48 protein-coding genes, 1 other RNA gene, 1 pseudogene and 1 riboswitch (1 of these 51 running past the window's edge) are annotated in these 57,671 nt (G+C 38.6%); of the genes and pseudogenes, 2 read left to right on the top strand and 48 right to left on the bottom strand.

Features of this window, described 5'->3' with window-relative positions; translation table 11 throughout:
• The 6 genes from J6O61_RS08405 to J6O61_RS08380 all read right to left on the bottom strand — a co-directional run.
• Positions 1-125, bottom strand: partial view of a response regulator gene (locus J6O61_RS08405; RefSeq protein ID WP_292211883.1) — the start only. It extends 229 nt beyond the left edge of the window; the window shows 125 of its 354 coding nt (coding positions 1-125); its start codon is at positions 123-125; the stop codon falls past the left edge of the window.
• Between the two features lie 69 nt (positions 126-194).
• Complete coding sequence (locus J6O61_RS08400) at positions 195-1,754, bottom strand: response regulator transcription factor (protein WP_292211880.1); 1,560 nt, start codon at positions 1,752-1,754, stop codon at positions 195-197.
• Between the two features lies 1 nt (position 1,755).
• Positions 1,756-3,549, bottom strand: coding sequence for a cache domain-containing sensor histidine kinase (locus J6O61_RS08395; RefSeq protein WP_292211878.1), 1,794 nt, complete (start codon positions 3,547-3,549; stop codon positions 1,756-1,758).
• 8 nt (positions 3,550-3,557) lie between these two features.
• Positions 3,558-4,397: a carbohydrate ABC transporter permease gene (locus J6O61_RS08390; RefSeq protein WP_292211876.1), complete on the bottom strand. Its 840-nt coding sequence runs from the start codon at positions 4,395-4,397 to the stop codon at positions 3,558-3,560.
• Positions 4,387-5,307 (bottom strand): carbohydrate ABC transporter permease, encoded by a 921-nt coding sequence (locus J6O61_RS08385; RefSeq protein ID WP_292211873.1) that lies wholly within the window; start codon positions 5,305-5,307, stop codon positions 4,387-4,389. Before J6O61_RS08385 ends, J6O61_RS08390 begins: the two co-directional genes overlap by 11 nt.
• A 77-nt stretch (positions 5,308-5,384) precedes the next feature.
• A complete protein-coding gene (locus J6O61_RS08380; RefSeq protein ID WP_292211870.1) occupies positions 5,385-6,749 on the bottom strand; it encodes an ABC transporter substrate-binding protein in 1,365 nt (454 codons plus the stop codon).
• A 241-nt stretch (positions 6,750-6,990) separates the two neighbouring features.
• Between J6O61_RS08380 and J6O61_RS08375 the strand changes: the two genes are divergently transcribed.
• Positions 6,991-8,028, top strand: a complete 1,038-nt coding sequence (locus J6O61_RS08375) for an HD domain-containing phosphohydrolase (RefSeq protein WP_292211867.1) — start codon at positions 6,991-6,993, stop codon at positions 8,026-8,028.
• A 35-nt stretch (positions 8,029-8,063) separates the two neighbouring features.
• On the opposite strand, the gene J6O61_RS08370 is transcribed toward J6O61_RS08375, so the two are convergent.
• From J6O61_RS08370 to J6O61_RS08295, 16 genes are all read right to left on the bottom strand, one after another.
• Positions 8,064-8,636: a 5-formyltetrahydrofolate cyclo-ligase gene (locus J6O61_RS08370; RefSeq protein ID WP_292211865.1), complete on the bottom strand. Its 573-nt coding sequence runs from the start codon at positions 8,634-8,636 to the stop codon at positions 8,064-8,066.
• Positions 8,617-9,198, bottom strand: coding sequence for an ECF transporter S component (locus J6O61_RS08365; RefSeq protein ID WP_292211862.1), 582 nt, complete (start codon positions 9,196-9,198; stop codon positions 8,617-8,619). The genes J6O61_RS08370 and J6O61_RS08365 overlap by 20 nt, the downstream gene beginning before the upstream one ends.
• On the bottom strand, positions 9,195-10,895 hold the full coding sequence (locus J6O61_RS08360; RefSeq protein WP_292211860.1) for an NAD(P)/FAD-dependent oxidoreductase: 1,701 nt from the start codon (positions 10,893-10,895) through the stop codon (positions 9,195-9,197). The genes J6O61_RS08365 and J6O61_RS08360 overlap by 4 nt, the downstream gene beginning before the upstream one ends.
• A 197-nt stretch (positions 10,896-11,092) precedes the next feature.
• Positions 11,093-12,325 (bottom strand): aminoacetone oxidase family FAD-binding enzyme, encoded by a 1,233-nt coding sequence (locus J6O61_RS08355; RefSeq protein WP_292211858.1) that lies wholly within the window; start codon positions 12,323-12,325, stop codon positions 11,093-11,095.
• A gap of 2 nt (positions 12,326-12,327) precedes the next feature.
• Positions 12,328-13,968, bottom strand: a complete 1,641-nt coding sequence (locus tag J6O61_RS08350; protein ID WP_292211855.1) for a polysaccharide biosynthesis C-terminal domain-containing protein — start codon at positions 13,966-13,968, stop codon at positions 12,328-12,330.
• Positions 13,969-13,985: 17 nt separating this feature from the next.
• The gene (ybeY, locus tag J6O61_RS08345) at positions 13,986-14,489 is read right to left on the bottom strand and encodes an rRNA maturation RNase YbeY (RefSeq protein WP_292211852.1); all 504 of its coding nucleotides are present in this window, start codon (positions 14,487-14,489) and stop codon (positions 13,986-13,988) included.
• A complete protein-coding gene (locus J6O61_RS08340; RefSeq protein WP_292211849.1) occupies positions 14,470-15,684 on the bottom strand; it encodes a hypothetical protein in 1,215 nt (404 codons plus the stop codon). The genes ybeY and J6O61_RS08340 overlap by 20 nt, the downstream gene beginning before the upstream one ends.
• A complete protein-coding gene (locus J6O61_RS08335) occupies positions 15,684-16,718 on the bottom strand; it encodes a PhoH family protein (protein ID WP_292211846.1) in 1,035 nt (344 codons plus the stop codon). The genes J6O61_RS08340 and J6O61_RS08335 overlap by 1 nt, the downstream gene beginning before the upstream one ends.
• 24 nt (positions 16,719-16,742) lie before the next feature.
• Positions 16,743-17,222, bottom strand: a complete 480-nt coding sequence (gene rlmH, locus J6O61_RS08330) for a 23S rRNA (pseudouridine(1915)-N(3))-methyltransferase RlmH (protein ID WP_292211901.1) — start codon at positions 17,220-17,222, stop codon at positions 16,743-16,745.
• 8 nt (positions 17,223-17,230) lie between these two features.
• Complete coding sequence (locus J6O61_RS08325; protein ID WP_292211843.1) at positions 17,231-18,265, bottom strand: hypothetical protein; 1,035 nt, start codon at positions 18,263-18,265, stop codon at positions 17,231-17,233.
• A 547-nt stretch (positions 18,266-18,812) separates the two neighbouring features.
• Complete coding sequence (gene gltA, locus J6O61_RS08320) at positions 18,813-20,195, bottom strand: NADPH-dependent glutamate synthase (protein WP_292211841.1); 1,383 nt, start codon at positions 20,193-20,195, stop codon at positions 18,813-18,815.
• Positions 20,196-20,260: 65 nt separating this feature from the next.
• Complete coding sequence (locus J6O61_RS08315) at positions 20,261-21,136, bottom strand: sulfide/dihydroorotate dehydrogenase-like FAD/NAD-binding protein (RefSeq protein ID WP_292211840.1); 876 nt, start codon at positions 21,134-21,136, stop codon at positions 20,261-20,263.
• A 96-nt stretch (positions 21,137-21,232) separates the two neighbouring features.
• Positions 21,233-22,675: a chitobiase/beta-hexosaminidase C-terminal domain-containing protein gene (locus tag J6O61_RS08310; protein WP_292211838.1), complete on the bottom strand. Its 1,443-nt coding sequence runs from the start codon at positions 22,673-22,675 to the stop codon at positions 21,233-21,235.
• A 15-nt stretch (positions 22,676-22,690) separates the two neighbouring features.
• Positions 22,691-23,551 (bottom strand): bifunctional methylenetetrahydrofolate dehydrogenase/methenyltetrahydrofolate cyclohydrolase FolD, encoded by an 861-nt coding sequence (gene folD, locus J6O61_RS08305; protein ID WP_292211835.1) that lies wholly within the window; start codon positions 23,549-23,551, stop codon positions 22,691-22,693.
• 51 nt (positions 23,552-23,602) lie between these two features.
• Positions 23,603-25,279: a formate--tetrahydrofolate ligase gene (locus J6O61_RS08300; protein ID WP_292211833.1), complete on the bottom strand. Its 1,677-nt coding sequence runs from the start codon at positions 25,277-25,279 to the stop codon at positions 23,603-23,605.
• Positions 25,279-28,158, bottom strand: a complete 2,880-nt coding sequence (locus J6O61_RS08295) for an FtsK/SpoIIIE family DNA translocase (RefSeq protein ID WP_292211831.1) — start codon at positions 28,156-28,158, stop codon at positions 25,279-25,281. Before J6O61_RS08295 ends, J6O61_RS08300 begins: the two co-directional genes overlap by 1 nt.
• A 105-nt stretch (positions 28,159-28,263) precedes the next feature.
• Between J6O61_RS08295 and J6O61_RS08290 the strand changes: the two genes are divergently transcribed.
• Complete coding sequence (locus tag J6O61_RS08290; protein ID WP_292211828.1) at positions 28,264-28,836, top strand: hypothetical protein; 573 nt, start codon at positions 28,264-28,266, stop codon at positions 28,834-28,836.
• 77 nt (positions 28,837-28,913) lie between these two features.
• Here J6O61_RS08290 and glmS read toward each other — a convergent pair whose 3' ends face one another.
• The 26 genes and pseudogenes from glmS to J6O61_RS08160 all read right to left on the bottom strand — a co-directional run bounded on the left by glmS (position 28,914) and on the right by J6O61_RS08160 (position 57,363).
• Positions 28,914-30,782 (bottom strand): glutamine--fructose-6-phosphate transaminase (isomerizing), encoded by a 1,869-nt coding sequence (gene glmS, locus J6O61_RS08285; protein WP_292211826.1) that lies wholly within the window; start codon positions 30,780-30,782, stop codon positions 28,914-28,916.
• A gap of 65 nt (positions 30,783-30,847) precedes the next feature.
• Positions 30,848-31,630 carry an HAD-IIB family hydrolase gene (locus tag J6O61_RS08280; RefSeq protein ID WP_292211824.1) on the bottom strand — a complete coding sequence of 261 codons (783 nt, stop codon included), beginning with the start codon at positions 31,628-31,630 and terminating at the stop codon, positions 30,848-30,850.
• Positions 31,631-31,647: 17 nt separating this feature from the next.
• Positions 31,648-32,622, bottom strand: coding sequence for an adenosylcobinamide-phosphate synthase CbiB (gene cbiB / locus J6O61_RS08275; protein WP_292211822.1), 975 nt, complete (start codon positions 32,620-32,622; stop codon positions 31,648-31,650).
• A 44-nt stretch (positions 32,623-32,666) separates the two neighbouring features.
• Positions 32,667-33,446 (bottom strand): adenosylcobinamide-GDP ribazoletransferase, encoded by a 780-nt coding sequence (locus J6O61_RS08270; protein ID WP_292211821.1) that lies wholly within the window; start codon positions 33,444-33,446, stop codon positions 32,667-32,669.
• A complete protein-coding gene (locus J6O61_RS08265; protein WP_292211820.1) occupies positions 33,443-34,369 on the bottom strand; it encodes a bifunctional adenosylcobinamide kinase/adenosylcobinamide-phosphate guanylyltransferase in 927 nt (308 codons plus the stop codon). The genes J6O61_RS08270 and J6O61_RS08265 overlap by 4 nt, the downstream gene beginning before the upstream one ends.
• Before the next feature lie 2 nt (positions 34,370-34,371).
• On the bottom strand, positions 34,372-35,469 hold the full coding sequence (gene cobT / locus J6O61_RS08260; protein ID WP_292211818.1) for a nicotinate-nucleotide--dimethylbenzimidazole phosphoribosyltransferase: 1,098 nt from the start codon (positions 35,467-35,469) through the stop codon (positions 34,372-34,374).
• A gap of 12 nt (positions 35,470-35,481) precedes the next feature.
• Positions 35,482-36,549, bottom strand: a complete 1,068-nt coding sequence (locus tag J6O61_RS08255; protein WP_292211817.1) for a pyridoxal phosphate-dependent aminotransferase — start codon at positions 36,547-36,549, stop codon at positions 35,482-35,484.
• 10 nt (positions 36,550-36,559) lie between these two features.
• Positions 36,560-37,333: an ABC transporter ATP-binding protein gene (locus J6O61_RS08250; protein ID WP_292211815.1), complete on the bottom strand. Its 774-nt coding sequence runs from the start codon at positions 37,331-37,333 to the stop codon at positions 36,560-36,562.
• Positions 37,334-38,353, bottom strand: coding sequence for a FecCD family ABC transporter permease (locus J6O61_RS08245; RefSeq protein WP_330613751.1), 1,020 nt, complete (start codon positions 38,351-38,353; stop codon positions 37,334-37,336).
• 2 nt (positions 38,354-38,355) lie between these two features.
• A complete protein-coding gene (locus J6O61_RS08240; protein WP_292211813.1) occupies positions 38,356-39,444 on the bottom strand; it encodes an ABC transporter substrate-binding protein in 1,089 nt (362 codons plus the stop codon).
• A 35-nt stretch (positions 39,445-39,479) separates the two neighbouring features.
• Positions 39,480-39,622: riboswitch (cobalamin riboswitch) on the bottom strand.
• Between the two features lie 59 nt (positions 39,623-39,681).
• A complete protein-coding gene (gene proB, locus J6O61_RS08235; RefSeq protein WP_292211811.1) occupies positions 39,682-40,476 on the bottom strand; it encodes a glutamate 5-kinase in 795 nt (264 codons plus the stop codon).
• A 78-nt stretch (positions 40,477-40,554) separates the two neighbouring features.
• Positions 40,555-40,910, bottom strand: a transfer-messenger RNA (tmRNA) gene (gene ssrA / locus J6O61_RS08230).
• 68 nt (positions 40,911-40,978) lie between these two features.
• On the bottom strand, positions 40,979-41,449 hold the full coding sequence (smpB, locus tag J6O61_RS08225) for an SsrA-binding protein SmpB (RefSeq protein ID WP_292211807.1): 471 nt from the start codon (positions 41,447-41,449) through the stop codon (positions 40,979-40,981).
• Between the two features lie 385 nt (positions 41,450-41,834).
• Positions 41,835-43,859: pseudogene (gene rnr, locus J6O61_RS08220) on the bottom strand (ribonuclease R); the annotation flags it as partial.
• Between the two features lie 153 nt (positions 43,860-44,012).
• Complete coding sequence (secG, locus tag J6O61_RS08215) at positions 44,013-44,255, bottom strand: preprotein translocase subunit SecG (protein WP_292211805.1); 243 nt, start codon at positions 44,253-44,255, stop codon at positions 44,013-44,015.
• Positions 44,256-44,366: 111 nt separating this feature from the next.
• On the bottom strand, positions 44,367-45,914 hold the full coding sequence (gene gpmI / locus J6O61_RS08210; protein ID WP_292211803.1) for a 2,3-bisphosphoglycerate-independent phosphoglycerate mutase: 1,548 nt from the start codon (positions 45,912-45,914) through the stop codon (positions 44,367-44,369).
• A gap of 107 nt (positions 45,915-46,021) precedes the next feature.
• Positions 46,022-46,903 carry a hypothetical protein gene (locus J6O61_RS08205; protein WP_292211800.1) on the bottom strand — a complete coding sequence of 294 codons (882 nt, stop codon included), beginning with the start codon at positions 46,901-46,903 and terminating at the stop codon, positions 46,022-46,024.
• 23 nt (positions 46,904-46,926) lie between these two features.
• On the bottom strand, positions 46,927-48,351 hold the full coding sequence (locus J6O61_RS08200) for a sensor histidine kinase (protein WP_292211797.1): 1,425 nt from the start codon (positions 48,349-48,351) through the stop codon (positions 46,927-46,929).
• Between the two features lie 73 nt (positions 48,352-48,424).
• Complete coding sequence (locus J6O61_RS08195) at positions 48,425-49,102, bottom strand: response regulator transcription factor (protein WP_292211795.1); 678 nt, start codon at positions 49,100-49,102, stop codon at positions 48,425-48,427.
• An 18-nt stretch (positions 49,103-49,120) separates the two neighbouring features.
• The gene (locus J6O61_RS08190) at positions 49,121-49,720 is read right to left on the bottom strand and encodes a hypothetical protein (protein WP_292211793.1); all 600 of its coding nucleotides are present in this window, start codon (positions 49,718-49,720) and stop codon (positions 49,121-49,123) included.
• A complete protein-coding gene (gene glgX, locus J6O61_RS08185; protein WP_330613749.1) occupies positions 49,710-51,887 on the bottom strand; it encodes a glycogen debranching protein GlgX in 2,178 nt (725 codons plus the stop codon). Before glgX ends, J6O61_RS08190 begins: the two co-directional genes overlap by 11 nt.
• Before the next feature lie 103 nt (positions 51,888-51,990).
• On the bottom strand, positions 51,991-53,403 hold the full coding sequence (locus J6O61_RS08180) for an oxaloacetate decarboxylase subunit alpha (RefSeq protein WP_292211791.1): 1,413 nt from the start codon (positions 53,401-53,403) through the stop codon (positions 51,991-51,993).
• A gap of 68 nt (positions 53,404-53,471) precedes the next feature.
• Positions 53,472-54,614, bottom strand: a complete 1,143-nt coding sequence (locus tag J6O61_RS08175) for a sodium ion-translocating decarboxylase subunit beta (protein WP_292211789.1) — start codon at positions 54,612-54,614, stop codon at positions 53,472-53,474.
• 53 nt (positions 54,615-54,667) lie between these two features.
• Positions 54,668-55,030, bottom strand: coding sequence for a biotin/lipoyl-containing protein (locus J6O61_RS08170; RefSeq protein ID WP_292211786.1), 363 nt, complete (start codon positions 55,028-55,030; stop codon positions 54,668-54,670).
• A gap of 12 nt (positions 55,031-55,042) precedes the next feature.
• On the bottom strand, positions 55,043-55,915 hold the full coding sequence (locus J6O61_RS08165) for an OadG family transporter subunit (RefSeq protein ID WP_292211783.1): 873 nt from the start codon (positions 55,913-55,915) through the stop codon (positions 55,043-55,045).
• 17 nt (positions 55,916-55,932) lie between these two features.
• Positions 55,933-57,363 (bottom strand): acyl-CoA carboxylase subunit beta, encoded by a 1,431-nt coding sequence (locus J6O61_RS08160; RefSeq protein ID WP_292211780.1) that lies wholly within the window; start codon positions 57,361-57,363, stop codon positions 55,933-55,935.
• Positions 57,364-57,671 lie beyond the last annotated feature (308 nt).

Below are 57,671 nucleotides of genomic sequence, written 5' to 3'. Positions count from 1 at the left end.
TAAAGATCATATCCCTCTTTACCATTTAACGCCTCACCTACTACTGTGTGTCCTACAGCTTCAAACATATTCTTAAGAATTCTTCTTGAAACAGTTGAATCATCAACAATAAGTATGTTTTTCATGATATCCTCCTTATGCTGCAAAAGCATTTTTTCTTATTTTAAATAATACCACAAAAGCCCTAAAATACACTACTCTTTGCTCATACTACGAGGGGAAATTCCATAATATTTTTTAAAAACATTGGAAAAATAACTCACATCGCTAAATCCCACTTCTTCAGCAACCAATGAAAGCTTTTCATCCGTCATGGTAATCAGCCTTTTTGCCTCCTGCATTCTTACCTGAGTAATGTATTCTGAAAGAGTCATATCCATCTCACTTTTAAACATTTTTCTAAGATAGGTCTGGTTTACGCATAATTCTTCAGAAATATCGGTTATTGTCAGTTCGCTGTTTTTATAGTTGTTTTCAATATATTCCTTGGCAGAAAGAGCAACATCCCTTGATTTTGACTTGTTTTTGTTTTTCTCAAACTCTATTCTTTTTTTAAAAAGATAAATAACCTTATCTTTCATCTCATCAGGACTTATTGAACCTGAAAAAAAAGCCTCAGGAGAAAAACCATCTCCATATATTTTTTCAATTGAAAATCCGGAATTTATAATATTTGTCATAAGGACGCTGATTGCACTGCTTAATATATTCATATCGGAAATCCCGGGACCGTTTTCCGCCTGTTTGTCCTCTTTTATATGCTGCCACATGGAATTGATAACATTTCCGACATCTTCATCCAAAAGATTCTCTATGTCTTTATTAAGCCTTAGAATCGCATCAATTGAAGAAAAAACCGGAGGTCTTGTTTCGTTTCTAAGATCTAAAAACTTCCCATAACCTTTTACCATTATTGCACTGATTGCTTTTTCATAGGCCTTTCGAATGTCTTTTATTTCAGATGCCTTTGATAGTGCAATCGAAATATCAAACCCCAACTGATTTTTGACAATATCAATAATGTCTGTAAATTCATAGCCCTTAAAACTGTTGATATCTTCAGCTTTATTAAAGCGCATTAGAATTACAATGCTATTTTCAAAATCATTAAACAGTTTTATTTCACCATTGATTTCCAGTTTGTCACCAAGCATTTTTGCGATAAATCCGGCCCAGTTCATAATTTCTTCTCTGGAACTGTTGTTATTGACGTTATCATCGAACTTTAATAGTCCAAGTAAAAATCCGGCACCGCTTCCCCATCCAAAAATCTTTTCTTCAATTGCCTTTCCGTTTTCTCCGTCAGAAATACCTGCATATATCAGTGATTTAAGCTCATCGGTAAGAGCATAGTCATCCTTCAAAGAAATTTCTACGGCTTTGCCGATATTATCCTGAAGTTTTAAAAGACTAAGTATCAGTTCTTCTTTTTCAAAAGGCTTTACAATATAGTCACATACTCCTATTTTTACTGCTTTTCTTGCATATTCAAATTCATTATTGCCGGTTATCAGCACAACTGAAGTATCCGGATAGTCTTTTATAATTCTTTCGGAAAGTTCCAATCCATTTAAATAGGGCATCGTTATATCTGTCAAAACCACATCCGGAAGATACTCTTCCATTTTTTCAAGAGCATCTCTCCCGTCGTGTGCCTCACAGCATATCTCAAAGCCATATGCATTCCAATCAATACACCCTCTTAAATACTCCAGAAAAATAGGCATATCATCAACAATCATTATCTTATTCAAACTATTTACCTCTTTCGTTACCATCAGGAATACTGATAGTAAAAGTAGTTCCAACGCCCCTGATACTATCTACGTTAAGGCCGTATTCATCTCCAAAGTAAAGGCGCAATCTGTGATCTACACTATACACTCCAAAATGCTTTCTTTCAGCATCTTCCGGTATCTCATTCTTTTTTAATTTTTCCTGCATGGATAAAAGCTTGTCACTATCTATACCAACTCCATCGTCCCTCACAAAAAGAAGAATAAGCCCATCCTTTCTTTCTCCTGAAATTTCGATACTTCCCCAGTCCTCTTTATATTTAAGTCCATGATAAATCGCATTTTCAATAAGGGGCTGCAAGGTCATCTTGGGTATACTTGTTGCATAGAGCGAAGCCGGTATATCAAAGCTGTATTTAAACTTATCGCCATATCGCATAGTCTGAAGATTAAGATAATCTCTGGTTATTTGAATCTCACGTTCAATACTTACTATTTCCTCACTTCCGGAAAGCGAATTCTTATAATAATTAGCAAGCTTTTGAGTAACTCTGGCTGCCTCTTTTGACCGGTTCATTTCTATGAGCATTATTATTATATCCAGCGTGTTATAAAGAAAATGAGGCTTAACCTGTTCTTGAATAAGCGAAAGCTCATATTCCCTTTTCTTTTTTGCTTCTTCATCAACCTGTTTAATAAGCTCTAAGTTTCTTTGAGTCATGTAGTTAAATATCCTGCCAAGTCTTCCTATCTCATCCCTGGTCTTAAATCTGAACCTGTAGCTCATGTCGCCCTCAGCAATCTGCTCGGCACCATCGTGAAGGATCTTAAGTGGTCTTGTTATGATATTGGTAGAAAAGATAACAGATAAGAGCAAAAGAACTGCGGAAATAGATCCTGTAGTTAAAAGAATAAATCTCAGATCTCTGCCTGTAACATTAAACCTGTTGAGATTGGTGATGCCCACAATGGTCCATTTAAACTCTTCAATCTCATCTTTTGCCATCAGATAAGTTTCACCGTCATATTTTAAGACTTCAGCGGTTCCGGTAAAAAGACCTCTTAAAAAATCATTATCAGAATAGATAGGCTCGGTTCTTAATCTTTCAGAAATGCAATTCCCATTAGTATCGTATAAGAAGTAATAGCTTATTTCGCTCTGTGATGACTCAATCAGATAGTCCTTATCCATATTTATAAAAAGATATCCAATAGGACTTCCGGTAACTATGTTAATCACATGCTTTCCCATGGTAACTATCTCTTTGTCTTCACGATTCATAATATTAATGGTCGGGTCCATCATTACAGTCTTACCACCCATATTATTCAATGAAGCTACATATTCAGAGCTTTTTATTTCTTCTTTTATGCTCTCAAGGGCAGGATCGCTGGAATAAAATCTTCCATCAGCGTCCATAAAAACAATTGACGAAATGCCATTGTATATTAATAGTGATTGTGACAGCTGCGATGTTATCCTTGCATCCCTTGTGACCTGTTTCATTACTCTGTCATTATAAAAATTACTGAATTCAATAGTCAGATTATTGGAACAGAGTTCACCGTTTTTAAGAACAGAAGAAATCCTGTCGGACATAATCCTTATATTCTCTTCTATCTGTTTCTCTGCCCTCTGCATAATAGCCCTGTTATAAAAAATAAGCATCAAAACAGTAAGTAGCACTATTGGAATTAGTGCTACTACGACTGTCATTGATGCTATTTTGTATTTTATTGACATGTTGCGGGCTTTATCCTTGCCGGATAATTTCCTGTCGGAATGTTGCCTCTCCATGTCCTTTAATGTCATATTCAAAATTATCCTTTAACTGCTCCTCCAATTGTCATTGCGCTTTCAACCTGCTCAGAGAAAATCGAATAAACAATTATTGCAGGGAAAGATGCTATAACCATTGTAGCACCCATTCCGCCCCAATCAGTTGTAAATTCACCCTGGAAGAATAAAACTCCAAGTGGTAATGTCTTAAGGCCCGGTATACTTCCAACAACAACGTTGGCAAGAATGAACTCATTCCATGCATTTAAGAATATATAAATAACCAGCGTAACTGTTGCAGGTCTTACAAGAGGTTCTATGATTCTAAAGAAAGTCTGGTAGATATTTGCTCCGTCCATGCAGGCAGCTTCTTCAAGTTCAAGAGGTATTCCCTTGAAAAATCCGTAATAAACCATGCATGCAAAAGCAAGGTTTATAGCGATGTAAGGAAAAATCAGTGACCATCTGGTTCCCATGAGGTTAAATTTCTGAACCACCTTTACTACAGGAATCATTATAGCCTGAACAGGAATAAACATACCAAGTCCTAAAAACAGTCTTGTAAAAGTTCTGCCTCTCCAAATCATTCTACTTGTTGCATAGGAAAATAGCAACGCACAAAAGATTGTGATAACTACTGTCCCAATAGATACCAGAAGTGAGTTCAAAAAGTAAAGAGGAACATCATATTTAGTCCACGCAGTTATGTAGTTTTCATAATGAAGCGGCCATGGAAATCCAAAGGGATTTGTTACAAATATCTCCTGGTTTGTCTTAAATGAATAAAATAACATCCAGATAAGAGGATATAGTGAAAAAGCTGCATATATCCAGCAAAATACTATAAATATTTTATGAAGGATACCTTTTTTAGTTTCCATATGACAGCCTCCTCTTTTTTGATTTTTCTTCCTCTTTAAGCTGATTTTTTTCTCTGAATATAAAATTGATAACAAGCATAACAAGCATACATTCAATGACCATTATTGATGCTGAAGCAAGACCATATCCATAATCAGACTTCTTAAATGCAGCATTGTACATCATATATGTAAGTGTAAATGTAGACTTATTCGGTCCGCCGCCTGTCAAAATATTCATTTCAGTAAACGCCTTGATGCCACCTGTAAGCGAAATGATCAGACAGAACTTATATGTCTCAGCCAATAGCGGAATTGTTATCTTCATGTGAGCCTTAACATTAGAACAGCCATCAATTTTAGCTGCTTCATAGTAATCCGCCGGTATAGACTTAATTCCCGCAACTATAAGTGCAAACTGATATCCCATCCACTGCCAGGCATTTACGAAGGCAATTACGTAAATTGCTTTATATCTGTCACCCAACCAGTTCTGAGTATAGTCAGAGCCAAATGCTTCAAAGAGCTTGTTAAGAAGCCCCTGTCCACTTAAAATAGCGCTCCAAAGCTGACATACTACTGTTACGGAAAGAATTACAGGAATAAAGTAAGCTACTCTTAAAAACTTTCTTCCTTTCATTTTCTTGTCAGAAATTGTTATGGCAAATATTGTTGCGAAAAGCATCTGATATACAGTAATTACAATCGCAAATATAAGCTGATTTCTGTTGGAAGTGTAAAAAACTCTATCATTAAACAGGTCAATATAATTTTTCAGACCCAGAAAATTCGGTGTTGTAAGACCATTCCAGTCAGTGAAACTATATGCAAAAACCTGAATGATCGGAAAAAAATCAAAAATCAAGAATATAGCAAGTGCCGGAAGTACAAATAAGAATATGGCAAGCTTGTTGCCCATGTATTTTTTCATGGTATTGTTCCTTTTCAATAAATCTGGCGGCCACATAGAGCCGCCAGGTAACTATTATGTATCTGTTAAAGCCTATATCACTCCATGATATCTGTCATATCTGCAATGAACTCTTCTGCCGTGAACTGTCCGGAAACAAGTCCCTGTGACTCTGACTGAATTCCATCGTTAAATGTAGAATTTGTAAGTCCCCATGTAAACTTAGTTGTTGCTGTAATTGTAGGAAGTGTATCCGAAAGCTTTTTCATCATAGCAGGGTACTCTGAATCAGGCTCTTTTCCTGTATCAAGAGCAACTAAAGGATTGTGTCTGTACATAACCTTTGCTTCGCAGTACTTTTCTGTGATAAACTCTGCTACTTCTGCAGCAAGCTCTGCATTCTCGGAATCAGGATTTACAGCAAATCCTGAAGCTGAACCACCGCCGGAAAATACGCTCTTACCAGCTTCGTAAGATGCCTCATCAGCTGCCGGATAGAACATCCAATCTACATTCTCGCCAAGTGCGCTTGTAGCATCCTCAATGTACCACTGACCATTTATAAACATAGCGGCATTTCCTGAAAGGAACATTTCAGAAGCCTGATCATAATTTGTTGTTGTAGCTGAATCCTGGAAAAGACCTGCCGCTACCAGCTCCTCAAGTGTCTTGGCAGCAGATGCATATGCTTCATCAGTAATGCTGGCTGTGCCTTCATCAAGAGCCTTGATTCCACCCTCTGTATATCGTGTTGCAACTACGTCATAAGCAGCTGCTGTGTTCCATCCTTCCTGTCCGAAAAGAGCAAGAGGTGTAATGCCCTTGGATTTAAATACCTCGATGCAGTTCTTTAAATCATCATATGTCTGTGGAATCTCAAGACCATTTTCTTCAAAAAGAGCCTTGTTGTAATACCATAGAACATATTCCTGTCCTGAAAATGGGAATGCATATATATTTCCGTCCTCGGCATAAGCAAGATCTTTGTTGGCCTCATAAAGCTTATCAAGGAATCCTGTAGACTGTGCTACATCATTTAATACCATGATCTGATTGGATTCACGGAATGTATTGATTATATCTGTGCTGGCCTGATATATATCAGGTAACTGCCCTGTTGCTGCAAGAGTTTTAAGTGTCTGCCCATCGTCCTGTGCCTGAACAATAAGGTTGAGTTCAACATTTGGAAAAGCTTCTTTAAGCTGCTCTACAGCATAATCATACGGAACCTTTGTATCATCATCTGCATACTGAGTATAGATTGAAAGTGTAACCTTTTCTCCCGAATCACTTGAAGTCGTTTCCTCTGTTTTAGCTTCTTCAGATGTTGCTTCTGTAGCAGAAACTTCTGCAGTAGCATTGGTTGTTGACTCGCTTGTCTCTTGCGCACTCTGACCGCAACCAATAATTGTTGTGGCTGCAACTGTAGCACACAAAAGAGAACTTAAAATTTTCTTTTTCATAAATATTCCCTTCCCTTCTCTAAATAGTTTCCAATCAGGAAACTCATGTACTTATTACAGTATTCATTATAAAAAAAGAGACTCACCTAAAAAATGAAATATTCAAAATTCTTTTTGTAAAATTCAAAATAACTAAAATCTAGTTTTGATTTTTTTTACAAACTCTTTATACTCGCTATAAAGATAAAATGTTATCATAAAACGAGATGGTACGGTAAATGCATTTATCAAGGAGTTCATAATGCCTTACAAAATTGTAGTTGTGGATGACGATCCATCAATGATAGCTGCAATACGAAACATTCTTATAAGTGCTGATATGAAAGCAGTTCCTATGACATCCGGAAAGGTTCTTCTGGATTTTATTGAGGTGCAATCAGCAGACCTGATACTCCTTGATGTTGTAATGCCTGAAATGGATGGTTTTGAAACTCTCACTGCTCTTAGGGAAAAAGAAAAGAGGCTCGGCAAAAAAGAGATTCCTGTTATATTTCTTACCGCTGAAGATAACAGATTCATTGAAACTAAAGCTTTAGAGCTTGGAGCCATGGATTTTATCAAAAAACCTTTTGTCCCTGAAATACTGACTCTCAGGGTAACAAGATGCATTGAACTGATTACTTTGCAAAATGAACTTACTACTGAGGTTAAGAAAAAGACTAAAGAAAATGAGCAGCTTTTTTTGGGTATTGTAAAGAGTCTGGCTGCTGCTATAGATGCAAAAGACACATATACAAACGGTCATTCGGTAAGAGTTGCTGAATACTCAAGGGAAATCGCAAGAAGAGCCGGATACGATGATGATATGCAGCAGAGAATCTATATTACTGGTCTTTTACATGATGTTGGAAAAATAGGTGTTCCTGATGCCATTATAAACAAAGAAGGAAAGCTTGATGATGCCGAGTACGGAATAATCAAGATGCATCCTGAAAAAGGTTCCAGGATTCTAAAGAACATTAAGGAAATGCCCGAACTTACTATCGGCGCAAGGTGGCATCACGAAAGATATGATGGCAAGGGCTATCCTGAAGGTCTTGCAGGCGACAAAATTCCTGAGGAAGCTCGCATAATTGCAGTTGCAGACTCCTATGACGCTATGACCAGTAACAGAAGCTACAGAAGGGGTATGCCACAGGAAAAAGTACGTTCAGAAATTGAAAAAGGAAAAGGCTCGCAGTTTGATCCTTTCTTTGCTGATATAATGCTTCAAATGATTGATGAAGATACAAATTATGAAATGCGTGAAAAAGACAATGAAGAGAGATTACAAATTTAAAGCCTTTCGCACTATTTTGCGAAAGGCTTATGTTTTTATGCATATAGAACTTTTTGCACGGGAATATCATGATCCTCAACAGGTATTTCTTCTACCAGCTGTTCCTCAAAAGCAAAGGCTAATGTCTTAAGCTCCGGATTGTTTGAAAGGAACCTGTCATAATAGCCTCCTTTATAGCCAATTCTATTTCCAGATCTGTCAAAGGCTACCCCGGGGACAATAACCAAAACATTTTCATCGGATGCCTTGAAAACTTCAGACTCATCCCTATACTCAGGTTCTCTGATTCCTTTATATCCTGACTTAAGATCTGAAATGCCATGAATCCTGATAAAAACCATACGACCATTATCTGTATCTATGCATTTGGGGCAATATATTTTTTTCCCGTTATCAAGCGCAGAAACAATAATATCATCAGTGAGCACTTCACTTTTCATGGAAGCGTATATGAGAATTGATGAAGCCTCTATATACTCAGGCAAACCCAAAAGCTTTTCAAAAATAAGTCTGCTTTTTTCACTGATCTTATCAGACGACAGATCATTTCTGCGTTTTAAAACTTCTTTTCTTATCCTGTCTTTTTTATCAATTGTTTCTTTTTGCATACTGTTTTACTGCCACAAATATAATAAAGAAATATACAAAGCCAATCAAAGCTGTAATAAATTGAACTACAGAGAACGTATATTGAAATACCGGCATTTTATTTCTAAGCGGTGATTCAGCAGGAATAAATGTAGGCAAAAGCCATAAAGAAATAGTAACACCCATAAATACAGCTTTTAAAAGAGCACATATTATAGCTTTAACTGCAGATTTCAGGCTATACATTAACTCCGGTTTGAATTCAGAAAAATCTTTTCTTAAAAGGAAATAGGTCGAAACTACTAAAACAATGTTACCAAGCATAATAAGAAGAAGTATACCGGGTACCGCTGTCATAACAGGTGAAGCAGCTATGAAATAAGCTGTAAGAGGAGTTATAACAGATAAAATAATTGCACACGGAAGATTAACAAGTGCTACTGCCAGTACAAGACACGCATTTATAACAGGTCCTGTAATAAAGACACTCAAGTTCTTAAATACCTGACTTACGATACAGATAGCCAAAAGAATTGCAGTAATAGCTATCTGCTTAGTACCAAAATACTTTTCTTTTTTCATTTTTCACATATCCTCCTTGCTACAAATTCAGCTATTTTCATCCCGTCCATAGCAGCTGACATGATGCCTCCTGCGTAGCCTGCGCCTTCTCCGCAGGGAAACAGTCCCTCCACATTACATGACTGTCCAATCTCATTGCGATTTATCCTGACAGGTGAGGATGTTCTGGATTCTACGCCTGAACAAAGGGCAAAATCACTATTGTATCCTTTTATCATTTTTCCGAATTTTTCCATTCCCTGAACAAAGGCATTATTCAGATCATCTGGAAGGATTTCGTGAACATCTGCAAATACATAATCCCCCTTCATTGAAGGTAAATTTCCATTAAGTCCAAAAATATCCTCATCATCCTGCAAGCTGTTTTCTTTACCTGAGACAGAAGCCTTAAAATCCCCATAATACTCAACCGGAATCTTACCATTTCCAATTCTAAAAGCTTTTTCTTCAAGGTTTCTTTGGAATTCAACACCGGACAAAACATCATCAGAGCCAAAATCTTTGGGATCTACAGTAATAATTATAGCAGAATTTGCGTTCTTGCTGTCACGTTTTGAATAGCTCATTCCGTTAACAGCAAGTCGCTCCTTTTCAGAAGAAGCATTAACAACATATCCTCCCGGACACATACAGAAAGAATACACGCCTCTTCCCGAGTCAGTTGTAGTTGTCAGTTTGTAGGGTGCGGGACTTAATGCCTTTGGTTCTGCAATTCCATATTGGGAAAAATTTATAAGCTTCTGAGGATGTTCTACTCTAAAACCAACAGCAAAGGGCTTTGGATTCATTTCAACTTTTCTGTCTTTAAGCATATAAAATGTATCTCTTGCACTGTGTCCTATGGCAAGAACAACTTCTGTGCATGGGATTTTTTCCGTGCCTACTTTAACTGCCTTTACTCTCCCATCTTTTGATATTTCAATATCATCTACCTGAGAATCAAAACGTACCTCTCCGCCAAGATTTATAATATAATTACGCATATTCTTTACTACTTTTCTAAGTATATCTGTTCCGATATGCGGCTTGGCATCATATAAAATATCAATCGGTGCACCGTTTTTAACAAAGATTTCCAGCGCTTTTCTTCCTCTTCCGTCTTTGTCCTTGACCATGGTATTAAGCTTACCGTCAGAAAAGGTACCTGCTCCTCCTTCTCCAAACTGAACATTTGAGTGTTCATCAAGTTCTCCGCTCTCCCAGAAATGTTCAACAAGTTCAGTTCTCTTATCAACATCTGATCCTCTCTCAAAAATCAGAGGCTTAAATCCATGCATTGCAAGCATGTAACCGCAAAAAAGCCCGGCAGGTCCGGCACCAATAATAACCGGACGACAAAATTCCTTCTCAACCTTGTTTTTATTGTCTTCACTTGTTTTATTAGCTTTTTCTTCGTCAAGTTCATAAGGAAACTCATATTTCACCGGTGAAACAACAGATATATTATTATCTCTGCACTTCTTAACAACTACCGCTTCACTAACACCATTTACCTGAATATTCACCATAAATATGTGATATATCTCTGGCTTCTTCCTTGCATCAATCGAATGCCTTATTATTTCTATTTTCTCAATATTTTTTTCAGCAATCCGTAAAATCTTTAAAGACTTACTCTTCATCAACGTGTATATCGAGTCATAATCGTAGGATTTGCTCTCATCATGTAAAACCTTTATCTGATTTATTCTTATCATTTTACCTATACCTATGCGGTTTGGAGTTTTGTAAGATTTATAAGCAGTTTTGGGAGCCTTCGTGCTCGTCGGCACTTACGACCTGTTTTCCAGGTCGTTAGTACCGCTACGAAGCACGATGGAGTGAAAACGTCCCCAAAACGATTATAAACTTACAAAACCCAAACTAACTGCGTAATCAAAACTAAAAAGTTCCCTCACAGCGAAGCCACTGTCCCTGCTATGCTACCGGAAGTCCATGCCCACTGGAGATTGTATCCTCCACACCTTCCATCTACATCTAAAAGTTCCCCAACAACAAATATCCCATCATGCAGAACAAAAGTCATGTCATCTCTCACGTCACCAAGACTTACACCTCCTGTTGTTACCTGCGATTGCTGATAACCGTAGTCGGAATCAAGCTTCATCCGATAATTCCTGTAATTATCAAGAATACTGAGAACCATACTCTCGGAAATATTCTTCATTTTCATGGTTCTTCCCATTTTCATCTTTCTTATTATCATATCTGTAACATTACTGTTAAAATAACCTGTTAAGAAATCTGAAAGTGTCCTGTCATCCCGAAGCCTTAGCATTTCTTTTTCCAACGCAATATAATCTTCTTCATCATAATCCGGGAAAAAATTTATAGATGCAACGATTGGCTTTTTTTCTGCAAGAAACTTAACAACCCTGCTACTGGCCTGCATGACAGGAATCCCGGAAATACCGTCTTTTGTCAGCTGAAGTTCACCATATTCTTTGGCAACCACTTCTGTTCCAAGTAAAAAAGATATTTCAGCCTGACACCTTACTCCTGCCTCAGGCATTATCTCTTCAGGATCAGCTTTAAAACCAACAAGAGCCGGGTAAGTATCTTTTATATGCATCCCCAGCTTCTTGCAGATAAAATATCCATCCCCGGTAGACATTGTAGTCTTGGGACCGGACAAAGAGCCTGTGGCAATAATAACCCTGTCAGCAACATATTCATCACTATTTGTAAGAACGCGATATTTCTTTTGCTCTCCCTTAGAAAAAGGCTCAATGCCTTTAAGCTGCAGACCAAATAATACTTCAATACCAAGTCGTTTTATCTCATTCTCAAAGGCAGCAACAACACTACCTGCCTGTCCGGATAAAGGATAAAGATATCCGTCTTCACTTTTTACAACTATTCCAAGAGACTTGAAAAAACTGATAACATCCAAAACACCATATACAGAAAGCCATTGCTTCATTCGCTTCTCTGAGGCGCTATTGTACATTCTCTCGGACATGTTTAAATTCGAAATGTTGCATCGTCCATTTCCGGTCATTGAAAGTTTTTTGCCAAGTTCTTTGTTTTTTTCTATTATAGTAACCTTTGCGCCATTCCTGGCAGCATAGATAGCTGCGCACATTCCGGCTGCGCCGCCACCTGCAACAATTATATTTCTATCCAATTTTAATCCTCTAAGCTACCTGTTCTTCCCAAATTACCTGCAAGCATCATAAACACTTTTCCCAATGGAACACTTGCTATTTCCTTTGCGGTAATTCCTCTCAAAATGATCATGAGCACCATATAAAGCACATAATATAGAATCAGCGCTATGATCAATGTAAGTATATCTCCTATGAGATTGAGGAATATTACATTTATAATAAATGCCAAAAGTCCTGAAATAGCAGAACAAAGAAGCGGAACTCCGACAGATCTTATAAGCTTTTGTCTGTATTTGAGCATTTTACCCAAAAGCAAAAAACATAAAACATCATATAATGCAAAAGCTAAAAGTAATGATATCAAAATACCATATACCCCAATTCCTGCAACCACTACAAAAACAACCATCATAGCCACATGAAGAGCCCAGGAAAGGAGTATTGAAACAAGTGCCAGCACAGCCTTTCCCATATGATTTAACAGCCATGAAAAAAATACGGCAATAGGCGCTAAAACAATCAAAAGACTTCCAATTTCGATCAGATAATTAGACAGATCATTGTTCTTACCAAAGACTGCAATCTCAATAGTCTTTGCCATTACAAAAGTAAATACAGCAACAGGTAAAGACAAGGCAAAAAAGCTATGCGAAAGCATGCGAAGTCTGTCTTTTGCACCGGTCAGCTCATCCCTTTCAATACGAGCCATTACCCTGTTCCAGGTTTTTACAAAAGGAATAATACAAAGAATGATCAGTATAGATATAAGGCTCAAAACCCGACCTGTATAAACTCCGTAATTAAGCACAAAGTCATTCTCTGTTCCCAGATTCTTTTGATGGATTACATAAAAGACAATATCAAAAAGGATTACAAGCGCCGGAGTGATGTATAAAAGAACAATCGATCTGACTGTAACAAGCACATCATTCTTATTATCCAAATACCTCGGTGCACCTTGTTTAACAAACTCTTTTATCTCATTTTTTCTAAGTGTGAAACTAACTACTATCTGAATAAATCCTGCAATAACTCCAATCAGAATTCCTATCATCATTCCGGTTGAACCATATACACTGCTAAGCTCACTGATATGGAACAGATTATTCACCTTAAGTCCGTAGTTATACAGTATTGCAGAAATAATGGTTCCGCTAACAAAAGAAAATAACGCGATCAGAATATCTGAAATTACAATCGGCTTTGTGTATCCAATCCCCTGAAGGTAGCCTCTTAAAACACCCTGAATGGATAAAAAAATTGCACAAACAGCAACTATTATGCAATGGAACCATGATCTCGAAGATCCAAACAAATATTCAGAGCAAAAGAAACTACTTAAAACCAGCACAATAAAGGTCAGCACTCCTGCGATTGCAAAAATCCGAAAAGAACGCACCATGTTGGCTTCTGCATTTAAATACTGCGATCTTCTGGCCCGCAGTCTTACCATTATCCAAACGGACTTCTGTACAGCCAGAACAAAAGAAAGATATAGAATATAAAAAACAGCAATAGGTCCGGCTACAAAACCTGCTCCTTTATCGCCATATATTCGCAAGGTAATTATCTCATATAGCATCATTATCAAAACAGATACAAAAAACATGGAGGTTATTATATCCGGTCTGATTCTTTTTTCCTCAAAATACTGTTTCATACTTCTGCTCCCTAAAACTAGCCTCTGGTAATACCCAGTTCCTCAAGTACATCACTTTGCTTTTTTTCCATCACCTTGGCTTCATTCTCCTCCATATGATCATAGCCGCATAAATGAAGCATGCTATGAGCAACTAAAAACGCAAATTCTCTTTTTTCGCTATGACCATACTCTTTAGCCTGCTCTCTTACCCTATTCTCATTGATAACAATGTCCCCAAACATAATGTTACCGGAATCAGGATTTAAAAGATCAATCTGCTGCTTACCATCAATAACAGAAAAATCACCGGGGGTATCGTAACTGACATTAGGAAAAGATAGTACATCAGTTGGTCTGTCTATTTCTCTAAACTCATTGTTCATTTCCCTAATGCCTTCATCATTAGTAATAATAAGACTTATTTCAACCTCGTGACCACAATTTTCTTTCTCTAAAACTTTAGAAGCAACCAAAGTTGCCACCTGCTCTATATCAAAATCAAACTCAGCTTCTACTTCATTATCTACGTAAAAAACCATAGTATAACTTCTCCTTTTTTAGGATTTTTCTCATTTCATGAAGTTCTCTAAATGTCACCTCATACTCATTCAATTCACCATTATCAATTCTTTTGTCGATTATCCCGTCTATCAGCTGATCATAGTTTATATTGGCGTTTGGATCTTTTTTCAAAAGATACATTATCGAAGATATAACTGTCTCTGATAACTGAACTGTCAATGATTCTTTGGATCTGGGCACAGACTTTGAAGGAACCATATATTCCTTGAGAAAGTCAATTGCCTCCAGCGGAAAATTATTCTCTGAATAATAGTGGGAAACATCATCCCAATCCATCTTGCCATCTATAATACCAATCCTATGATAATATGAACAGGTTTTTACAGCCCTTGCATTAAATCCAAGTCCCATAGCAATTCTCTCAGCCAGATACGCCGTATGTATCGCCAGGAAGTATTCATCCTGATTCTTATCCTTAAGTTCCTTTAAAAGTGAAAACTCAGCGTCATTTATCTCCATATACATATCATTTGATTTTCTGATGACATAAACACCAAACATATTCAGAAAAATCAACAGAATAAGAAGATTAAGCATCACATTAAGAATTGGTAAAATCAGGATTTTTATTCCCAAAGTTCTGTTTAAGAACAACACATTAAATGCAACGAGTAAAACAGCCTGCATCATCAAAGAAATAAAAGTAGGAAATGCAATTTTAGTATCTTCCTTAAGGTCTCTGAACATCGAAATTGCTACGGCACCTGCAAGCACATACATAAAAAGTTCACCCAGACTTCCATTTTCCTCTAGCATTACAGATAACATAACAAAGCATGTTCCTGATATCATACCTATCTCACTGTTTGAAAAAAGAGCAAGTATTACAAATATAGACAAATATGGCCAAAATTGATTGGGAATTAAAGAAAAAACACATGAAAGCACCAAAAAAACAATATAGACAACTATGAATCTGTTTCTTTTTTCATAGTTATCATAAGAAAAGCCCTCTTTTCCTCTCGATGATGCATCTAAAAGCATAAAAATAATTGTTCCTGAAATAATGAAAGCAACAACTATATTTCGTAGTATTGCTTCATAGCTCTTTCCAAGAACAAAAGAAAATCCCCCGACTCCTATACCGGTAACCAAAAAAAGTACTGCATATAAAATTTTTATTTTATCAAAGGATAGCCCTTTTTTATCCATTACCTGTGCGCCTTTTCCAGTTTTTTAATTGACTTGACTTTCTGCTTGTTTAAAGCTTTTTTCTCATAATCCTCATATGCTTTTACAATTTTCTGGACAAGAGGATGTCTTACAACATCATTACTTGTCAAAGTGCAAAACTCAATGTCGTCTATTCCCTTAAGTACGCTTTGAGCCACGTCAAGACCGGACTTTACATCAGGCGATAAATCCTTCTGACTGGCATCACCGGTAATAATAACCTTAGAACCAAAACCAATTCTTGTAAGAAACATTTTCATCTGAGCAGGAGTAGTATTCTGGGCTTCGTCAAGAATAATAAAAGCATTGTCCAAAGTCCTTCCTCTCATGTAAGCAAGCGGAGCTACCTCAATTAATCCTTTTTCCATATTCTTGATAAAATTTTCTGTACCCATTATCTGATAAAGCGCATCATATAAAGGTCTTAAATATGGATCCACTTTGCTCTGAAGATCTCCCGGCAAAAAACCAAGTTTTTCTCCGGCCTCAATCGCTGGTCTGGTCAAAATAATGCGGCTTACCTCTTCCCTTTGAAAAGCTGTAATAGCCATAGCCATTGCAAGATAAGTTTTTCCTGTTCCGGCAGGTCCAAGACCAAATACAATCATTTTATTCCTGATTGCATCTATGTATTTTTTTTGTCCCAGTGTCTTTGGTTTAATCGGTTTACCGGATATAGTATGACATATTACATCCTTATCAATGTCTACCAGCACATTTTCGTTTTTATAAGCCTTGGATAATTTTTCCTCTTCTTTTAAATTGATAGCATAATTGATTGACTGTTCCTCAATTCCACCGCCCCTTCTATAGAGCTGAACAAGTTCTCTTATTATGCTGGCTGCTTTATCCGCGCCATCTTTATCACCGATAATATGAAGCTCACCGTTTCGATCTATGATCTCAACTCTAAAACTGTCCTCAATCTTGCGGATATAGCTGTCATTTTCCCCAAATATTCCTCTCTCATCTTCTGCAGTAAGCGAGAGCCTAAGTTCTGTTATTTCACTCATATAAACTTCCCCAAATTACGTTAATTATTTATGATACGGTTCCCCGCTTATAATTTTGTATCCCCTATATATCTGTTCCAATAAAATCACTCTCATCATCTGATGTGGGAATGTCATATCCGAAAAACTGATATACTCATCTGCACAATCAAGAACGCTTTTATGAAGACCTAAAGATCCACCAATAATAAACTGAATATGACTAATTCCTTTTATTCCCTGCTCGTTTAAAAATTCAGAGAAACTTTCGGATGTGAACTTCCTGCCATTTATGGCCAGTGCACAAACAAAAGCTCCCTGATCAATATTCTTTAGGATTCTTTTGCCTTCTTTTTCCTTGATTTGCTCTTCTATTGCAGCCGGCGCATTATCAGGAGTTTTTTCATCGGCTACTTCGATAATGCTTAACCTGCAATATCTTGATAACCTTTTGGAATACTCTGCAATAGCGTCATTCCAGTATTTCTCTTTTATTTTTCCGACACAAATAATAGATATCTTAATCAATACTTTTAATTTACCTTTTTCCCACCTGTAATTATTCCGGTGATCAGATTGTCTTTTGTTCCTTCTTCTGTCATATAAATAAAGTCTTTTTCGTCTTCATTGTTCTGTAAAACAGGAATCTTTCCATCTTTATCAAGATGTGTATTTACAACCTGCTTCCATGTTCCCTGCTCACAGTTACCTGACCATTCACTTATATTACCATCTCTATCTATGAGAATAATATACATGCTACCGTTATAAAGCGCTTTATCGAAAGTTCCAATTGCATTTTGAACGTAGTAATCATCCCCATTCATTTTTTCAAGATTATAGTCATAATGCTCCTGGCCTTCACCACATGGAAGATCTTCAACCCACTCGCCGGTGTACAAATGCTCCGTTACAACATAATTACTATATTCCGGATAAAAATTAATCCATGTTCCGGTACCGCTTCTCTTTCCATTTTTCCACTGTCCAAAATAGTACTGATCATCCCCATATACTGCCAGTCCTGTACCTTCAGGCTGTCCTGAAGAATTGGTTTCTCCATAGTAATAAAAATCATTAGTACCTGAAAGCTTATATGACATAGCCTCGAATCTCTCAAGGTGAGCCAAATCTCTGACAGCTTCCGTGTTGTTATCGGACCAATATGTATACATTTCCTGAAGCTGCGCATTTATATCGATAGCCAGTCCATTATATACATTTTTAAGTACAGCAGCCTTTGTAGTATAAAGACTGTTTCCTGAAATATCCAAAGACCCTGCTGTACTTTCTAAAGTACTTTCTTTACTGCTATCATCACTACTTTCATCCGTAACCGCTTCATCTATGCTGTTACTGCTTGAAGCTTCTGCTGATACAAGATTCCCGGAAGATGCATTTAAATCTCCGGAAGATTCTACACTTGCATACTCATTTATATTATCATTCAGCAGTTTTTCATCACTTTCTTTTTTCCCTGACAATGCTATAAAAAGCACCAAAAGAAGTAGTATTACAGCAACAATTCCTGAAGTAATCGCAATCTTGATTTTTTCATTTCTATCCATAATTATTCTCCAATCCGCAATCCATACAATTATAACATAAAACGCCAATCTTCCCAACCTATTCGGAATCTATACTTTCTTGTAAACGACCGCAGATGATGTGGAAGTTTAGAGATAGTTATGTTCACTCCGGTATTTTTCAATGTGATAAATTGGACATAAAACACCCACAAAAGCCTTGTTTCATGCTTATTCAGAGCACAAGTCTTTTGTGGGTTTATTTATATCCATTTATCATCATTTCAAAATAAATCGTTCACATAACTATCTCTAAACTTCCACAACATCTGCTATTCTGCTTTAAATAGTTCTATCTTAGCAGTAAATAGAAAAATCCATTTTTGCCCATAGCTTTGGATAGAGCGATTTAGTATGAGCAATAGAGACTGTTAATAAAAAATAAGAGCCTCATTTTCTGTTTTGAATAAGCATGAAAGGAAATGAGGCTCTTATTTTGAATTTACTGTCTCTTTGCGAATACTACCCGAGCTCTGGACAAAGCTATGGGTAAAAATGGATTTTATTTTGACTCTCGCAAGAAAGTATATTATTTGGAGAGATATTCGTCGATGCCCTTGGCTGCGGCTTTACCTGCACCCATTGCAAGTATTACTGTTGCTGCACCTGTTACAGCATCACCACCTGCAAAAACACCCGGTTTAGAAGTCTGACCATTATCTTCCTGTGCAACAATACATTTTCTGCGATTAACTTCAAGTCCCTGAGTTGTTGATGAAATAAGCGGATTAGGTGATGTACCAAGTGACATGATAACCGCATCACACTCAATTTCAAATTCAGATCCCGGAACTTCAACAGGACTCCTTCTTCCGGATTCATCAGGTTCTCCAAGCTCCATACGAATACATGTAATACCCTTTACCCATCCGTTCTCATCAGCATGGATTTCAACAGGATTTGTAAGAAGGTCAAAAATGATACCTTCTTCTTTAGCGTGTCCAACTTCCTCTTTTCTGGCAGGAAGTTCTTCTTCACCACGACGATATACTACATGAACCTCTGCTCCGAGACGAAGTGCTGTTCTGGCTGCATCCATTGCCACGTTACCACCACCAACAACGACACATTTTTTAGGTCTCATAATAGGTGTTCTTGAATTCTCATCAAATGCTTTCATGAGGTTGCTTCTTGTAAGGAACTCATTGGCTGAGAACACACCCATTGCCTGCTCACCCGGGATGTTCATAAATCTTGGAAGTCCAGCTCCTGAACCGATGAATACAGCTTCAAAACCTTCCTTCTCCATAAGTTCATCTATTGTTACTGATTTTCCAATAACAACGTCAGTCTCAAGCTTTACACCAAGAGACTTAACGTTTTCAATTTCTTTCTTAACAACGGCAGTCTTTGGAAGACGGAATTCAGGAATACCATAAACCAAAACTCCACCTGCCTCGTGAAGGGCTTCAAAGATTGTTACATCATATCCCATCTTGGCAAGATCACCGGCACATGTAAGTCCTGAAGGGCCTGATCCGATAACAGCAACCTTTTTACCTTTCTTTTCTTTTGCTCCTTCCGGCTTTATTCCAAGCTCTCTTGCAGTATCAGCAACATATCTCTCAAGTTTTCCGATTGATACAGCATCGCCCTTTATTCCTCTGATACACTTGCCTTCACACTGACTTTCCTGAGGACAAACACGCCCACAGACAGCAGGAAGAGCGCTGGACTTACTGATTGTCTGATAAGCTCCCTCAACATCCCCGGTTTTAACCTTAGAAATAAATCCCGGAATATCAATTGACACAGGACACCCCTGAACACACTGCGGGTTCTTGCAATTAAGGCATCTTAGTGCTTCTTTTTCAGCTTCTTCTTTATTATATCCAAGGCATACTTCCTCAAAATTGGTAGCACGCACTTTTGCATCCTGTTCTCTTACAGGAACTCTAACAAAACCATCCATTTCAAAATCTCCTTTTTTAATATGATACACGGATTGCCTGACTTTTCGTCCCTATATCATCCATATCATTCACAGTTTCCGCATCCGCCGTGATGAGTGTCACCTTCCTGAGCCTTAAGGAAAAGTCTTCCCTCTTCAGTTTTATAGAGTTTCATACGATTCATAGCCTGATCAAAATCAACCTTATGTCCATCAAATTCCGGACCATCAACGCAGGCAAACTGAACCTTTCCACCTACCGTCAAACGACATGCACCACACATCCCCGTGCCGTCAACCATTATAGGATTCATACTGACAACAGTCGGAATTCCAAGTTCCTGTGTGAGCTTACATACAAACTTCATCATGATCATAGGTCCAATTGCAACACAATGATCATATTTATTGCCTTCATCCCAAAGATCCTGAAGTGCTTTTGTTACCATTCCGCTTCTTCCATATGAACCATCATCAGTAGTAATGTGAAGATTACATACCTCTTTAAACCTATCCTCGAGAATAACAAGATCTTTGGTCTTTGCCCCGATAATAACATCGCAATCAACGCCAAGTTCTTTAAGATACTTCGCCTGAGGATAAACAGGAGCTGTTCCAACTCCACCGGCAATAAAGACAATTTTCTTTTTCTTAAGTTCTTCCACGCTCATTTCGCAGAGATCAGATGGCTTTCCAAGTGGACCAACCACATCCGCAAGTTCATCACCGGCCTTAAGTTTAGAAAGCTTATATGTCTCTGCACCTATAGCCTGAACCACTATTTCAACAGTACCCTTTTCCCTGTTGTAATCGCAAATAGTAAGAGGAATTCTCTCACCTTCATCATCAACACGAATAATAAGAAACTGACCAGGTAAACATGCATCAGCCACACGCGGAGCCTCTACTATCATTTGAAAGATATTTGTAGCCAGCTCATTTGCCTCTAAAATCTTAAACATAGTCTTCCTCCTATAATAACTATACATAGCATAAATAATAAGATAAACAAATAAAAAATGCAATTAGTAATTTAAATTGGTAAAGTGTTAAAACGCCTACCTGTTAGAAATAGTAATAAGTGTATACTTTCCGCTTGAATCATAGCCCAACCTGTTAACTGAACCATCATGAGTATTAACAGCGTACATAAGCCCTGTCGGCGTTACAGTTCCGTCATTGGCTACATGATTTTCAATTACCACGTAGTATTCTCCGGCACCCTGTATCTCTATAACCGAATCGTAAATATACTCGTTATGTCCATCCTGCCCTCTGACTTTTCCTGTAGAATCCAAAAGAATGTCAAGACGCACCAAAGTACTCACTATACTGTTAACAGCCTGTTCAGTGGAAACAAGTCTGGTGTAAATCAGATGATACTGCCTTTCAACAATTTCACTGCTCTCGCCTTCTTGATTAAATGCAATAAATTTAAATACAGAAGTTCCCACAGGCATAGTTATCGGCGATATATACTGTTTGGATTCAACTGTCGGATCAGAACCGTCTGTTGTATAAAAAATAGTACTACCGGCTTCTGCAACTGCTACAATCATTGTGTTCTGGTTATATTCGCCACTTGGTTCCATGATTTCGGGAGCAGCCGGAGCCCCCTCTTCAACAACATAACTTTGCTGAACAATTTCACTGTATAATCCATACTCATTGACACATACAGCTTTAATATCATATTCACCGGCTTCGTCCAATACTATGGCATTTTCATAAAAAATACTGCCATTATTCGGATCGTCCCCATTAACAGTGTAATAGATACTACAGCCTTCAGCACCATTAAGCTCTATGTTTATCACGCCATCGTAGGTTCCTGAAAGAGGAATCATATCAGGCTCCTCCGGAATATATTTATCACGAAGTGACCTTGTAACTTCATTATCTTCTTCCGTCAAAAGAGAAGTAATCGCCCGATACTCCCCTTCCTGCCTGTAAATAGAGATTATTCCTTCATAAGCTGAGAGCCTCTTTTCATCAGAAAAAGAAGCAGATGCCGTAATTATCTTAAGAGTGTCAGCTGCTTCAGCGTTTTTGCCGACTTCCAGATAATAATCCGACAACCTGAAAATTATATCGGAATTTTCGGGATATTCTTTATTCCCCCGGATCAAATACTCTATTGCCTGATCCATGTTTCCTGAATTTTTGGCATCCGCAGCAAGTCTTAGATAATACCTTGCAGACTTACTGTTATAGCCTGCAAAAGTAATCAAAAGACATGTTATCAAAGCTACGCAAGTAAAAACCGTCAGTATAATTATCCTTTTATCCCATACAGAAGAAAAAAAAGCTTTTACTTTCTTTTTTCTCTCAAGCCATAGCTTCTCATCTTTCGAAAGCTCATTTGCCAGTCCTGTCAGGCTTTCCTTTATTTTGTTTTCTACTTCCGGCTCAAATTCCGGGACAAAATTTATTTCAGTACCACATTCATCACAGTACAAATGTCCCTCAGGAATTTCTTTGCCACACTTAGGACAAATCATAGGCGTTCTTTCTCTTTATTGATTCATATGCATCAAAGCCGCTTCATAACAGTTGTTCATAAGCATTGCTATTGTCATAGGTCCAACTCCCCCCGGCACCGGAGTAATTGCGTATGCTTTCCCAGCTACTTCATCATATCTGACATCACCGCAAAGCTTACCTTCTTCATTTCTATTTATACCTACATCAATAACAACAGCGCCATCTTTAACATGATCTGCTGTAATCACACCGGCCTTACCGACAGCAGCAATCAATATATCAGCTCTTTTACATACTTCTTCAAGATTCTTTGTCTTAGAATGGGCAATTGTAACGGTTGCATTCTCTCTTAGCATCAAAAGAGCCATAGGCTTACCGACAATATTGGATCTTCCAACAATCACACACTCTTTTCCGGCAATATCAAAATTCTCACATCCACGTTTCAAAAGCTGTATAACTCCCGCAGGCGTACATGATACAAAGCCCTTTTCACCTATACACAATGCTCCGACATTCATAGGATGAAAGCCATCCACATCTTTTGAAGGATCAATAGCGTCAATAACTGTTTTTTCATCAATATGCCCCGGTAATGGCATCTGTACCAGAATTCCGTCTACATCTTTCCTGCTGTTTAATTCAGCTATCAGTTTAAGCAATTCCTCCTGAGATGTTTCAGCAGGAAGTTCATAAGATAGTGAATTATAACCAATATACTCGCAGGCTCTTTTCTTATTTCGTACATAAACCTGTGATGCCGGGTCTTCACCAACAAGTATTACTGCCAAAGTTACAGTGATCCCCTTTTCTTTTAAAAGAGCCGTTTTTTCTTTTAACTCATCCTTGATTTGGCTTGAAATGAGCTTTCCATCAATAATTTTTGCTGCCATTTTGATCCTCTCTTAGATATAAACTCAGGTTAATACTATCAAGTCGTTTTATCAGAACAATCCTGTTATTCTTCCGCTTAGATCAACATCAATATCGTAAGCTGCAGGATGTTTAGGAAGTCCCGGCATAGTAACGATTGCTCCTGTAAGAGCAACCACAAAGCCTGCTCCTGCAGAAACATAAGCTTCTCTTACAGTTATATTGTAATTGGTCGGTCTTCCCAAAAGTGTTGGATCATCAGAAAGAGAATACTGTGTTTTGGCCATACACACAGGAAGTTCCTTAAAGCCCATATCCTCAATCTTTGCAAGCTGTTTAAGTGCCGCCGGAGTGAAATTAACGCCGTCCGCTCCATATATTTTTCTTGCAACGGTTTCAATTTTCTCTTTAAGAGACAACTCATCACTGTAAAGCGGAGCATAATTTGACGGTCTGGTATTCAAAGTATCAATAACTTCTTTAGCAAGAGCTTCTCCGCCTTCTCCGCCTTTGGCCCATACTTCCGAAAGTGCAAACTTACATCCTCTTTCCTCACAAAACTCTTTTACATATTCTGTTTCTGCCTCTGTATCAGTAAGGAAAGAATTAAGAGTAACAACTACAGGAACACCGTATTGCTGGATATTCTCAATATGTTTCTCAAGGTTGACTATTCCCTTCTTAAGAGCATCAAGGTTTTCCGTACCAAGTTCAGCCTTGGGTACACCGCCGTTATATTTTAAAGCCCTGATAGTTGCAACAAGAACAACCGCATCAGGTTTAAGGCCCGCAATACGACATTTAATATCAAGGAACTTCTCTGCTCCAAGATCAGCTCCAAATCCTGCCTCGGTAACAGTTATATCTGCAAGCCCAAGCGCTGTCTTGGTAGCTCTTACAGAATTACATCCGTGAGCTATGTTTGCAAAAGGGCCGCCATGAACAATTACAGGAGTATGCTCAAGTGTTTGAACAAGATTAGGCTTTATTGCATCTTTTAAAAGAGCTGCCATTGAGCCTACAGCGTGAAGATCACCTGCTGTAACAGGTTCTCCCTTAAAATTATAGGCTACAATAATTTTAGCCAATCTCTTTTTAAGGTCATCCATATCACTTGCAAGGCACAAAATAGCCATAATCTCAGACGCAACTGTAATAACAAAATGATCTTCTCTCGGTACTCCGTCAGCCTTTGCACCAAGTCCAACAACAATATTTCTGAGAGCTCTGTCATTCATATCTTCAGCTCTTTTCCATATTATCTGCCTTGTATCAATTCCAAGTTCATTGCCCTGCTGAATATGATTATCCAAAAGAGCTGCTAAAAGGTTATTGGCAGAAGTGATAGCATGAAAATCGCCGGTAAAATGAAGATTTAAATCCTCCATTGGCACAACCTGGGCATATCCGCCGCCGGCAGCGCCACCTTTTATACCAAAACAAGGTCCAAGTGAAGGCTCTCTGAGAGCAATTACTGTTTTGTGTCCCAATCTGTTAAGAGCATCACCAAGTCCTACGCTGGTTGTTGTTTTTCCCTCGCCTGCCGGAGTAGGGTTGATAGCAGTTACAAGAACAAGCTTGCCTTTTTTATTTGACTTTACCTTCGCCAAATACTCTTCTGACAGCTTAGCCTTATACTTGCCATAATACTCAAGGTCATCCTCCAAAACACCCAGTTTTGCAGCAACATCCCTGATATGAAGCATTTTTGCTTCCTGTGCGATTTCAATATCACTTTTAACAGCCATTACTCTCCTCCTAATAACTCTTCAAACTGTTCTTTTGTCATAAGTACTTTTCTGGGCTTGGTTCCTTCTTCGTCGCCTACAACTCCGGCTTCACAAAGCTGATCCATGATCCTTGCAGCTCTGTTGAAACCAATCTTGAATACTCTTTGAAGCATTCCGATTGAAGCTTTTTCTTTTTCTATAATTATTTCGCCTGCCGCAGCGAAGTACTCATCTCTATCGGAGAACGGATCGCCTGATGCTCCGTTAGATCCAACAGACTGACTCTGCAAACTGTTTATCTGCATTTCAATTTCATCACCATAGCCTGTCTCAATTCCCTGATTCCTTAGGAAGTCCGTAACAGCCTGCACCTCTTTATCGGACACAAAGGCTCCCTGCACTCTTGCAGGTTTAGTATATCCTTGAGGATAAAAGAGCATATCACCCTTTCCAAGAAGCTTTTCAGCTCCGTTTATATCAAGAATGGTTCTGGAATCCACACCACTTGAAACTGCAAAGGCAACTCTGCTTGGCATATTAGCTTTAATAAGTCCTGTAATGACGTCAACTGAAGGTCTCTGTGTTGCAATAATCAGATGAATGCCCGCAGCTCTTGCAAGCTGTGTAAGTCTGCATATCGCATCTTCAACCTCATTGGCAGATACCATCATAAGATCCGCAAGCTCATCTACAATAACCACAATCTGAGGCATAACAGACATGCTTCCATCTGTGCATCCTTCAGCAATTTTATTATATCCTTTAAGATCTCTTACTCCGGAATCTGCAAATTTTTTATATCTGTTTGTCATTTCTGCAACTGCCCAGTTAAGTGCTGCTGCAGCCTTCTTAGGATCCGTCACAACAGGGATCATAAGATGGGGAATGCCATTGTAAACACTAAGTTCAACAATTTTGGGATCAATCATTATCATCTGAACTTCTTCAGGCTTTGCCTTATAAATAAGGCTCATAATTATGGTATTGATACAAACCGATTTACCGGAACCTGTTGCGCCTGCAATAAGAAGATGCGGCATCTTGGCTATATCAGTAACAACGGTCTTACCTGCGATATCCTTACCTACTGCAAAAGCAAGCTTTGAAGAAAACTCTTTATATTCTTTGGACTCAATAAGATCTCTAAAAGCAACAGCCTGATTTTCCTTGTTGGGAACCTCAATACCAACTGCAGCCTTTCCGGGGATAGGTGCCTCAATACGAATGTCCCGGGCTGCAAGATTCATTTTTATATCATCAGCAAGTCCAACGATTTTATTGACACGGACTCCCGCCTCGGGTTGAAGTTCAAATCTGGTTACTGCTGGTCCCTGACTGATATCGGTAACAGTAACGTTTACACCAAATGTCTTTAGTGTCTCCTGCAGTTTTAAAGCTGTTTCTTTTAGCTGTCTTGCAGAATCTGAGTTCTTATTCTTTGTTCCTTTTTCCAAAAGAGAGACCGGTGGAAATACATATTTCCTGGAAATTGACTTCTTGTGTTCTTCAATCTGTTTTTCCATTCCGGGACTGGTAGTAACAGGACCGGGGGCATTTATAACAGAGTGCGTTGAACCTCCTGCAGATGAATCAATTCTGGTAGAAGCATTTTTACTCATCGAAATATGATCCTGAGCATGTATTGAATATTCTCCGTTCATGCCATTGCCAATATCCTCCGCATGTATCGGAACATCAGGGAGTATATCCTCTTCATCCTCACAAGGAGCAGGTGTTGCAACAAGTTTTCCTGAATTAACATTTTCAAACGATTCCTGTTCACTATCGTCTTCATGTTCAGATACCGCTTTTATCAGATGCTCCGTTACAGGCTCATAATTAACCTCTCTGATATCCGCTTCTTCATTGATCTCAATGGCATCTTCATCAAATCCCATGCCATGTATAACCGGGTCTGTGACAAGCACTCTCTGCCCATCAGGTTCTACTTCCGTTCTGATATCGTTCTTATTAAGTGTAATCTCATGAATATCATCATGAAAATCATCTTCATCGGGAATGAATACGTTCTTTGGTGTCATGTCTGTTTCATCATGAACTCTGATCTCAGGGGATTTATCTTCTTTTTCATTATCCTCATCCTTAAGATCAGTCTCAAGCATAACTCCGCGAACATTTTTTTCCATTCTCAGGATTTTTTCATCCTCTTTCTGCTCCAGAGCAAGGCGCCTTTCTTCCTCTATTTCAGCACGTCTATGCTCCATTTTTTCACGGCGGCGTTCAGCATAATCCCTATAATTTGCGGCATCTTCTTTTGTGCGTTCAATTATCTTTCTTCCGCCCTTTCTAAGCCCTCCTACAAAAGACTGCTCTGTGAACACCACTATGCTGGCAATTCCAATTACCAAAAGAAGAAGCGCTGTTCCGGCAAAAGACAGATATTTATAGATAATATATGCCAAAGAGCCTGCAAAAAAGCCACCACCATTCTTTCCTGTGCTGGCCTGACTATAAATATATGCAATATCATATTTAGTTAATGTCTGTGGCCTTCCGGTAATAAGTTCAGCAATAATACCTATAACAAAAAATATTACTACTCCGGATACTATCTTTCTGACTGAAGCACTTGAGCCAAAATTGGCAATTCCGATTGCCACAGCACCAAGTATAACCAGCGGCGCCACGTAAGCTGTTATGCCAAAAAGTCCAAATAAAATGGAGCTTACCGCATTACCAAAATCTCCACATATTCCAAAATTACATAAAAATAGGAAAATCGTCAGAGCTATAACTAGAATTACAATAAGTTCACTCTTAAGTGAATAATCAAACTCCTCTTCCTGCCTTCGCACATTCCGAGTGTTCCTACTTCTTGAAGAACTCCTTGTACCGGATTTTTTAGACTGTTTTCTCCCCTTAGCCTGTTGTGTCATATAATTCCTTTACTCCCTACAAAACTCTTAATAGTATATCATTTTTAGTGGGTTTATGCTATACTAACTACTGATTTAAAACGCACCAATGAATAGGAGAATAAAATGGAATTTAGACAGGAAGCTGAAACCGGCACATTTAAAATAGTCAGCAATACCGATACATCTTTAAAGATTAAAGAAGTTGCAACCAAATGCAGATTAGTAAAGACCGATAACGGTGTCAAGGTAGAACTTGCTTATACCGGTCCTAATGCCAGCAAATATATGCAATACATTGAAAAGCACAAAGAGGATCTCACCAAATATCTTCTTAATCCTGATGAAGCAGACCTCTATGAGTGGATGGAAACATCTCATCAAAATCCTGAAACTCTGAAAAAACACGAAAAAGAAAATCTCATTCTTTACGTAAGCTTTGATCTCGAGACTCATATGATGTCAACAGGAATTGCTGATGAAAACATTACCATGAAGCTTGGCTCACCTCTTATGAGCATCAACATAGATGAGCTTACACGTGATGAGTTTAAGCTTGCAATCTACAACATGCTCCTTCTTGCAGATGAGATTTCTGTTATGATGGGCAATGCAGAGCTTCGCAAAATGGCCAATATTCAGATTGTAAAAACATATCTGACCGAGATTTACGACAAGTATCACGAAAACATCGATTGATAACAAAGAATACAAAATAAGCTTGAATCAAAACCTGATTTTAAAGTTTTGTTTCAAGCTTATTTTTTTAGTTCACGTTATTCTACTGTAACACTCTTTGCAAGGTTTCTTGGCTTATCAACATCAAGACCTCTTGCAACAGATACATAATATCCCAATAACTGAAGCGGTACTACAGCAAGTGACCCGATAAAGTGTTTGTCCATCTTGGGTACATATGTTACAAAGTCTGCTGTATCCTCTATCTCATATCTGCCATATGGAGCAAGCCCCATAAGATAAGCTCCTCTGCTCTTACACTCAACCATATTAGAAATGGTCTTCTCATAAAGATTATCCTGACAAAGAATACCTATTACAAGTGTTCCATCCTCAATAAGGCTTATAGTTCCGTGCTTAAGCTCACCTGCAGCATAAGCTTCAGAATGGATATATGATATTTCCTTCATCTTAAGGCTTCCCTCAAGACCTATTGCATAGTCAATTCCCCTTCCGATAAAGAAAATGTCCTTTGAATTGGCAATCTTTGCAGCAAACCACTGAAGTCTTTCTTTATCATCAAGAATCTTCTGAATACATTCAGGAATCCTTGAGATTTCTGAAATGTAATTATCATATGTTTTCTCATCAATACATCCGCGAACAGAAGCAAACTCAAGGGCAAGAAGATAAGAAACCACAAGCTGACAGCTATATGCCTTGGTTGTTGCAACAGATATCTCGGGTCCTGCAACTGTATAAATCACATAGTCCGCTTCTCTGGCAATTGAAGATCCAACCACATTGACAATTGCAAGAGTCTTAACTCCTCTTTCTTTTGCCTCACGAAGAGCCGCCAATGTATCAGCCGTCTCACCTGACTGAGAAATAACAATAACAAGATGATTCTCACCAAGTAAAGGCCCTCTGTATCTAAATTCAGAAGCAAGCTCAACCCTTACAGGTATACCTGCAATGTCCTCAATAACATACTGCGCTGCCATTCCCACATGCCACGCACTTCCGCAGGCAACAATAGTAATCGCAGAGATAGACTTAATTGTCTCTTCATCCATATCAAACTTAGATAAATCTACTTTGCCGTTTGTTAAAAGAGAATTTATTGTATTCTTAATGGCAGTTGGCTGTTCATGGATTTCCTTCATCATGAAGTGCTCAAATCCACCTCTCTCAGCAGCCTCGGCAGAGAACTTGATCTCTACCATCTCCTTCTCAATCAAATCACCGTTAAGGTCATAGAATTCAGCCTTTCCGGGAAGAAGTCTTGCCATCTCATTGTTACCGATGTAATAAACATTCTTTGTATGATTAAGAATGGCCGGGACATCTGAAGCAACAAATGTCTCATCTCCTGCAACACCTATAATCATAGGGCTGTCTTTTCTTGCAACATAGATTTCATCCGGATAATCCGCAAACATTACCTCAAGAGCATATGACCCACGCACTCTCACCATAGTCTTAGCAAGAGCATCAATCGGTCCAACCTTATACTTTTTGTAGTAATAATCTACAAGCTTTATAGCAACTTCAGTATCAGTGTCACTATAAAATTCATATCCGTTCTTTAAAAGCTTTTCCTTTAATTCCTGGTAATTCTCAATAATACCATTGTGTACACCGACTACTTCCGACTCAACAGTACCTGATGCTGAACCGCTACAATTTCCTGAAACATGAGGATGGGCATTAACCTGTGAAGGACCACCATGTGTTGCCCATCTTGTATGACCGATACCACAGCATCCAACAACACTCTGCCCATTATCTGTTTTTTCTTCAAGGTTTTTAAGTCTGCCTACTGCCTTAACAACCTCAGCTTTATTTGAACCGTCGCGAACAGCAATTCCTGCTGAATCGTAACCTCTATACTCCAATTTTGAAAGGCCTTCAAGCAAAATAGGAGCTGCCTGATGCTTTCCTATAAATCCAACAATTCCGCACATAATTTGTCCCTTTCTTATGAGAATATCTTAAATATAATAAACGATATAACTCAAAATATCAAATCCTATATTAGTTCAAAGTGCTCCATAGCGTGATAAATTCCGTCTTCATCCAGCGGAAGTGTAATATAATCGGCATAATCCGAAAGGTCATGAAAGGTTCCACCCATCGCAACTCCGCATCCGGCAGCTATAAGCATTTCCTTGTCATTGATACTATCTCCAAAAGAAAATGTATTCTTAACATCCTCCCCTAAAAGTTCACAGACTTTCCTTATACCGGTGCCTTTATCAAATCCCTTTGGAACCATCTCTGCTACAGAATCGCTATGAATTATGCAGCTGTATGTGTCAAGAAGCTCTTTAAAGCATGCATTACGTTCTTCTTTAGATACATTGGTGGCACAGGAAAGTTTATTGATTTCCCATTTTCCCCAATTATCACTGATCCCTCTTAAATTTTCTCCCATCTCCTGCATGACTTTTTCGCCATACATATCGCCTTCAAAATCTGACTTTTCCATATACAGAAACTTTGGTCCCTCCAAAATCGGAAGAAAGCCATGTTTTCTAACAGTTTCTATAGTCCTTACTGCATCCTCTTTTGGAATAAGTCGATTAAATATAACTTCACCGTTATATTCCACCATAGTCCCACAGGCAGACACAATTCCGTCAAAACCAATCGACAAAAGTTCTTTATTCGTAACAAAGCCCCTTGATCTTCCGGTATTAATAAAGCATTTATGTCCGTTTTCTCTGGCTTTTCTTATTGCAAATCTCGTCTTTTCTCTTATAACGTTTCTATAGTCCCATAGTGTTCCATCAATATCAAAAAATAAAATCATTTAATTCCCTCTATTCTTTATCTGCTGCCAAGATAAACAAAAAGACAGATAAGTGCAAAAATAAATGCAGTACACTGCATAAGTTTTATACTCCTTAATATATCCTCTATATCAATCTTTTTGATATCATCTCCAATATATGGTTTATCCTTAACCTTTCCAAAGTATGATGTCGGACCTGCAAGTCTTAGTCCAAGCGCTCCCGCCACCACACTCTCGCAATGAGCTGAATTGGGACTTTCATGCTTATATCTGTCTCTTTTCCATATTCTGAAAGCACCAAACGGATCATAGCCCATAAGAAGTGATGAAAAGATCATTAAAACAGCGCTTATCCGGGCGGGAATAAATGCTAATACATCATCCATTTTTGCGGCAGCTGTTCCAAAATAACTATACTTATCGTTTTTATAGCCTATCATTGAATCCATCGTACTGACTGCCTTGTAGATAAAAGCCAGCGTGGGGCCTCCCAAAATCAGATAAAACATTGGACAGATCACACCATCATTAGTATTTTCGGCTACCGTTTCAACTGTAGCCCTGATAATTCCTTCTTCATCAAGGCTTTTTGTATCCCTGCCAACTATCATTGAAACTGCTTTTCTGGCCATCTCTACATCCTTTGGCTCATCAGCCAAAGGAACATATACATCCATAGCAGCATCTTTGAGACTTTTACCTGCAATAGTAAAAGCAGACAAAATACTCATTACTGTAATTCCAATTAAACGGTCTATATAGAACGCAGTCCAGTTTATCACAAACGTAATAATACCGGTTATCAAAATTACTGTTAAAGCAAGAATCGCTCCTTTAGCTCTTTTTATCCTGTCAGAATCACCGGGTTTAAGTAGTCTTCTCTCCAAAAATACAATCAGAGCTCCTATAGCCTGAACAGGATGATAAAGCCATTTGGGATCACCCAGAATATAATCAATACATATCCCTATCAAAAAAGAAACCAACACATCCCTGTATATTATTCCCACATTATATCCCTCACCAAAACCTAATCATTAGCAAAATTTCAGTTTTAAACAGTCATATACACCACAAATCCAATACCTGCGCACAATTCACAGATGCAGACAAAAAAACCGGCAAGATCTCCCGTTATCCCTCCAAATTTCTTTCCCGACATATGATAATAATATATAAACGCAATAAATGAAATAAGAGATTCAAATAATCCTGCTGTTTTTCCAAAATAAATCATTAAGAAAACACAGATGACACCTTCGATTACAAGTGCAATTCTGCATTTTGTTTTTTCGGCACCGTTTGCAAATGTATAAAGCGTACCCTCACTTTTAGCACATTTAAAACTGACAACTGCTATTCCTGAAAGTATTCGGGAAAAGAAAAAAATAAGAGTCCAGGAAAAAAACACACCGGGCTTAAGACCATAGCTGATAATACAAAGAGCCGCAGCAAAAAAAAGACATCCGTAAACCAGCAGTCTTATTACTGCAAAAGCTCCTATATGGGGATCGCTTAAGATTTCAAGCCTCTTTTCTCTATCCCTGAATGAGCTTAATGCATCGCAGGTATCCATGTAGCCGTCTAAATGTATACCTCCTGAAATAATAATAGGAACAACCAAAATAAATAAAGTTCTGGCTACATATGGAATACTTTCAAAGAATGCATCAAAAAGAAAATAAGCGCCGGACATAATAAGTGCAATAACAAGCCCCACAAACGGAAAAAAGCATATACTATACTTCATATTTTCCTTTTTCCATTCAAATAAGGGCATGGGAATTCTGGAATACATTGAAAATGCTATTGCAACAGACTTTAGAATATTCATAGTTTGATTCCTCTCCCGCAAAAGACTCTGTAAACATCCGCCCCATCTGCCAATTGCTGCACAAATCTGCCTGCCGCTTCCCTATAGCGCCTTATAAGCTCATCAATTGGTACCACTCCGCAAAAAATATCATCAAAAATTATAATCGTTCCTTTTTCAAATTCCTGTACCGGAACAGAATCTTTTTTTACACAGGATAAAACATATTTCTCAACATGTTCATAGCACCTGTATCCTTTGGGAATTTCAGCAGTATTCTCATCACAAACATAAATATCTTTTGGACTGATTCCAAATTTTTTTGTCACAAAATTTCTTTTTCCCTGATAAGCTCCTCCAATTACAAGTACTCTTTCTTTTTGAGTTTCATTATCGGGATTATTTTTTTGTTTAATATCCATTTCTTTCCCTGCCACCACTTCAATAGCTTTATCAGAAACAAGACTTAACCTGTATTCCAAAAATGCAAGTCCTTCTCTGAACCTGTCTGTATAACCGTCATACTGACCAAAATCGCTTTGAATATAATCGCTGACAATAATAAGGTTTGTAATATGGCTTCCAAGATGGCAAACGTCACTATATACCTTTTGGTCTGCATCCCCGCAAAATTTAAAATCACCATTTTCGGATATTTTGAACATCTCGTTGGATAAAAGAGCTGTCAGACTATCTAAAAGAACCGTTGCATTTTCAGGGATAAGGTCAGTAGCCTCTAAGACATCTCTACCTTTTTCAATTGTTGTAAAGGGCATATTTTGTCTGCTTCCAATATGTTTTTTTATTCTTTCCTCATCTTCTGTGTCAGATGGAATCATAGTTGCAAGATAATATAGATTCTGCCCTTTTGATAATTCATATGCCATTTTCTCGGCCTTGGATGACTTTCCGTTTTTGCAGCCACCGGTTATGAGTACGAGCAATTTTATCTCTCCTGTTTTCTTATATCTTTTAGATAATCATCACAAATACCGCCATCTTTAAAGGTCGCCATGTTATTGGTAAAAGCACATGCAGCCTCAATTACCTGAAAAGCCAAAACGCAGCCGCTCCCCTCACCAAGGCCCATATCAAGATCAAGCCAGGGTTCCATCTTCATTAGTTTGGAAGCTACTTTGTATCCGTTTTCTTTAGACTTGTGAGAAGGGAAAAGGTATGCACTTACCCTTTCATTTAATTTTGTTGCGCAAAGAGCTGCAACAATAGATATATATCCGTCAATCACAACAGGTATCCTGTTTTTGGCAGCACCTAAAAAGACTCCGCACATTGCGGCAATATCCAGACCTCCAAGATGTCCGAGAATTTCTATTATATCTTTTGTACTATTGCATTCATTTTTAAATCGAAAAAGAGCCTTATCGACAACATTTTTCTTTTTTTCAAAAGCTTCATCAGTAAGGCCTCCGCCTCTTCCGACAACGTCAAAAGCTGCCAATCCCGAAATAGCAGCTAAAACCGCGGCACTTGTGGTGGTATTTCCAATTCCCATCTCTCCGACACCCAAAATATCCACTCCATCAGACTTTGCCCTGTCTGCACACTCTACACCTGTCAGAATAGCCCTTATCACTTCTTCTCTTTCAAGAGCTCTTGTAACAGCAATATTTCCTGTTCCTTCTCTTATTCTTCTGTCAAGAATCTCCGGGCAATTATAGTCCGAAGAAATCCCCACATCTACAATTTCTGTCTCTATGCCAAAATGCTCTGCCATTGAGCTCATACCGGTAATTTTCCTGGTCATGTTTACTGCCTGACTTAAAGTTACCGATACAGGTGCAGATGATACCCCTTCCGAAACAACGCCATTGTCCGCACAAAGAACTACAATTCTCTTTTTATCAATGTTATTCTTGATTTTTTTTGTAATTCCCGCCAGTGAAATTGCAATTTTTTCAAGCTTTCCAAGACTCCTCGGAGGCTTTATCAAACTATCAATATATTTTTCAGCCTCATCAGATTTTGTTTTATCCGTCTCTTCTATTGCATTAATTATGTCAAACAGCTCTTTTTCTCTATCCAAAGCTCTATCACCTCAAAGCAGCTTTTCAAATATCTCCAATAATTTCTCATTATCCGAATGACTGCCTATAGCTATCCTAAAGTATTCACCTGATAATCCCAAAAAATTGTCACAGTTTCGTAAGTACAAGCCATTATCCAATAATAGCTTATGAAAGTCAGACTTTGTTTTTATTCTCGTCAAAATATAATTCGTATCAGAAGGATACACCTTAATCCCCATATCAGATAAACCATCTGTAAGATAAGTCTTTTCCCTTTGAATAAAAGAGATTGTATCCTGAAGATATGCATCATTACTTAAAAGCTTTTTTCCAACAACCTGCGCAACCCCCGATACGCTCCACTCCGGTTGCATCAGCCTGATTTTCCCAACTATATCCTTGTCAGAACACATTCCGTATCCCAGCCTTATTCCGGGGATTGAATATATCTTGGTAAAAGACCTTATGATAAAAAGATTCGGGTAATCTTCTACAAATGAAGCCATGCTTACTTTTTTTATATCACTTGTAAAATCAACAAAAGATTCGTCAATAACAAGCTTTGCTTTTGCTTCACGACATATATCAAGGACACGCTTTAACACACTTTTTGCAATGCAAGCTCCGGTTGGATTGTTAGGATTACAGATATAAACCGCGCATCCACTGTCATGTCCATATTCTCTTAAAAACTTCTCTATAGCCTCAATCTGACTATTCCCAAAAATAAAATCATCTTTTTCAAAAAGATAACAATAGCTGATATTGACTCCCGCCGCATTTAAAGCCCTCTCATAACCTGAGAAGGTCGGCTCAACAATAAGAGCAGCTGATATTCCAAGGCAAAAAGCAGAAAGTGTAATGATTTCAGATGCACCATTTCCTACGATTATATTACCGGCGCACACTCCACTTCTTTTTGAAATACATTTTGTAAGCTCCTTACTTTCCCTGTCAGGATAAAATGCAGTTGCCCTCATAATTTCTTCATCAGATAACTTAGGCACTTTGCAAAAATTGTTTATATTAACGCTTAAGTCTATAATATCTCTTCTATTAAGTTCTCCACCGTGATGGTAATCATTATTATCCTTCATTGCCAAACCTTTATATCCAGTGAGAGTATTGTTTTTTCATGTACTCTTTTACATCAATATCAAACGTCTTCCTGAGAAATTCACTACTTATTATTTCAGCCTTACTTCCATCTGCCAGAATTTCCCCGTCTTTTAAAAGAATAAGCTTATCAGCAGCTTCGATTGCAATATTAATATCATGAAAAACTCCAATCAAAGTATGCTTTTTATCCTCATTTTTCCAATCGGACAGGTACGTCAAAAACTCTGACTGATACTTAATATCCAAATGATTTGTCGGTTCATCCAAAACTATAATATCTGTATCCTGTGCCATTGTTCTTGCAAGAAATACTCTCTGAAGCTGCCCTCCTGAAAGTTGACTGATCTGTCTGTCTCTTTCATGATCAAGTCCGTATTGATTAAGGCATCTATTTACAATTTCCCTGTCTTTAATACCCGGAAGGCCAAATATATTTTTTGAATACAGGTATCTGCCAAGCATTACTGTTTCTTCAACGGTATATGAAAAATAGACATTAGAAAACTGCATAAGTACAGAAAGCTTTCCTGCTATGTCTTTTCTTTTCATGGTTCTGACTTCCCTGCCATCTACATGAACGTTTCCTGCATATGGAAGCATTCCGCATATAGCTCTTATAAGCGTAGTCTTACCACATCCATTGGCTCCCAGAATAGCAACGCTTTCTCCTTCCCTGACAGAAAAAGAAATATCTTTGATTACAGGGTTATCCAAAGGATTTTTATCATAGCCACAGATTAGATTTTTACATTCAATCAGCATTTATGCCCTCTTACCTCTGAAATATACATATGCAAAAAACGGTGCGCCGACAAGGGCAGTTATTGCTCCTACGGGAATCTCTCTGGGAGCCATTATGGTTCTGGAAATCATATCGGCAAAAGACATAAATGCGCCCCCTAAAACAAATGACATAGGAATCACATATTTATGTTTTGACCCGAACAGACGCCTTGTAATATGCGGAATTGTAAGATCAACAAATCCGATTATTCCTGAAAAGCACACAGCTGCTCCAGTCAAAAAAGTTGCCAAAACAAGCAGTATGATCTTTGTCTTTTTAGTCTCAACACCGATACTCATTGCTCCTTCGTCTCCAAAGGTCATGATATCAAGTTCCCTGACAAAGAAAATAATAACAAGTGTTCCAAGCACTGCACATATACTCAAAATAAGCACATGGATCCATCTTCTTCCCGAGAAAGACCCCATCTGCCATAAAATCAGTCTTTGCATATGTTCACTGTTCATAGCACTTATAATCGTTAAAATAGCATTTACAAATAAGGAAAAAACCATTCCAAATAGAATAATAGTATGATTGCCCATATTCTGATCAAGTTTTTCAGAAACAGCTATCACGAGAAATACTGTAAGAAGTCCTGCTGCAAATCCGGCCAGTGGCAATAAAAAAAATCCCAAAACCATACTCGTTATTCCGGATGTAATAACAATGGCTGCTCCCAGTGATGCGCCTGAAGATACACCTAAAGTGTATGAGGATGCCAACGGATTTTGTAAGATAGACTGGATCACTACTCCGCTTACGGAAAGGGCAGCTCCGACAAAGAATGCCGTAAAGGCTCTTGGCATTCTTATATCCCAGAGTATTGAGATATATGAATCCTCAATACTCTGAGGTAAAGAAACATTAAAGAGCTTATTTAGAATAACTGAAACAATATCAGTAGCAGGAATATACACACTTCCCACCCCCACACTAAGAATCAGTACAATTATTGAAATTATTATGGAAATAATTATCTTAAGCTCTTTTTTCATTGTTATGCAGCGGGCTTCTCCTCATTTACTTCACTTTCAAACGGATCAACAACTGTCTCATAGTAGTCGGGATAAATATATTTAGCCATTTCAATCATGGCACTTACTACGTGATGGTTTGGTCTGTTTACCGTATCGTTATCAATCTGGTAAACACGAGCCTCTTTGATAGCAGAAACATTTTCCCAGCCGCTCATTGAAAGTAGTACATTTATAACATCATCAGTATACATATCAGCAGTTAATATAACCTGTGGATCCATTGCAACTGCTGCTTCTTCTGTAAGAGCAGGCCACTGAGACTCTTCCTGTCCTGCAACATTTACAGCACCTATAAGGCTGATCATCTCATTGATATAAGTATTGGATCCGCATGTATAAATCGTCGGTGAATCAGCTGATGGTGTAAAGAGCTCAAAAAGAACCGTCTTTTTTTCCTCTTCGGGAATTGTAGCTGCTATTTTTGAAATTTCTTCAATCGAACTTTCCATATCAGCAACTAGCTTATCAGCTATATCACTTGTAGCTGTAGCGGCACCAATAAACTTTATATCCTCTTTTATATCGTTAAGACTTGCACTGCTTGGTATATCAAGAACACATACCCCTGCCTCTTTTACAGACGCAAATACATCTTCGCCATGGCTTGCGCTCATACCGGTTGTAAATACCACATCTGCACCAAGGGCAATAATCTGCTCCTGATCAGGAGTCATCATGTCAAACTGTGCAATATCAGACTTTAAGGAATCAGAATAGCTTGCATATGAGTACGTATCACAAGCCACTATTTTGTCTGCAAGACCGAGGTCTATAAGTATCTGTGTTGTTGAAGGAGCCATTGAAACTATTGAATTTACTTCATCCGGGATTGTTACCTCATTACCACTTCTGTCAGTAGTCGGTTTTGCCAAAGCTTCTTCTGTTTCATTAGATTCAGCCTGATTATTTGATGCTTCACTTACAGAAACGGAAGATTCTTCTGTAACTGTTTCTGAAGATTGTTGTGTAGATGCGCTGTTTCCGCAGCCCACAGCCAAAGTAGACATCATGGCTACGGCCATGACTAAAGATAAGATTTTCTTTTTCATAATTTTGTCCTCACTTTCTTTGTTCACGAAGAAATTTTGTGATTAATGCAAAGGCAGGTATCTGGCTTGGGCACTATGCCCATCACAGTAGCGGCACTGCTGAAGAATCTCACTTCATTCCCTATTAAGTGGCACCGGAGAATCCATCCTGACCACACCGTTTGCATTGACAAAAATAACATCAAAACCTTGTGATGTCAAATCATGGAAATTAAAAAAGCGCATAAATACGGCAAATCACTTAGCCACAAACAATGTTCCGACAATTTTTTTCTCAATAACATCATAGAGCTTTTCGGGATTTTTTCCATTCGTTATGATCACATCAATCCCATGGTTTGTAGCATATTCAGCTGCATCAAGCTTTGTTATCATCCCGCCTGTTCCGCGATTTGACCCTGAGCCGGAGGCAATTCCTTTTAATTCATCTGTGATTTCTTCAACACGACTTATAAGCCTGGCATCAGGATTAGTACTCGGATTTCCATCATAGAGACCGTCTATATCAGAAAAAATGATGAGCTTACTTGCGTTACAAAATGCTGCAACAAAAGCAGACAACATATCATTATCGGAAAAGAGCTTTTTCTCCGACTCAATCTCTGCATGGCTGACAGAGTCATTTTCATTGACGATAGGAATAATGTGATTCTCTAAAAGGGCATCAAAAGTATTCTTTAGGTTCTTGCTTCTTATTGGATCTGCTATATCCTCATTATCAAGAAGAATCTGCCCCACCATTCTTCCGTATTCACCAAAAAATTTGTCATACAGATGCATGAGCTCAGTCTGTCCAACCGCCGCAGCTGCCTGCTTCATTCTTATTTCCTTTGGTTTTTGCGGAAGTCGCATTTTTCCGGCTCCGACTGCAATGGCTCCCGATGAGACAAGCACCAGGTCATATCCTAAATTTTCAACCCCGGACAGCGCTCTGCACAAATGATCCAAAGACCTTATATCCACATTTCCTTCACTGTTTGTAATTGTTGATGTTCCAACTTTAACTACTATTCTTTTTTTGCTGACACTCATAATTTTCCCCTTTAACTTGCTAAATCATATTTTATACTATATAAAAAGAACTACCATAAATCAATGGTAGTTCTCTAAAAATGGATTAGAGGGGAGTCGAACCCCTGTCCAAAAATTCATCCCCTGTCCTTCTACTATCATAGCCTGTTATTTCGGAATTCTGCATTCCCGTTCCCTTTCAACCACGGTAATAGGCAACTGTAATTAATCGGTAGCTTCATAATACGTCCATAACTGCGAAGCCTCAGCTATGTCGTTTCCTACAAATTTTGACGCCAGTTACTAAATGTGTAGGTGCACTTAGGCTGACGGGCTGCACTTAGGCAGCGATTGCTAAATTATCGTTAGCGTTTAATTTTAATTTGAGGTTTGACGCACCATCCTGCGGATAGCTTCTCCAGCTTCAAAATCCCTGTCGAAACCTTTACTAACCCTTATTTAGTTGTGCTTACCCATTATATCGGTAAGCACAGATAAAATCAATATACTTGCGGCCATTGTTTTACTTAAATTTCACTTTGAACTCTTTTTCAGCTTCTCGCTGCTGATCCTTTTTGGCCATATCAGCGCGCTTGTCGTAAAGTTTTTTACCCTTTGCAAGGCCCAGTTCTACTTTTACTTTCCCGTTTTTAAAATAGACTTCAAGAGGAACCAGCGTATAACCCTGGACCATTTTCTGTTGATCAAGTTTCCTGATCTCAGCCTTGTGTAAAAGAAGCCTCTTAACCCGAAGAGGATCCTTGTTAAAAATATTTCCCTTCTCGTATGGACTGATATTCATGCCCATTATGAAAGCTTCTCCCTTGTCAATACTGATCCAGGCCTCTTTAATACTGCATTTTCCCTGCCTTATTGACTTTACTTCAGTTCCAAACAGTTCTATTCCTGCCTCGTACTTTTCTTCAATGAAGTAGTCGTGATATGCTTTCTTGTTGTTTGCAACAAGCTTTCTTGCCTTATTTTCTTCTGCCATTCTTTTTTCTTCCCTTTCCCTGGGCACTTCGTGCCGCCTTGCTTGTAGCAGACTTCTTATATTTATGAACCTTATAAACCTTCCTTAAAGACTTGCTTTCACCCTTATTTAATGAGTTCTTTTTCTTAGCGGAAGTTTTATCTTTACCTGATTTATGTTTTTTCCTGAACTGACCCGTCACGGAATCGGGCTCATATTCACTAAGGTCAATCATTTCCCCGTTATATTCAACGAGTCTTCCGCCCGGCATCCGATCTTCAAAAGCTTCTGTATACTCCTGTTCCTCTTTTGCTTTCTCTGAAAGCTTTCTGACCTTGTTTGCTCTGTCATTTGCTATTTTTCTTGCCTTTGGAACCTCTTCGTATCCATCATAGTCAAACTCGTCTTCTTCATCTTCAGATAAAACAAGCTTAAAATCTATAGCCTTAGTGAGTCTGTCGGCACCTGTTACTTTGATAAGCACTTTCTGACCAAGAGTATACTCTTTATGAGTCCTCTCTCCTACAAGTCGCATGTTTCCTTCATCATAAATATAGAAATCATCGCTCATGGAAGCTGCCCTTACCATTCCCTCACAGGAATTGTCAAGCTCTACAAATAATCCCCATGCCGTCACACCGGAAATAATCCCCTCAAAACGTTCACCGATATGATTTTCCATATACTGGGCTTTTTTAAGCTTATCTGTTTCTCTTTCAGCTTCCTCTGCTCTTCTTTCGGTCTCGGATGAATGCTTTGCTACTTCATCAAGAATTTCTTCATAGTGAGAAGCTTTTGCCGCAGTCATTCTGCCTCTTATGTGATCTTTGATTATCCTGTGGATCTGCAAATCCGGATATCTTCTGATAGGAGAGGTAAAATGGCAATAGTAATCAAATGCAAGTCCAAAATGCCCCGTACACTCGGTGCTGTACTTTGCCTGCATCATGCTACGCAAAGTCATTCTGCTGATGACCGCCTCTTCTTTTGTTCCCTCGATGCCTTTAAGAAGCTTTTGCAGTTCTTTAGGTCTTATTCCTTCATCACGTCTGGTTCTTATGTGGTATCCCAGATTATTTACAAATGCAGCCAGAGAACTTATCTTTTCCGGATCAGGCTGCTCATGGATTCGATAAACAAAAGGACTTTGTAAAAAGAAAAAATGTTCGGCAACTGTCTGATTGGCAGCCAGCATAAAATCCTCTATCAGCTTTGTAGCTGTATTTCTTTCATGCGGAACTATATCTACAGGATTGCCTTCTTCATCAAGTATTATCTTTGTTTCAGCAAAATCAAAATCTATTGCTCCTCTGACTTCTCTCTTCTTTCTAAGAATTCCTGAAAGCTCAGCCATATCCTCAAACATTGGAACAAGTTCTCTGTACCTGTCTATTTCCTTCTCGTCTTTGTCTTCAAGTATCTTGGCAACGCTTGTATAAGACATGCGCTCGTTTACATTTATAACAGACTCTACAATATCGTGATCCACCACATTGCCACCCTTATCTATAGTCATAAGACAGCTTAGTGCAAGTCTGTCTTCTCCGTGATTCAAAGAGCAGATTCCGTTTGAAAGTCTATGCGGAAGCATTGGTATTACTCTGTCAACAAGATAAACACTTGTCCCACGTTTTAAAGCTTCTCTGTCAAGAGCAGAACTCTCCTGAACATAGTTGGTAACATCTGCTATATGTACGCCTAAATGATACAACCCCTTATCGTCAATAAAAAGACTTACCGCATCATCAAGGTCCTTGGCATCCTCACCATCAATAGTGACCATCAAGGTATCCCTTAAATCTTCTCTTCCGTACATATCAGCCTCGCTGATATGGTCAGGACACCTGTTAGCCTGATTTATGACTTTTTCAGGAAATTCCGACGGTATATCATAATTTTTTACTATTGAAAGGATATCCACTCCGGGATCGTTGATATTTCCTATTACTTCTTTTACCTTGCCTTCAGGTTTCTTGTGAAGAGCCTGATTGCCATAATCGGTTATGGTAACTACTACTTTGTCTCCGGTCACAGCACTGCCATGATGCTCAATTGGTATAAAAATATCCTGTAATACCTTTGAATTATCCGGAATAACAAAACCAAAGTTTTTTTCACCCTGATATGTACCTACAAGTTCTTCCATACCACGAATGAGTATATTCCTTATGCGGCCTTCCTTCCTTTTTCCTGTGGTTTCCGGCAATATCTCCACCTCCACAGTATCAGCATGAAAAGCCCCGTGGACATACTCTTCGGGAATGAATATGTCTTCATCCATTCCTTCAACTTCAACAAATCCAAAGCCCCTGGGATTGGCCACAAACTGACCCACTATATAATTTTTGTTTTTCTTTTTTGAAGCGCCAAATATGCTTTCTTCAACTCTTTTTATCTTTTTTTGCCTGCTCATAAAATAAAAGCCTCTCTGCTAAGTGCTCTGCTCTGGGATTCTAACTAGACTCGAATTAGCCTCGTCAAGTGTTCACCCATGGCTCGCACTAAGCTCGATATTACCTCGCTAAGTGCTCTGCTCAAAAAAAGGCACTCTATTTCTAGAGTGCCTTAGATAGAAACATAATAATCAGAACAAATTCATGTTGAGAATAATGCTAAATACGACAAATAAAAGTGATAAAACAACTGTAACTTTCTTAAGAATGCCTTCTCTTGAACGTCCCTTGTTCTTACTCCAATATGTATTCTCTACTGTTCCCTGAATTGCTCCAAGCCCCTGATTCTTACCTTCCTGTGCAAGTACAAGAACTACCAATGCGGCACATACAATAATAAATATTACACCAAAAACATAATCTAAAGCACTCACGAAAAACTTTCCTCCCAGTACCTCTATAAAAATAGTAATCGCTTATAATGCTAAAGTCACAAGCACGTATAACTTTATCATATTTATGCAATATCGTCAAACAATACAGTCTTATTTCTTGATAAGAAGAGACTTTCCGGTCATTTCCTCAGGCTGCTGTTCTCCCATGCACTCGATAAGTGTAGGAATAATATCTGCAAGGCAACCGTTTTCTCTGAGTGTGTATGCCTCATCATAGTTCACAAGGATAAACGGAACAGGATTTGTTGTATGAGCTGTCCAAGGCTCTCCTGTCTCATAATCAATCATCATATCCGCATTACCGTGGTCAGCGCAGATGAACATTGTTCCATTTGTTGCCTTTACAGCATCAACAATCTTACCAACACATTCATCAACTGTCTCAATAGCCTGTACAGCTGCAGGAATAACACCTGTATGTCCAACCATATCAGGATTTGCAAAGTTTGCAATTATAACGTCATATTTCTGAGAATTAATAGCATCAAGAATTTTATCGCAAACTTCCGGAGCACTCATCTGAGGTTTAAGGTCATATGTAGGAACATCTTTAGGGCTGTTAACAAGTACTCTGTCCTCACCCTCGTTTGGCTGCTCTACGCCGCCGTTAAAGAAGAATGTAACATGAGCATACTTCTCAGTTTCAGCGATACGAGCCTGCTTCATTCCCTTTGCAGCAAGCCACTCACCAAATGTGTTGTTTAAGAGCACCTTCTTAAATGCAACTTCTTTGTTGGGAATAAGAGGATCATAGTCTGTAAAGCAAACATAGGTAACATCAAGACGTTTTCCTCTGTTAAACTTATCAAAGTCATCATCACAGAAACAATGTGTAATTTCTCTTGCTCTGTCAGGACGGAAGTTATAGAAAATAATAGAATCTCCATCCTTTACAGTTGCAACAGGAGCACCGTTTTTCATAATAACTGTAGGGATAACAAACTCATCAGTCTTGCCGTCCTTATAAGACTGCTCCATGCACTCATGAGCGCTGTTTGCTTTATTGCCCTCACCCTTTGTAATAGCATTATAAGCAACTTCTACACGATCATAGTTATTATCTCTGTCCATTGCATAATAACGACCTGAAATAGAAGCAATCTGACCTACACCAAGTTCTTTCATCTTGTTTTCAAGCTGAGCAACGAAATCAATTCCGCTTTCAGGCGGAGTATCTCTTCCATCAAGGAAGCAGTGAACATACACCTTATCAAGTCCGTTTTTCTTGGCAAGCTCTAAAAGTCCGTAAATATGTGTAATATGGCTGTGTACGCCGCCATCAGAAACAAGTCCGTACATATGAAGTGCAGAATTCTTCTCTTTGCAGTTATTAATCGCTGCCATAAGACCCTCGTTGGTGAAGAAATCGCCATCTTCTATTGACTTTGTAATTCTGGTAAGTTCCTGATAAACAATACGACCGGCACCCATATTCATATGTCCAACCTCTGAGTTACCCATCTGTCCGTCAGGAAGACCTACAGCAAGGCCTGAAGCATATCCCTTTACAAAAGGATAATCTTTCATAAGACCATCCATTACAGGAGTCTTAGCCATTGCAATAGCATTTCCCTCCGGATTATCATTAAGTCCGTATCCATCAAGGATCAAAAGAACTGTTGGTTTAGAACCTCTCATTTATATATCCTCCATTCCACGTATAACACGTTAAATACAATAAAAAAGCTTTATAATTCCTTGGATAGTATATATCAACAACAAGTAATCTGACAAGCAATTCCTGCTTACTTAAGTATTACTTCCTGCTCATTGCCATCCATGCTTACTATCATTCCAATAGACGAAACCTGTGAAGCATCCTCTTCACTAATCTGAGTTAAAACAACCAGACTTTCATGGGCTTTAGACTCGATTTCACCAATAAATGATGACAGGTCATTGGGTAAGAAAGTTACGGAAGAATATCCAATATTCTCTCCATTAAGTAAAATCTGAAATAGCAGATTTTGATTTATCATATTAATCTTTTGAGTAGAGCCTGATGCGTTATACAGATCAAATCTGAGAACAAGAAGTTTTTTTCCTTTATCGGCATTTACGACATAGCTTTTTGAACTTTCGGGATAAGTGCTGGAAATAGAATAGCCCTGATATGAAAGGAAAATATCACTTTCTATCTCCTGAGTCTCTTCAGAGGATAAAACAATTGCATTGGTGTTATTGCTTTCAGTACTTTCAGCTCCCCCGGCATCTTCTAATGTCGAAGCTTCACTGCTTGCGGTCGTTCCATCATCCGACATAAAAGCAGAAGGATTTTCAGGAATCTCCGGCTGCTCATGTGAAGCGCTTTGTTCATAAGAAGCTTCAGAACTAACCTCAACCTTTGCCGGCACAGACTGCTTTTTAGTTGTATCAGTACTTTCCTGTTTTTCCTCCTGTGCTGCCTTTCTGGCCTCTTTATCCCGTTCTTTCTGAACTTCTTTAGCATTAACATAGACCAGCTTTTCTTTGTCGTTATTTGAATACTTCATCAAAAGACCCACAGCAAACTCAACAGTCTGTTTGTACTCATCTTCCGTAAGATCAGGAAATGTCTCTCCACATCCTGAGAGAAGTAAAGCAGCAATCATAACAACCGAAAGTAATACATTTCTTTTACCCTTCATAATAGCACCCTCATAAACCGTTTTTATTCAGTATCCAGTTCAAAGTAAAACTCTACGCCATTGTCATAGTTAATAACACCGTATGCCTGATTCATGCCCTCCATAATGGCTTTTACAATAGAAAGACCTACACCGCTTCCCCCATACTCTCTGGTCCTTGCCTTATCTACTTTGTAAAATTTCTCCCATATATGTCCTATGCTTTCTTTGGGTATAGGCTTTCCGGTATTAAATACTGAAACTCTGGCATGATTATCAAGCTTAACTATCTTAATCTCGATGATTTTCTCTCCATCGATATGATTAAGGGCATTACTGTAATAGTTCTGAAGCACTTCCTCAATCTTAAATTCATCGCCCCATACAAACAAAGGATCCTCTGCATCAAACTTTACGGTAACTTCCTTCTGGTTTGCCAAAAGTTCGGCAGATTTAAGATAGTTTCTTACCAGCTCAACTATATCGAATCTATCCATATTGGCTTTTTCATTGCCAAATTCCAGTTGATTAAGTGTAAGAAGTTTTTTTACCATTATATTCATCTTGGATGCTTCATCCATGATTACTTCACAATAAAAACTCCTGCTTTCGGGGTCATCATTTATGCCCTCTTTAAGTCCCTCTGCATATCCCTGAATAAGCGCAATAGGCGTTTTAAGTTCATGCGATACATTGGAAAGGAACTCTTTACGCATCTCATCAACTTCTTCCTTTTGAGCAATATCCTGCTTCAAAGCAATATTGGCATTCTTAAGCTCTTTGATTGTCTGTTCAAGAGTCTCAGAAAGTTCATTCATATTTTGACCGAGAATATCAATTTCGTTGTTATAGTTCTCGGTATTCTCATACTTTGCCTCAAAGTTGAGATTTTTCATCTTATCGGAAATAAGATAAAGGCGTTTGATAGGATCTGTAACCTTTTTGGAAATATAAAGGATTACGATTGAACCAACTACAATAGCAATTACTCCTACATAAGCCATAAAAGTATTGGAAATTGATACGCTATCCTTGATACTTTCCATTGTTGAGCGAACCAGAATAAGATTTCCCGCTCCTACTACGCCCCACATTTCCAGATATTTTCGTCCTGTTGCACGATCTTTCTCAATCTGCAGCGTATATCCTTCTCCTATATCGATTATCTCTTTATCTTCTAACACATTATCCGAATCAAGTATGTTATCCCATAGAATCTTGGTTAACTGCTCTGCATTATTGGCAGAGGATTTAATCGTAAGCGAATCAGCATCAAGAACAATCATCTCAATATTGTATCTCTCACAAATATGAGTGATCTCCACATCAAACTCTTCAGATGTGATATCTCCGTCACTAATAGCCTGTGCAATGCTCCTGTAAGCCTGAATGATTGCTTCTCTTTTATTCTGAACATAAAACTGCTCCATAAAAAAAAGATTGATCACAAGGCAAAATCCAAAAGCCATTATGAGTGTAAATATAAATGCGGAACTGATTTCGAATCTAATGGAATGCGTCTTCGCCCGGCTTATAGACTCATCAGTTTTCCTCAAATTTATACCCCATTCCCCATATAGTCTTTATCATATCGCCTTTAGATCCGAGCTTCCCACGAAGTTTTTTTACATGGGTGTCAATTGTACGGGCATCTCCAAAATAATCATAATTCCAAACATTATTAAGAATCTTTTCTCTCGAAAGAGCTACTCCCTTGTTTTCGAAAAAGAATGACAACAGTTCAAATTCCTTATAGCTGAGCTCAATTTCTTTGCCATCCACAAATACACTATGTGCCACCTTATTAACTGTAATTCCTCCAAGCTCCATAACCTGATTATTAGCAGCCTGATTAGTACGTCTAAGGATTGCAGAGACTCTTGCAGCAAGGATTTTGGGGCTGAAAGGTTTTGATATATATTCATCAACTCCAAGTTCAAATCCTAAAAGTTCATCCCTTTCCTCAGATTTAGCTGTAAGCATTATGATCGGAACCTTGGAATTGGTTCTGATTTCTCTGCAAACCTCCCATCCATCGCGCTTAGGCATCATTACATCAAGAATAATAAGTGCAATATCCTTATCCTCATAGAACATGTCCAAAGCCTGTTGTCCGTCTCCTGCCTCTAAAACTATATATCCGTCTTTTATTAAAAAGTCTTTGACAAGCTTACGCATTCTACTCTCATCATCAACTACAAGTATTTTAAGATCGTCCATCTAACTAGTCCTCCTAAATCAGTCGCTTCCATCACCCTCATCATACCCTTTAGTATCAGTAATGCCAAGCCTTTTTTCTGCTTCTCGTACCGCTTTCTCACGTTCCTTTAGTTCTTCGTCCCATGCAGAATAACGGTTTGTGATATTTCTTTTGTAATTAATAATATTATCACTTTCACTGGTAGAAGCTATTACAAACATTAAGATTACCACAATTATAAGGATTACGTTAAGTGTAATTGAAAAAATACTTCGAAATTCCTTTTTGGGCTTATCTTCACTCTTATTTTGTTTTGAAGATGGCTTATTAAGCGATGAGGGCTTGTTCATAGGAATTTCAAGCGGAATGGGGATTAAATTCTGCTCTCCAACTCCACTTGAAAGAAGCTTTTCCCTAAGATCTGTTAAATATCTCCAGCCCAAAGGGGTTTTAAAAATCTTACTTTCAATAGCCTTTTGATATACCGCAAGCATATAATCCGGCTTGCTTGTATTAACTTTAGTCTCTAAAACTTTTATTTTAGATAAATCCATGGCGGCCTTTTCAGCATCTTCTTCTGTCAGAAATTCAAAGCCGCCAACTATATAATTATGCTTATTTCCTTCATTAGCTGCCATACTCCGCTCCAAAAGAAACAATAAATACACTTACACTTCTGGCTTTTAAAGTCTTATTTCTCCAGGTAAGAGGTTTCGGTCTGTTATAAAAATGCTTGCCACTTTCATCTCCTGTATCTACACAAAGTGACCAATACGCTCCTTCCGGAGGATTTGGAAGCATTATCTGAATATCTTCCCAATAGGCATTTATCGCCACATAAACGATATCATCGTGATTTTTTTTACTTGAAAAACCGGCGTATCTTATACAGATAACCTTGGAATCCTTTGTAATATTGCCATTGTCAGGGTTCTCGGTATGAACACTTATATAGGGATAGCCTGAATGGGAAGGTGATAGATCCTTTCTGATAGCAGGATGCTTTCTCCTAAACTGGATCATATTTCTGTAAAAATCAAAGTATTCCTTATTTTTCTTTAACAGATCCCAGTTGAGCCATGATATTTCATTGTCCTGACAATATGCATTATTATTGCCAAACTGTGTATTACCAAACTCGTCTCCTGCATAGATCATAGGTGTACCACGACTGCACATAAGAACCGTTATGGCATTTCGCATCATCCTGAATCTAAGGTCCATTATCCCCTGGTCGTCTGTCTCACCTTCTGCACCACAGTTCCAGCTTCTGTTATCATTGGCACCGTCAGTGTTATTCCACCCATTATCTTCGTTATGTTTACCGTTATATGAATACAGGTCATAAAGAGTAAACCCGTCGTGACAGGTTATAAAGTTGACAGAAGAATCATATCCCAAATATGATCCGCCGTACATATCCATTGATCCCGTAATTCTCTTTATTGCATCGGGAGCAGCCCATATATCCCCCTTGAGGAATGACCTTATATCATCCCTATATCTTCCGTTCCATTCAGCCCATCTCTTCCATGCAGGGAAATTACCAACCTGATACATTCCTCCGGCATCCCAGGCCTCAGCTATCAGCTTAACATTGCCCAAAATCGGGTCATATGCGAGTCTTTGGATCAAAGGTGGTCTCTCCATAGGAGAACCATCCTGATCTCTCCCAAGGATACTTGCAAGATCAAATCTAAAGCCGTCAACCCTGTATTCTATGGCCCAGTAACGAAGGCATTCAACAATAAGCTCCTGAACCATAGGATGGTTACAGTTCATGGTATTGCCACAGCCGCTAAAATTGTAGTACTGTCCATAGGGTGTTAAAAGATAATAGATATTATTGTCAAAACCTTTAAAAGAGATAAATGGACCATTTTCATTGCCCTCTGCAGTATGATTAAATACAACATCAAGGATAACTTCTATTCCGTTATCCTTAAGCTCTTTAATCATATGTTTAAGCTCAACGCCTTCTTTGTTATATTCTCTTTCCGAAGCATAACTGGTATTTGGGGCAAAAAAGCTTATGGTATTATATCCCCAATAATCAAGAAGAGTCTTTCCGTTTACTACACGTTTATCTCTGGTTTCATCAAACTCAAATATAGGCATAAGCTCAACAGCTGTAATACCAAGTTTTCTAAGGTACTCAGCTTTTTCCTTAATGCCCTCAAATGTTCCTCTGCACTTTACTCCTGAAGAAGGATCCATCGTAAACCCGCGAACATGCATCTCATAGATAACCGTGTCGCTCATAGGAGTACATAAACTGTTTGTATCGTTCCACTCAAAATTATCTCTTACAATCCTTGCTCTGTATGAACCGTCCTTATTGGGACTCTGTCCCCATATTCTTTGCCCGGTAACAGCCTTGGCATATGGATCCAGAAGAATATGGTTTTTATTAAACAAAAGACCTTTCTCTGGATTCCACGGTCCATCTACGCTATAACAATACTCCAGATTCTCTATGTCCAACCCAAAAACTATCATTGAATAAACATTTCCAATACGATAGCTCTTTGGAAACGGAAGTTGTGCAAAAGGAGATGATTCACCTCTTTTGTATAAAAGCAAAGTAATTGAAGTTGCGCCTTTGGAGTATACGGTAAAGTTCACACCATCAGCCAGCATTGTCGCGCCGTTCATGTTATAAAAACCGGGTCTTATTCTGAATCCATTGCACTCGTCTAAAGCCAGCATCTGTCTTCCCAGATCTGACTTCCTAAGTTCTCTTACCTGACGCTCTCCTATTTCAACTACTTTTCTTATTTGTCTGTGACGTCTGTACTCATTCATAGTTATATTTTAACATAAGCAGAATAAAATGAATCATGCAAAAGAATTAAAAAAGATGAAATTTTGTATTTTTCATAACAAAATTTCATCTTTTTTAATTTATTTATACCGGATAAGCTCCATTCTTGGTATCAGCAGCCGTAACATCAACTTTTTCCTGCTGAGCAAGACGATATTTGAAGAAATCTGTAGCAACCTGCGGGAACAATGCATAAGAAAGAGTATCCTCATCCTGCTGTTTCCACTGTGCAACCTCTTTTTCGAACTTCTGAAGTCCCGGTTCAAGCTTATCTGCAGGTCTGCATGTAATAACTTCTCTGTCACCAATGATCTTCTTCTGTACTTCAGGATTAAACGGCTTAATTGTCTTACCATATTCACCTGCAAGAAGATCCTTGGTCTGGTCTGTAGCAACCTTATATCTTTCGCCCATAAGAACATTCATTACAGCCTGAGTTCCAACGATCTGTGATGATGGAGTAACAAGAGGCGGCTCACCAAAATCTTTACGAACACGTGGGATTTCCTCAAGCACTGTGTCATATTTGTCGCTGGCATTCTGTTCTTTAAGCTGTGAAACCATGTTTGAAAGCATTCCACCTGGAACCTGATACATAAGTGTCTTGATGTTAACACCAAGAACCTTAGGATCCATAAGTCCACTTGCAAGGCATTCTTCTCTGTAAGGTCTGAAGTGATCTGCAATCTTGGCAAGAAGCTTCTGATCAAGACCGGTCTCAAAAGGCTGTCCCTTGAATGCTTCTACCATAACTTCTGTAGCAGGCTGTGATGTTCCAAGAGCAAATGGAGAAATAGCACAGTCAATAATGTCAACACCTGCTTCAGCAGCCTTCATGTATGTCATGCTGGCAACACCTGAAGTATAGTGTGTATGGAGGTCTATAGGAAGGCTTGTAGCACTCTTAAGTGCCTTAACGAGCTTCTCAGCCTCATAAGGAAGAAGAAGTCCGGCCATATCCTTAATGCAGATTGAATCTGCTCCCATTGACTCAATATCTTTGGCAATGCTCATCCAATACTCTTCTGTATAGGCATCACCAAGTGTATAAGCAAGGGCAATCTGAGCATGTCCGCCCTCTTTCTTACAAGCCTTAACTGAAGCCTCAAGGTTTCTAAGGTCATTAAGACAGTCAAAGATTCTGATGATATCAATACCGTTCGCTATAGACTTCTGAACGAAATACTCTACAACATCATCCGGATAATGCTTATATCCAAGAATGTTCTGTCCTCTAAGGAGCATCTGAAGCTTTGTATTCTTAAAGCCATTACGAAGCTTACGAAGTCTCTCCCATGGATCCTCTTTAAGGAATCTCATGCAGGCGTCAAATGTAGCACCGCCCCAGCACTCAACTGCGTTATATCCAACCTTATCCATTGTATCAATGATAGGCAACATAACCTCTGTAGGCATTCTTGTTGCAATAAGTGACTGATGAGCATCACGCAGAACAGTCTCATTGATACGAACTGGTTTTTTCTCTAATTCTGCCATATCTATATACATCCTTTCTAATTGTCATAAAAATCGTGATATGTGCATGACTTTCGTCTTTATATCACTTATACTCCGAAGACTGCCATAAATGTTCCTGCAACTACGGCTGTACCGATAACACCGGCTACATTAGGTCCCATAGCATGCATAAGAAGGAAGTTGGAAGGATCATATTCTGCACCAACCTTCTGTGATACACGTGCAGCCATAGGAACCGCAGAAACTCCGGCTGATCCTATGAGAGGATTAATCTTGCCCTTTGTAACAAAGCAAAGAAGTTTTCCTAAAAGACATCCGGCTGCTGTACCAAAAGCAAATGCTATAAGTCCAAGTACTACTATGATAAGAGTTGTTGTGTTAAGGAAAGCCTCAGCACTTGTTGTAGCACCTACTGATGTACCAAGAAGGATAACTACGATATACATAAGTGCATTAGAAGCTGTTTCCTGAAGCTGACGAACAACTCCTGACTCTCTAAAGAGGTTACCCAGCATAAGCATACCGATAAGAGGCGCTGTAGTTGGAAGAATCATGCTTACTACGATAGTAACGATGATAGGGAAAAGGATCTTTTCAAGCTTTGATACTTCACGAAGCTGAGACATTCTGATCTTTCTCTCTTTGTCTGTAGTAAGGGCCTTCATAATAGGTGGCTGAATCATAGGTACCAAAGCCATGTATGAATAAGCAGCAACGGCAATAGGTCCTAAGATTGAAGTCTGATGAAGCTTACTTGCAAGGAAGATTGAAGTAGGGCCATCTGCACCACCGATAATAGATACTGCTGCAGCCTGCTGATCATTAAAGCCAAAGAAAATAGCCATGAAATAAGCAGAGAAAATACCAAACTGAGCACCTGCTCCCATAAGGAAGCTGATAGGGTTGGCAATAAGTGGTCCAAAGTCTGTCATCGCTCCAACACCAAGGAATATCAGTGAAGGAAGAATTGCATATTCATCCAGGATATAGAAATAATGTAAAAGTCCGCCGGCTGCACCATTTGCAGGCTCTGCCATAATATCCGGATAGATATTAACAAGAAGCATACCAAATGAAATCGGTACCAAAAGTAAAGGCTCAAATCCCTTAGCTATTGCAAGATACATAAACACCAACGCCACAACAACCATGATATAGTTGCCGGGAGTCATTGTGGTAAATGCAGTTTGCTGCCAGAGATTAGATAATGTATTAACGACGTAATCCATTTTTTATCCTCATTTCTGTTTTAATAAAACAACATATTATTCTCTGACAAAAATTAGTTAAGAGTTGCAAGAACTGTTCCGGCCTCAACTGAATCACCGGCTGCTACATCAATGCTTGCTACTGTTCCGTCTGAAGGAGCAACCATAGGAATCTCCATCTTCATTGACTCAATAGTAACAACTGTATCGCCTTTCTTTACAGCCTGTCCAACATTTGCATTGATCTTAAGAACTTTTCCTGCTGCACCGGCTTCAACCTTGATTGAACCTGCACCGGCACTTGCCTTCTTAACCGGAGCTGCAGGAGCCTTAACTGCAGGAGCTGCAGCTGCTACAGGAGCTGCTCCTGAACCTGCGCCTTCTTCTACTGTTACATCATATACGTTTCCGTTAACGGTTATTGTATAGTTCTTCATTGTGTATACTCCTTATCTTTTCCAATTTTTGTTTACTTTTCTGATTGATCTAACCTGGAAGCCATCTGTACTTGCACTTCCTTCATAAGCTGCAATAGCAGCTGCAATAACTGCCACAAGTTCAGCATCAGAAGCTAAATCTTCTTTTTCAGCTATCTGGCTGATTGTATTATCCATAGCTTCCTTTGCTGCTTCTTTATCATTAGTCTTCTTTTTCTTATTTCCACCAATAAACATAGGGAAAAGAGAAATAATAAGTGAAATGATAATAAGTACTGCGAAAGCCATTCCCATACCAAGAAGTGTATTAAGTCCGGCATTCTCAAGCTTCTCAGCGTTTGACTTATTAACTGTAACGCCCATATCAGTAGCCATAGTCTCATTGTTCATATAAACCTGGAACAATGCAGAATGTTTTGTACCCTGAAGCGTTGCATCAATTACAAGCTGCTCATCATCATTGATGTAATAATTCACATCAGAGATATAAAGATCATCAGCAAGTGTAGCATCACTTGTGTATCCGATATCATCAAGAGCCTTGTACCAGCTTGTATAGCCTGATTTTACCGCATTGTAAAAATCTTCATCAACACCATCAAGAACTCTGACCTCCATACCGTTTGAGGTTTCAGTTCTGAACTTCATGGCAAGTGCAACATAAAGATTTTCTTCAAAATTGTCAGGAGTAATGCCCTGTGCATACCAACTTTCAAAATTCTGATCTTCTAAATTATTCATATATGAGGCAATAGAAGACTCATTAAACATTTCAGCGGGATACTTGCTACTGTCTATTGTCTTTGTAGCAGTAGTCTCTCCGCAGGCAGTCAAACTAAGAAAGCAGCTAAGAACAACTCCCAAAACTAAAAATTTACTCTTCATTTTGAGTGCTCCCTTCATTAAACTGTGCCGTGTTTCTTAGCAGGACGCTCATCCCTTTTTGTAAAAAGCATCTCGAATGCGCCTATAACATACTTTCTTGTATCAGCAGGCTCAATGATTTCATCAACATATCCTCTTGCTGCAGCACTCTTAACATTGTTCTGAAGCTGTGCATAATCAAGAGCAGTCTTTGATACAGTCTCAGCATCCTTGCCATCACACATAATCCTGGCTGCAAGATTTGCATCCATTGTGCCTATCTGTGTATCAGGCCAGCTGATAGTAACATCAGCACCGATTGCCTTTGAATTCATAATAACGTAAGCACTTCCGAATGCCTTTCCTGTAACAAGATTAACCTTAGGTACTGTAGCGTTAGCAAGTGCATATACAAGCTTTCCGGCAGCCTTGGCAACATGTCTCTCATCACACTTTGATGAGCCAAAGCCTGTTGCGTTTGTAAGTGTAAGAACAGGAAGATCAAAAGCATCGCAGAAGTTAACAAACTCAGCCGCCTTCTCACATGCATGAGCTGTAAGCTTATCCGCAAACTTCTCTGCCTCTTTACCATTTTCATCAAAAATTGCTGTACGGTTACCAACAAGGCCTACGGTTGCACCATTAAGTCTGATGAATCCTGTAACCATCTCTTTTGCATAATCTCTCTTTGTCTCAAAGAAGAGTCCGTTATCTGAAATCTGCGCTGCAACAAGTACAGGATCTGCAGCTGCTCCGTCAAGATTCTCACATGCTCTGTTAAGATCATCTGAGCACTCCTGATAGGAATCGCCATCTTCATTGTTAGATGGAAGAATTGAAACAAGCTCTCTGATCTGAGCATAGATAGATGCTTCATCACAAACAACATCTACATTGCCAACTTCAGTAGCCTGCCATTTAGCAGCTGATGTATCGCATTTCTCTTTGTAATTTCCTGCAAGTACGTTAGGAGAATTAACAAAAAGCTTAGCCTTATCTGCTTCCATAAATGTGAAGTCAGTGATTGAAGGAATCAAAGCAAGTCCTCCGCCACATGTTCCAAAAATAGCTGTGATCTGTGGAACAACTCCGGAAGCCTCCACCTGCTTAAGATAAATTTCTCCAAATGCATTAAGTGCATCTGTTGCCTCCTGAAGACGAAGTCCGGCTGAATCAATAAGACCGATCACAGGTGAACCTGTCTTAATAGCCAGCTCATACAGGCGAACAATCTTTTTTGCATGCATCTCGCCAATTGATCCGCCAAGTACAGACGCATCCTGACTGTAAACGTATACAAGATTTCCGTCGATAACACCATATCCTGTAACCACTCCATCAGATGGTGTTTCTTCCTGTTTCAGATTGAAATCTGTGTTTCTGGCTGTCACAAGGCCGCCAATTTCAACGAAACTGTTTTCGTCGAGCAAAGCGTTTATTCTTTGACTCGCTTGTGAAGAACTACTCATTTGTTTAACCTCCAATAAATTTTATGTGAATGTGTGCAACTATGTTATTTGACTATTGTGCATTTTTTCACAATCTCAAATCGCATAAACCCGCAACTTAAGTCAGAATATAGTATATCATAAACTTTAGTAAAAAAAAGGGAAAATACATAAAAAATTCAGTATTTTAGTGAATTGTAATACTAACTTCCACCCCTCTTAAGGCAGCCATGGAAGTTACTAATTCCAAACATTGTGGTGGAATTTACTAATTCATAATGGTACCATCCAATAGTTCATCCACATATGCTACTCCGGCATAAAGGAGG

The organism is Butyrivibrio sp., from assembly GCF_017635265.1.
In the GTDB taxonomy this organism is placed as follows: domain Bacteria; phylum Bacillota; class Clostridia; order Lachnospirales; family Lachnospiraceae; genus Butyrivibrio.
Note: the sequence above shows the minus strand (reverse complement) of the source record. Positions and strands in the feature narration are given on the sequence as shown.

Excerpts from the sequence above, each read along its gene's own strand:
- J6O61_RS08395 (WP_292211878.1), bottom strand. The coding sequence starts at position 3,549 with ATGACATTAAAGGACATGGAGAGGCAACATTCCGACAGGAAATTATCC.
- J6O61_RS08390 (WP_292211876.1), bottom strand. The coding sequence starts at position 4,397 with ATGGAAACTAAAAAAGGTATCCTTCATAAAATATTTATAGTATTTTGC.
- J6O61_RS08385 (WP_292211873.1), bottom strand. The coding sequence starts at position 5,307 with ATGAAAAAATACATGGGCAACAAGCTTGCCATATTCTTATTTGTACTT.
- J6O61_RS08380 (WP_292211870.1), bottom strand. The coding sequence starts at position 6,749 with ATGAAAAAGAAAATTTTAAGTTCTCTTTTGTGTGCTACAGTTGCAGCC.
- J6O61_RS08375 (WP_292211867.1), top strand. The coding sequence starts at position 6,991 with ATGCCTTACAAAATTGTAGTTGTGGATGACGATCCATCAATGATAGCT.
- J6O61_RS08370 (WP_292211865.1), bottom strand. The coding sequence starts at position 8,636 with ATGCAAAAAGAAACAATTGATAAAAAAGACAGGATAAGAAAAGAAGTT.
- J6O61_RS08365 (WP_292211862.1), bottom strand. The coding sequence starts at position 9,198 with ATGAAAAAAGAAAAGTATTTTGGTACTAAGCAGATAGCTATTACTGCA.
- J6O61_RS08360 (WP_292211860.1), bottom strand. The coding sequence starts at position 10,895 with ATGATAAGAATAAATCAGATAAAGGTTTTACATGATGAGAGCAAATCC.
- J6O61_RS08350 (WP_292211855.1), bottom strand. The coding sequence starts at position 13,968 with ATGAAACAGTATTTTGAGGAAAAAAGAATCAGACCGGATATAATAACC.
- ybeY (WP_292211852.1), bottom strand. The coding sequence starts at position 14,489 with ATGGTTTTTTACGTAGATAATGAAGTAGAAGCTGAGTTTGATTTTGAT.
- J6O61_RS08340 (WP_292211849.1), bottom strand. The coding sequence starts at position 15,684 with ATGGATAAAAAAGGGCTATCCTTTGATAAAATAAAAATTTTATATGCA.
- J6O61_RS08335 (WP_292211846.1), bottom strand. The coding sequence starts at position 16,718 with ATGAGTGAAATAACAGAACTTAGGCTCTCGCTTACTGCAGAAGATGAG.
- J6O61_RS08325 (WP_292211843.1), bottom strand. The coding sequence starts at position 18,265 with ATGGATAGAAATGAAAAAATCAAGATTGCGATTACTTCAGGAATTGTT.
- gltA (WP_292211841.1), bottom strand. The coding sequence starts at position 20,195 with ATGGATGGTTTTGTTAGAGTTCCTGTAAGAGAACAGGATGCAAAAGTG.
- J6O61_RS08315 (WP_292211840.1), bottom strand. The coding sequence starts at position 21,136 with ATGTTTAAGATTTTAGAGGCAAATGAGCTGGCTACAAATATCTTTCAA.
- J6O61_RS08310 (WP_292211838.1), bottom strand. The coding sequence starts at position 22,675 with ATGATTTGTCCTAAGTGTGGCAAAGAAATTCCTGAGGGACATTTGTAC.
- folD (WP_292211835.1), bottom strand. The coding sequence starts at position 23,551 with ATGGCAGCAAAAATTATTGATGGAAAGCTCATTTCAAGCCAAATCAAG.
- J6O61_RS08300 (WP_292211833.1), bottom strand. The coding sequence starts at position 25,279 with ATGGCTGTTAAAAGTGATATTGAAATCGCACAGGAAGCAAAAATGCTT.
- J6O61_RS08295 (WP_292211831.1), bottom strand. The coding sequence starts at position 28,158 with ATGACACAACAGGCTAAGGGGAGAAAACAGTCTAAAAAATCCGGTACA.
- J6O61_RS08290 (WP_292211828.1), top strand. The coding sequence starts at position 28,264 with ATGGAATTTAGACAGGAAGCTGAAACCGGCACATTTAAAATAGTCAGC.
- glmS (WP_292211826.1), bottom strand. The coding sequence starts at position 30,782 with ATGTGCGGAATTGTTGGATTTATAGGAAAGCATCAGGCAGCTCCTATT.
- J6O61_RS08280 (WP_292211824.1), bottom strand. The coding sequence starts at position 31,630 with ATGATTTTATTTTTTGATATTGATGGAACACTATGGGACTATAGAAAC.
- J6O61_RS08270 (WP_292211821.1), bottom strand. The coding sequence starts at position 33,446 with ATGAATATTCTAAAGTCTGTTGCAATAGCATTTTCAATGTATTCCAGA.
- J6O61_RS08255 (WP_292211817.1), bottom strand. The coding sequence starts at position 36,549 with ATGAAGGATAATAATGATTACCATCACGGTGGAGAACTTAATAGAAGA.
- J6O61_RS08250 (WP_292211815.1), bottom strand. The coding sequence starts at position 37,333 with ATGCTGATTGAATGTAAAAATCTAATCTGTGGCTATGATAAAAATCCT.
- J6O61_RS08245 (WP_330613751.1), bottom strand. The coding sequence starts at position 38,353 with ATGAAAAAAGAGCTTAAGATAATTATTTCCATAATAATTTCAATAATT.
- J6O61_RS08240 (WP_292211813.1), bottom strand. The coding sequence starts at position 39,444 with ATGAAAAAGAAAATCTTATCTTTAGTCATGGCCGTAGCCATGATGTCT.
- proB (WP_292211811.1), bottom strand. The coding sequence starts at position 40,476 with ATGAGTGTCAGCAAAAAAAGAATAGTAGTTAAAGTTGGAACATCAACA.
- smpB (WP_292211807.1), bottom strand. The coding sequence starts at position 41,449 with ATGGCAGAAGAAAATAAGGCAAGAAAGCTTGTTGCAAACAACAAGAAA.
- gpmI (WP_292211803.1), bottom strand. The coding sequence starts at position 45,914 with ATGAGAGGTTCTAAACCAACAGTTCTTTTGATCCTTGATGGATACGGA.
- J6O61_RS08205 (WP_292211800.1), bottom strand. The coding sequence starts at position 46,903 with ATGAAGGGTAAAAGAAATGTATTACTTTCGGTTGTTATGATTGCTGCT.
- J6O61_RS08200 (WP_292211797.1), bottom strand. The coding sequence starts at position 48,351 with ATGGCTTTTGGATTTTGCCTTGTGATCAATCTTTTTTTTATGGAGCAG.
- J6O61_RS08195 (WP_292211795.1), bottom strand. The coding sequence starts at position 49,102 with ATGGACGATCTTAAAATACTTGTAGTTGATGATGAGAGTAGAATGCGT.
- J6O61_RS08190 (WP_292211793.1), bottom strand. The coding sequence starts at position 49,720 with ATGGCAGCTAATGAAGGAAATAAGCATAATTATATAGTTGGCGGCTTT.
- glgX (WP_330613749.1), bottom strand. The coding sequence starts at position 51,887 with ATGAATGAGTACAGACGTCACAGACAAATAAGAAAAGTAGTTGAAATA.
- J6O61_RS08180 (WP_292211791.1), bottom strand. The coding sequence starts at position 53,403 with ATGGCAGAATTAGAGAAAAAACCAGTTCGTATCAATGAGACTGTTCTG.
- J6O61_RS08175 (WP_292211789.1), bottom strand. The coding sequence starts at position 54,614 with ATGGATTACGTCGTTAATACATTATCTAATCTCTGGCAGCAAACTGCA.
- J6O61_RS08170 (WP_292211786.1), bottom strand. The coding sequence starts at position 55,030 with ATGAAGAACTATACAATAACCGTTAACGGAAACGTATATGATGTAACA.
- J6O61_RS08165 (WP_292211783.1), bottom strand. The coding sequence starts at position 55,915 with ATGAAGAGTAAATTTTTAGTTTTGGGAGTTGTTCTTAGCTGCTTTCTT.
- J6O61_RS08160 (WP_292211780.1), bottom strand. The coding sequence starts at position 57,363 with ATGAGTAGTTCTTCACAAGCGAGTCAAAGAATAAACGCTTTGCTCGAC.